The organism is Streptomyces sp. M-16 (genome assembly GCF_052114405.1).
GTDB lineage: Bacteria > Actinomycetota > Actinomycetes > Streptomycetales > Streptomycetaceae > Streptomyces.
In genome coordinates this window covers 1-55309 of the sequence record NZ_JBFRER010000006.1, presented here as the reverse complement: position 1 = coordinate 55309, position 55309 = coordinate 1, and the positions used below count along the sequence as shown (strand labels likewise).

Here is a 55309-nt window from a genome sequence, read left to right as displayed (position 1 = left end):
CGCGGGACGCACACCGAGGAGCCCGGCGACCTCCGCGCGGCCGAGAGGCTGCTCAGGCCGCTTGCCGGGGACCCTTCGGACGCCGGCCCCCACCAGCTGATGGCCCGGCTGGAACTGGGGCACGTCCTGCACGCACGGGCCCGGCTGCTGGGTGACGTCAAGGACCTGGCCGATGCGGTCGACCAGTACGAGGTCACCGCGCTGGCGCCCGCCCAGGACATCCGCAGTCGGCTGCACTGCGCCGCCCTGTGGGGCATGGGAGCCGCCGAACTGGGCGCCCTGGAACGGTCCCGCACCGCCTTCGACCTGGCGCTGAGCGATCTCGTGCCCAAGCTGACAGGCCGTGCGCTCGGCCGTGAGTCGCAGGAAGCACGGTTGCGCGAGCTGCCTTCCCTCGCCACCGTGGCCGCGGCGGTATCGATCAGGGCCGGAGAGGTGCAGGAGGCCCTCGTCCGGCTGGAACAGGGGCGTGGCGTCCTGCTGGCCCAGGCGCTGGAGCTGCGTGGCCGGCACGACGACCTCAGGGTTGCGGACTCCGGGCTCGCCGACCGCTTCGAGCGGGTCTGCGCCGAGCTGGTGGCATCACACCGCAGCCCGCAGCAGCGCCGGAGGTCGGCGGGCGACTTCGACTCCCTGGTGGAGGAGATCCGGGCCCTGACCAACTTCGAGCATTTCCAACGGCCGCCCGCCTGGGAGAAGTTGCGCGACGCGGCGGCGCAGGGGCCGGTCGTCGTGATCAATGTGTCACCGCAGGCCTGCTTCGCCCTGCTGCTGACTCCCTCCACCGACGGTCCGGGGACCCTGGAACACCTGCCACTGCAGGTCACGGCGGACGACATCGCCGCCCGTGCCGAGACCTTCCGCACCGCCGTCGCCGCGCTCGTCGACCGGGCGACCCCCGGCCCGGACCGCTACCTGCAGGACCGCGCCATGAAGGACACCCTGCGATGGCTGGGCGTACACATCGCCGGCCCCGTCCTCGACCGCCTGGGCCTCGGCCGGAACCCGCTCCCCGGCGAGCCCCTGCCACGGCTGTGGTGGTGCCCGACGGGAGTGCTGTCCCTGCTGCCGCTGCACGCAGCCCTCCTCGACCAGGACGGCGCGTACGTCCAGGACCGGGTCGTCTCCTCGTACGTCCCGACCCTCGGCTCCCTGCTGCACGCGCGCTCCCGGCCGGCCCCGTCCCCCGACCGGGCCTCGCTCCTGACCGTCGCCGTCGACGCCGCCGGCCAGGCGTACCCACGCCTGGCAGCCCTGGACGACGAGCTGACGGCGGCGAGCCACATGCCGGGGCGCCGACAGCGGCTGCGGGACACCGAGGCCACACCCGACGCCGTGCTCGCCGCGCTGCGCACGCACACCCACGCGCACCTGGCCTGTCACGGCGTACGGGACCCGGGCGACCCCTCGCACAGCCGGCTCCTGCTGTCCGGCGGCGAGCTGACCCTGCGCGAGCTGGCCACCGAGCGGCTGCCGAACGCGGAGTTCGCCTACCTGTCCGCCTGCCACAGCGCGGCCGCCGGGGAGGAGCTGGCCGACGAAGTCATCTCCGTGGCATCCGCGTTCCAGCTGTGCGGCTACCGGCACGTGATCGGAAGCCTGTGGACGGTCCAGGACGCCATGGGGCCGCTCCTGGCCCGCGCGGTCTACCGCAACCTCGCGGCACCGGACGGCCCCGGTCCGGCGTACGCCCTGCACCGGGCGGTCGCCGAGCTGCGCGCCCACGGCGACTACGACGACCCGCTGTTCTGGGCGTCGGTCATCCACAGCGGACCGTAACGACGAGACGAAGGGGGGAAGGGCCATGGAGGAGGACCGTTCGCTGCGCGCGGCATTCTGCGCGGCGATGTCATGGTTGGACGACGTCATGGCGTCCGAAGGCCGGGGTGACGAACTCCGCTCCGCCGCGCGGGCCGTCCGCGCCGGTACGACGACCGTACGGCAGGCGATCGCCGGACTGGGCGTCCCGGAGCACGTGCTGACCGGCGCCACGGGCACGACGCGCGGGGAGGGCGGGGGCGACGTTCCCGGACTGGTGCCGCATCCCGCCGGTGAGGCGTACCTGTGCCCCGACGGATGGTGCGGCCTGAGGGAGATCCGGCAGCCGGGCGGTGCGGTACCGGCCGGCGGGCGCTGCCGGCTGCGGGACCAGCCGCTGCGCGTCCTGGAGGCGTGAGCCGGTGCCCCCCGTACTCGACCAACTCGGGGAGAAACTGGCCGAGAAGTGGGTGTCCGCCCTGGCGCTGCCCGGGCTGCTCCTCGTCGGGGCGAGCGCCTGCGCCGCCGTGCTCGGCCAGGGTCGTGCCCTCGACGCCGGTCTCCTGATCGAGGAGGCCGGACACTGGGCGACGACCGTGGCGCACTGGCCGGTCGTGGGTCAGGTCGCGGCGGTGGCGGTGACCCTCCTCGTGGCCGTGGCCATGGGGATGTTCGTCCGCGTGTGCAGCGACGGCGCCGTACGGGTCTGGACGGGGGACTGGCCGCGACCGGCCCGCCGGCTGGCCCGGCGGGCGACCGCACGCCGGGCCGGGCTCTGGGGAGACCTGCAGCGGCAGATCGACGGGATCCGCCGCGACAACCCACCGTACGACCGCGACGACGCGCAACTGCGGCAGATCACGGACCTCACCGCCCGCCGTGACCGGACGGGGCTCTCCTCACCGGCCCGGCCCACGTACACCGGCGACCGGTTCGCCGGGGTGGAGAGCCGCCTGCGGGGCCAGTACGGCATCGACTTGGCCGCCTGCTGGCCCGGGCTGTGGCTGGTGCTGCCGGAGGAGGTCAGGGCGGAGCTGCGGTCCACGCGGGCCCGGTTCGATGCCGAGGTGGCCGGATCGGTGTGGGCCGGCTGCTACCTGGTGCTCGGCTGCTTCTGGTGGCCGGCCGCCGTGGGGGGCGTCGCCGCCGGCCTCGTCGCCTGGCGGCGCGGCCGCCGGGCGGCCGCGGTGCACGCCGGGCTGGTGGAGGCCGCCGTCGACGTCCACCTGCGGAAACTGGCCGAGGAGGTGGGCATCGCCCTGCCCCCGGGCCCCACCTGGGAGCCCGGCGCGGGCCTCCTCATCAACCGCTTGTTCCGCAAGGGCGCATAGCCGGCCGCCGTGCACGCGGATACCGGTGTCGGGCCGCGCGGGCAGCGGCCCTTTCGCCGGTGAGGCGCTGATGGCCGAGCGGCCCGCGGGCTCAGGCGAGGGCGGTGACCAGCAGGGTGAAGGCGGCGATGATCACGGCGACCCGGACGTAGTGGAAGCGGTCCCAGTGGTTCATCTGCTGCTTCCAGTCGGCCGGCAGGCCGTCGGCGGTCCACGTCTTGACCCGGTTGTTGATCGGGACGAGCAGCAGGATCGACATGACCACACTGAGGACCAGCAACGCGGCGGCGGTGACGACCAGGCCGGCGCCGTGGTGGTCACGTCCGGCGACGGCCCAGACCGCGGCGAGGACGAGCGAGCCGATGTACCAGAACGGCATCACGGCGCCGAGCAGCCGGGCCCCGTGGGTGCGGCCGCGCAGGCCGTTGTCCCCGGGGAGGCCGTTGAGGATCGGGTTGACGAAGAAGGCGACGGAGAACTCCACTCCCACCATGACGCCGACGGCCACGGTGGTGAAGACCTCAAGTGCACGGAGCATGATGACCCCTCCTGGGATCTAGCGTTGCTAGATGATGAGTCAACGCTAGCGCTACTGCCGCTCGTATGTCTAGCGGTGCTAGGATCGAATCATGTCGGTACAGGAACGCAAGGAGCGCGAACGGGCGGGCCGCGAGCGCCTCATCTTGGCGACGGCCCGTGAACTCGCCGAGCAGCAGGGCTGGGACGCGGTCACCACCCGCCGACTCGCCGAGCGCATCGAGTACAGCCAGCCCGTCCTCTACAGCCACTTCCGCGGCAAGCGCGAGATCATCGGTGCCGTCGCCCTCGAAGGCGCCGCCGAGATGGCCGCGGCGCTGCGGGCCGCGGCCTCCGCATCGGCCTCCGCATCGGCCTCCGCCACGGACGGCCCGCGCGCCCGGGTCACCTCCCTCGCCCGCGCCTACCTGGGCTTCGCCGAACGGAACCCGGCGGTCTACGACGCCATGTTCCAGCTCGACGGCGGCCTGGCGTTCGCGACGGAGGACACCCCGGAGCCTCTGAAGGATGCCTTCGCCGCCCTGCTGGAGCGCCTCGGCGAGGTCGCCGGCGACGGCGTCAACCCGGCGTTGTTCACCGAGGTGTTCTGGGCGGCCCTGCACGGGCTGGCGACCCTGACCCGGGCGGGACGGCTGCCGCCGGGTGACGCCGAGCGGAGGGTGGAGTTGCTGGTGGACCGGCTCGCCATGATCTGACGCACCGTCCGGGCGCTCCGGCGGCCAGGCTCTCGCGGCCCGGCTGCCGGCCCACTGCACCGGTTCCGGCCCCTCCCACCTGCCCGCCCGCCCGGCGCAGCCGCAGAACCCCCGGCTCCGCACCCTGACGGGGCACCCGCCTCGGGGGCAACGTTCCAAGGCGCCGTCGAAGCCACGGATGCCTCGGCCGCACCGTCGCGCTACGGGTTGACCGGCTTTGTCACCGTCACGGGCTTCCTGCCATGCCACGCTCCCGCGCACCGAGAGCCAGCTCTGCACGTGGTTGGGCACCGGCTCTCCGGCCCGTGGGGTGACTGCCGACGGCGTGACCGCCTGGAGCACGGGGCCGGCGGCAACGAGAAACCAGGGCACTGGACCTCTAGGCGCCGTGTACCGCACGGCCCGGCGCCCAAGGCTCGGCCACCGATGGGTGGAGCAGGGCGAGGCCGGCCACCCGACAGGGCTGTCGGGTGGCCGGCGGCCCCGTCCTTGGTGAGGTCAGGTGGTGCGGCGGCGCCAGGGCCTGTCGTAGGTGCCCCCGCAGGAAAGGCAGGAAGCGGTGTAGAGGGCGCTGGCAGGGGTCATTTGCGGGGCGGGCTCCGCCGGGTGGGTCTCGCCCAGGATGACCGCGGTCAGCTGCGGCTCCGTGCAGGAGCACCGGCTGCCCGTCGGACGCGGCCGGCCTGGGCGGGGCTTCCGGGGCGCGGGCACCACCGCCGTGTCCGCCGTGCCCGCCGCAGCTGTGGGCGCCGCCGGGAGGTGCTCCATCCGCCAGCCGCCGACGGGGACCTTGCGGCGGCGGGTGTTGCGGTCGAAACGCTGCTGCTCGGCGGCGGTTTCGAACAGCAGCAGCATCCCCGCCAGCAGCCGGAACGCCTCTCCTCGTACGAGTCGGGACACCGGGGAGAGCACGGCGGCCGGGATGCCGTCCGGGCCTATCAGGGGTGTCCCACCGCCCCACCGCAACTCGGCAGTGCTCATCCCGACCGTCACCGGGACCTGGTGTTCACGGGCCAGGTACCGGATCGCCTCCTCCACGCCCGGCCGGCGCATCAGCTTCTCTTGCAGCGCCCGCCCGGTGGGGCCGAGCTCCGTCCGGCGTGCGTACGCCTCGGCGGACGCCGCCCGCTCCAGCGCGGCCCGGCGCGAGGCGGCGTTCTTCCGGTGGATGTCGGCCCGCCTGCGCGCCGCCTTCTCCAGGAACCGTGCCCGCTCCTCCACGTCCTTGCGCTGCCGCTCCTCTTCCTGCCACAGGTAGACCTCCTCGGCGGCGATGTACTGCGGCGCCGTCCAGACCTGGGCGAGCTGGCGCTGCGGATAGCGCAGCCGCACCTGCGGGGGGTGCGGGCCGATCCGGCAGGTGAACACCCAGCGCAGGAATTCGGCGAGGGGCACCTGAGGGGCCGGCTCCCAGGCGGCACCGGTGAACTTCACCAGGCCCTCGGCGACCGCGATGCCACCCTCCGCGGCGACCAGCCGGACCGAGGGGACCGCGCCGAGCCAGGGCGGGCGGGGCCGGTCGCTGAACCAGCAGCAGGTCACGCCATGCGCATCCATCCGCTCCGTGCGGCCTGTGATCTCCGCTGCGGTGATCGGAGAGAGCTGGGCTTCCAGGGCCATGCGCCACGTTCCGGCCGGATCGGCGGCCAGCACGTCGGCCCGCCAGGAGCCGTCCGGTGCCCGGACCTCCAACTCGGCGTGTGCTCCGGCCTGTCGGGCCGCGCTGGCCAGCTCCAGCTTGAGGAGGTGATGGGCCTCGGACTCGCCCTGGCGGGCGATCTCGCAGTCGGGGGCGTGCGGCGCGTGCGCGAAGAACCGCAGGCCCCGCTCGGAGGTCTTCGCGTACATAGAATGCCCGCACTCGGCACAGGAGATCGGCGCGGCCGGCCTGACCTTCCACACCGCCTCCCACGCCTGCCCGCACCCCAGATCCGGCAGGTGGGCGAACACGGTTCCCCACTCGGCGTGCACGGCCCGGAACGCCATCCGCCCTCCCCCCATCGGTGATCACTTCAGAGTTTCGCGGCCTGCACTGACAGCCGGTAGCGCCGGTTTCGGACGAGCGGCCCGGAAATGGACCGGGCACTTCCTGAGCTGTGCGGTAACGCCGGCCGTTGGGGCATTCCGGCATGCCGGCGTCCCCGCTCGCGGCATCGTCGTAGCCGAGGGCCGGGACCCGGGGCGGGGGAGTTCGTCGGCCGGTTGCGGGAGGGGCCTGTTGCGGGAGGGGCCTGTTGCGGGAGCGGCCGAAGGGTCGGCTCAAAGGCCGCGGATGGCCTCGGCCAGGTCGGGGCCGTAGGAGGACCAGCAGGCGACCGACCCGTCGGTGTCCAGTTGCCCCATGTACCACTCTCCGGCGTGGAGCACGAGGCACAGGTCGTGGAAGCCGAGGATGACCTCAGGCTGGAGGGTCGTGTAGTCGCTCCGGCCGGGACCCTCGACGACTACGAGCCTGTCGAGGGAGAGCGGCGTGGCGCTTCGATCGTGCGAGAGAGCGCGGATCTGCTCGATCGTCCATCCGGTGGGGAGGTGTGAGGTCACTGTCGCATTATCTCAACTGGATCCCGCTCAAAGCCACTTATCGATGACTGCGATCGGCACTGTTGCCTCGGAGCGGACCAGCGCGACGCGGACACCTCCGCCGCGCGCCGACGACTGGAGGGCTGAGTGCGCGAGYGCGCGAGTGCCGGCGATCTCGCCTGTGCGCTTGACGCGTTCTCCGCATCAGGAGTCGTCTTCGCCGCGTGGTCGCCGTGCCAGTTGCGCAGAGCCGTCTTGCCGCAGGCGGCCCGTGAGTGGCCGAAGGCTGTCGGCTCGCGGCCCTCCTGACGATGATGGAGGGCCGCGCCGTCATGCGGTCAGGAGGACTGGGTCGGCCGTGTGGCGCCGGGTACCGGGCCGACGAAGGCCGGGTTGTCTTGCCAGGCGGGTTCCATGGGCTGGATGTCGACAACCGTCACGCCGGTGCCGGGCCGCTGCTCGCCGATCAGTTCGCCGCGGTGCTGGATGACGAACGGGACGGTGAGGCGTTCGGCGTAGACGGCGTCGTTGACGTAGACGTCCTCGGTGTAGTCGTAGCGGGCCGAGGACCAGCACGCTTCGCATCCGGCTTCGGGCTTGCCCTCGTACGTCCACCGCAGGGTGACCCGATAGGTGATGGGGTCGTTGCTGTCGGAACTGGAGGTGAAGACGAGCCTGCCACGGCCGGTGCGGTGGTCGGTGGCGCACATGCCGAGGGTGACGGTGCCGTACCCGGGGACGCTCTCGGGGGTGGGGAGCTGGGGGACGGGCTGAGTGCAGCCGGGTGCCGGGGTGACGCCGCCGGTGGGTCCCGTGGTGGGGGAGCCGCCTGGAGCGGGGGTGCTCGACGGAATGGCCGTGGGGGCGGTGGTCGGCATGACCGTGGGGCCGGTGGTCGGTGGGACGGACGGGACTCTGGTGGGGGAGACCGACGGCCCACTGGTGGGCGAGGCGGTGGGTACGGGGCCGGGGGCGTCGTCTGCGTTGACGGGCCCGGCGAATAAGGCGAGGACGGCGGCCGCGCAGGTGGCGACGGCGGCGGCCGGTATCAGCTTGCGGTGCACGGGTTCCATTCGGGTGGGTATGTCACCCGCCCCGGGCGGGGCGGGGAGATCTCGGTCTGCGGGCCTGCTGTTCCGGAGTGGTGATGGGCGCCACTGAATCTTTCATGGATCGGTGACGAGGGCATTGACCAGGTTGCCGGGCACGCAGCCGGTGGGGGAGGCAGCCGGCCTGGCCGGTGGCCCGGCTCCGGGCGCCGAGCCCGTACCGTGAGGGTGGCGCGGGCACCGGAACGCGGCCGGCGCGCTGCGTGCGCGGATCGGCCAGGGCGTCGCCACCGCACTGGGCTCGATTTTCGGCGCGTTCATGACCACGACCTACGCCCAGAACGTCGGCCTGGTCGCGCCCAGCCGGATCCGCAGCCGCTACGTGGTCACCTGCTGCGGCACGATCCTGATGCTGAGGGGCTTCGTACCGGTACTCGCCTCATGTCGCCCCGGTGCCCTGCCGTCCTGGGCGGCGCGGGAGTGGTCTTCTTCGGACGCACGCGGGCCCGCTACCCGGATGGTCCGGAGGATCTTCAACCATCAGGCGCAACACCTGACCTCGGACAGCGGCCGACCGGGGCACGCGTGACCAGGGTGCTCCTGTCCGCCGACGAGGCGGCCGACGTGCGCTACCTCGACTATTCCCTCGTTGGCTTGGGGACCGACATCGAGTGCCTGATCGGCAACGCGCCGACCATGGGACGCCGGGCCCAGCAGTCCAGTCGCACCGAGCTCTCGGCGCCTCGAATGAACCTTGGAGGAGGCTCCGTGCGGCTTCGCTCGATTCGGCCATGGGCCGGGGTCAGGAGGCCTGGCGGGTCGGGGAGTCCGGGTGGGGCCGCATCAGCAGCAGGTCCTCGCCCCAGGCGTCCAGCACCGCCGCGTGGCCGGCGGCGCGGGCATCCGCCTCGACCCGGGCGAAGAGCCGCTGCTGCGGCGCCACTTCGCCGGTCGCGGTGATCCGGGCGACGGTGTTCAGCAGCGCGGCGCTCTCCCAGCCGGGCAGCGGGAACCGGTCCAGCTCCCAGGCCAGGTACTTGTTGTAGGGACGCGGTCGGCGGTCCAGGGCGAAGAGCAGATCGAGCAGGAATCCGACGCTGACGGCCGCGTCGAGGTGGCCGGCGAGCGGGTTGCCATCGCGGCGGTTCTTGACCGAGCGGTAGAGAGAGTTGGCGTAGGCATCCAGCAGGGCGGCGCCGGAGCGGAACGCCTCCTCGGCGCCGAGCCGTCCCATCGCGGCGACGATCCGGGTGACCTCCCCGTCGCGTCGGTCGACCAGCACCCTGGAGCGCGCGATGGCGTACCGCTCCCAGTCCGGGGGCCGACGGAACCGATCGAGGGTGGTGACGACCAGGTCGAGCTGCGCGGAGCGGTAGCCGTCGAGGGCAGCCGGCTCGCTCGCCGCGTCGTCGGCGAGGATGACGTAGAGGTCGTGGTCGGAGTGACGGGTGGTCATGCCGTCGTGGGCCCGGGAGCCCTTGAGGACGAGCCCGACGACGGCCGGGTCGGCCGTCGCACCGGCCATGAAGGCCGCGAAGTCCAGGGTCATGTCAGGTCCTTGCGCATCAGCGTGCACATCGTCTCGTACCGCTGGAGCGAGCCGTCCTCGGCCTCCGTGTCCCAGGAGTCGAGCTCGCGGCCGAAGGCCCGATAGCCCAGGCGTTCGTAGAGGGCGCGGGCGCGCGGGTTGCCCTCCTCGACGCCGAGTTCGGCGCGGGTCAGGCCCCGGGCGCCGATCCGCTGCTCGGCGGAGCGGATCAGCAGCGTGCCGATCCCGCAGGACTGCAGGGCCGGATGGACGCTGAGTTGCCAGAGCGTGCCGGCGCCGGGCTTGACCGCGTAGTCGATGCCGCCCACCGCCACGGGGACCCCGACCGGCGTGCACACCGCCAGGTAGTCGATCTCGCCCGCCTCGGCGCGGCGGATCTGGTGGACGAGCTCGCGCACGTGCTTGGGGGAGCCGGCCCAGCCGCAGGCCGGCAGGTCCGCGTCGGTGAGGTCGCGCACCGACAGGTGCAGCCTGATCTCGGTCATCGCCGCATCCCTTCGAGTCCGACAGTGGCCGTCTCCCATTCCAGCAAGCCGGTCCCCGTGCCGTCCAAGGGGTTTCGGACCGGCCCGGCGATCAGGCACTGTCCGGCGGATCATGCTTCGGGGTCGAGGGTCCGGAGGTCGTAGAGGTAGGAGCGGTCATTTTTGAAGCTGCGCCAGACGGTGGCGGGGGGTTCGGGGTCGTCGGCGTGGCTGTTGAGGGGGTGGGCGGTGACGAGGCCGTCAGCGATCTCGCAGTGCCAGCCGTCGGTCGGCGACCAGACACACCACACGTTCCCGTCCGTTCGGCGGTAGGCGGGGCGGCCGTTGCGCTCGCCGTCGCGCTCGAAGTGGTAGCGGAGCCCGTCGATGTGGCGCTCGAAGGTGAAGGATGAAAGTGCCGTCATAGCTTCGGCACTGTATGGGACGACGCTGCTGGCAACTAAGGAGTCCTGGGCGTGACCAGGTGCTGGGTGTATCTCACGGGCGGAGCCAGAGCCGGATCGCGGCGACGGTGACGGTGCCATGGAAGACGTAGGCCCTCTTGTCGTAGCGGGTTGCGACGGCCCGGGAGTTCTTGAGCCGGTTGATCGTGCGCTCGACCTCGTTGCGGCGTTTGTGGATCTTGCTGTCGAAGCCGGTGGGCCGGCCGCCCTTGCTTCCGCGTCTTGTGCGTTGGCCCGCTGGTCCTTTGGTTCGGGGATGGTGTGCTTGATCTGGCGTTTTCGCAGGTTGCGGCGGTTGCGGCGTGAGCTGTATGCCTTGTCGCCGCCGATGTGGTCCGGCCGGGCGCGCGGCCGTCCGCCGTGCGGTCGGGGAACGACGATGCGTTCGAGGACCTCGATCATCTGCGGCCCGTCGCCCCATTCTTCTTTCGGGCCCCGGCCGCGTGCTGATGGGCACGGGCAGGACGTCGAATCGACGCTGACCATGCTCCAGTCAATCCGGCCCGCGAAGTCGGCGTCCGCCTGGACGGCACGCAGAATCCGGTCCCGCGTGCCGTCCGCAGACCAATGCCGGTGCCGCTCGTAGACGGTCTCCAGCTGCCGAAATTCGGAAGTGGATGTCGCACTCGACGTCACAGTTGGAGATCCACAGGTGCTGTGCAGCGGGCCGAGCACGCGACGGTCCGTATAGTTCCCAGGGCGCTGAAGAGGGGGACGGCATGGGTGAGGTACTGAAGCGACGCCCGGTTCTGGGGAGACTTGTGATCGCGGCCTTCGGTCTGGCGATGCTCGCCGTTTCGAGTTGGTTCTTGAGCGAGGTGGTCGGCGCCGACTTCCCGCGGAGGGCTGTTTGGGACGTTGGAAGTGCGGGGCCCTGGGTGGCTTCATACGCGCGCGCCATCGCTGCGGGGTCCTGGATGGCGGCGCGTGCCTGCCTGATGCTGGCCGCCCTGATCCTGGTGCTGGATCTTGCATCGCGGCTCATGGGCGCGATCCGCAGGGTCATCCGGCGGCCTGGCCGCCGGGTGGCTTGAGGCAGCCATGGCGTAACTGTGCTGGTCACAGCCACTCGTTGATGCCGCGATGAGAACGGTCGCCTCGTAGCGGACGGCGAGCTTGTCGTATCTTGTGGCAACGGCGTGGCGCCTTTTGAGGCGATTGATGCCGCATTCGACCGCGTGCCGAGCCTTGTAGTCCTCGGCGTCGAACTTGGGCGACCGACCGCCGCGAGAGCCGATCTTCTTGCGGTTGCGGGTCTGGTCGGCCTTGTCCGGGATGGTGCAGCGGATCCTGCGGAGGTGCTTACGTCGCGGAAGTGCGGGCCGCACCTGCAGGTGTCCCTCACGCTCGAAGAGCTGCACTGCGGCGGCGAGGCGCCGCGCCCGGGCACCGGGCGGCCCTCCCCAGTGATGGGACGTGTCGAGAGTGGCCGGCCGGCCGGCGGGCAGGGAGGCGGCGGCCGGCGCCGGGCGGGCAAGAGGTGTACGTGGCGCGGCGTGCGGGGAACGCGAGGCCGTGGGGGTTGAACACCCCCACGGTCTCGTCGGCTTTCCTGCCTCCGGCTGTACGGGAGCCGATTACGGCAGGGCGATGAAGGTCTCGGCCGTCGCGGGCAGGGTGCCGCCGGTGCGGACGTTGCCCGTTGCCGGGAACGGGCGGCTCCCCTCGGGCTGACACGGCGGCCCGCGCACCGGGAACGGTGCGCGGGCCGCTGGGTGTCCACCGGCGGGTTCAGCAGTGCGGGAGGCCGGGCACGTTGTGGAACTGCGCCGCGCCGTCCACGTACGGTCCGAACGTCCAGGTCACCCCCGTACCGACCTGCTGGTTGTACTGCCACACGCTGGTGGTGCGGTACCAGACGTTGCCGTCGCTGCCGACGGACCCGCCGGCCACCCAGCAGTCCGCGAAGACCCAGTCGCTGCCCGGCGCGAGGGTGATGTTGTTGTACTTGCCGGCTCCCGCGTTGGGGGCGGTGTAGACGCCCACGGAGTGGCTGGTGCTCAGTCGGATCCACTGCGGCGCGGAGCCGGTGTGGCTGGGGTTCGGGTCGGCGGACGCCTGCGAGGTCGCACAGAGGATGGATGCCCCAGCCATGGCGAGCGCGGCGAGAGCCTTGATCGAGCGGGCCATGAGATTTCCCCGTTTCCTCCCGGCCCCCCGGTGGGGCCGGTCGGTGTACGAGCGAACCCCACCCCGTCCGTACAGTCCAGGGCGCAAACCGGCCAGGATGGCACCGTCGGCCGCATGCGGACCGGGTGGGCTACCTCGGGCTGATCGTGACCTTGTAGGTGGCTCCGGCCCTGCCGCGGGTGTTCACGGTGACGGTCTGGCCGTGGCCGTCCCAACTGGCCCTGCCGCCTTGGATGTTGACGCGGTAGCCGCCCGGGTAGGTGTCCTTCGGCACGGTGATCTGGGTGGGCCCCTCCGCGTTGTCGCGGGTGCGGAAGGTGAGGGTGTAGGTGCGTGTAGCCGGGTCGTACGCGTACTGGAGCGGGTCACCCGCGACGGCTCGCGCGTAGGGCTGGACGAGCAGCCGGGCGTTGGGCTTCACCGCGCCCGTCTGGTCGAGGAAGCAGTAGCCGCCGCCCCGGCACCACTGCCACCACGTCCAGCCGCTGGAGAAGCGGTCCAGGGAGGCCGTCATGTCGGTGACGAACCGGCTCGCGTGCGGAACGTAGGGGTTGCCGCCCCACTCGCCGACGATCACCGGCATGCGGTTACGGGTCGGGTAGTCGCTGATCGCGGCCTCGTAGGCGGGGATGAAGGTGCCGTCGGGGTCGTAGTCGCCGCCGGTTTCCATCGCGGTCTCGTAGAAGTGCGGCGCGTAGCCGGCGTGCGGGTCGTCGATGTGGCCCATCCGGGTCGGGACGCCGAGACCGACGATGACGGTCGGTTCGACGAACACCCACGATTTCTGGTCGACCAGGCGGATCGCCCGGGCAAGGCGGTTCCACATCTCGGTGAGCTCGGTGGCCTCGAAGCGGCCCGCGGCGGCGGGGAGGTCCTCGCCTTCGAGGAACTTCGCGAACGGCTCGTTCATCAGGTCGTAGCCGAGCAGCGCCGGGTGCCTGCCCAGGGCGGAGGCGACCGTCGTCCACATGCGGGCGTGCGCGGCGCGGAGGTCGGCGTCCTTGTACAGGTGGTCGAAGGCGGTCTGTACGGACGGCTCGAAGTACTCGGAGAACCAGTCGTCCGGTATGTGCGTGAACGGCAGCCCCTCGTCGCGGGTGGCCCAGTCGGGGACGCCGCGGGAGCCGAAGTGCGGTCCGTACACGTCCTGGTGGGCGTCGAGGATGACCTTGACGTGGTAGCGGTCGGCCCAGTCGAGGATGCGGCGCATCTTGGCGAGGTAGCCGCGGTCGTAGTGCCCGGGGGTGGGTTCGAGGTCGTCCCAGAAGAAGGCGAGGCGCGCGAGGTTGAAGCCCCGGGCGGCCATGTCCTTGAGGTCGCTCTCGTGGATGTCGGCGAACGCGTCGGCGCCCCGGCTGCTCTTGTCGGAGAGGTTGAAGCCGCGCCACTGCAGCGCGCGGCCCTGGCCGTCGGCGATGAAGGTGCGGTCACCGACCGTGACGCGGTCGGGGGCGGGGTCGGGGCGGGCCTGGGCCTGTGTGGGGAGGACGCCGAGCAGGAGGGCGGCCAAGGCGAGGGCGGCGGGGACGACGCGGGAGGTCAAGCGCATGCAGGAGACCCTTTCGCGGGCGGCTGCTGGGGCGGCGGGTTACCGGCCGGTCGGGATGTTACTGGCGAGTGAGTCAAGTTCACAGTGGTTCAAGGGAGTTGGCGAAAGGTGGCCGCGATCAGTGGCTTGCCGGGACCGGCCGCTCATGCGGGCCGGCGCTCCCCGGGGTTCCGGCGGCGGCACGTGCGCGAAGGGTTTCCGACGGGCATCAGGGTCCGTACCCGTACCCGTGCCCGGGAGGCCCGCGGTTCGGGAGGCCCGCGGTTCGGGAGGCCCGCGGTCCGGCGGAGACCGAGTCCCGAGCCGGCCCGGCGTGAGCCATCCCCGGCCTGCGCCGGGTACCGCCGCCGGTGTCGGAGCCGGCTGGAACACTGCGGCAGTGACCAACGAGACCACCCCGGGCCGGCCTGACGACGCTGCTGCCGCCACCCTGCCGCCGGCGGCGCATGCCGCGCTCACCGGCACCGCCTGGGAGGCGCTGCCGCACTTGTGTACGGGCCGGCACAATGTCCCCGACACCCCGGACATCCTCACCGCGGTGCTCGCCCCCGACCCTGCCCGCCGCGTACGGGCGGTCGGGAACCTGTACCGGCTGCTCCTCGACCGGGAGCGCGTGTTCCCGGCGACCGCCCCGGCGGCCCTGGTCGTCGCCGCCCTGCTCGGCGATCCGCGCACCCTCGCCGAAGACCGGTGGGAGCGCAGGGCAGGCCGGCGGCCGTTGCGCGCGGAACTCCTGAACTGGCTGGCCTCGTTCGCCGACATCGCCCGCCAGGACGTCCAGGGTGTCCCGGACGTCCAGCACGGTGTCGGCGCCGCGCGGGATCTGGCCGCCGCGCGTGCGGCACGGCCGGCGCTCCACACCCGCATCGCGGCTTTCTGCGAGGACGACCATCCGCAGGTGAGGGAGGCCGCGCTCGCGGCCACCGCCCTGCTCCTCGCCGATCCCGCCCTCGCCTCGTCGGTACCCCGCTACGCACCTGCCGTCCGCGCGGTCCTGGCGGTCAGCGTGGACTCGTACCACCGGCGGATCGCCCGGGAGCGGCTGGCGGCCTGGAACGAGGACACCACCGGTCTCGTTGCCGCGGAGGAGGAGCACAGCGCGGCCCTGGACCGGGCACGTGCACTGGCGGACAACCCGTTCGAGGAAGGGCAGGAGCGGGCGATCCGTTGGCTGGCCCGGCAGCCCGAGGACACCGCGGCCCTGGAACCGCCCGGCCGCCGGCCCGAGGGGTGCACGGCGCCCGCGCAGCCTTCCCCGCAAGAGCCGGCACCCGAACCGCCCGTGGCCGCCCCGGGGAGCGAACCGGGGTACCGAGGCCCGGGGCGGGTCGCCGGGGAGGAGGAACGTGCCGAGTGGACGTTCACCCCGTACATCGGGGTCGGCCCGCTGCACTTCGGGATGACCGCGGAGGAGATCGCCGCAGCCCTCGGAGAGCAGCCGGCCGTCTCGTCCTACACCCATGACGGCGAGGACCGCCGGCTCGACTTCGCCGACTTCACCACGAGCGGGATCAGGGCCCTCTTCAAGGGTGATCGATTGGGCTGTGTGGCAGTGAACGCGCTCACCGGACCCCAGGTGAGACTGGACGCGGCCCCGCTGACCGGTTGCGCACCCTCCCAGGTGGAGGACTGGCTCGTCCACCGCACGGTGACACGGCGGCCCGACAGCCTGACGTACAGCCCCGCCGGCGATCCGGTCTTCGCCGACCTCGGCCTGGCGATCCGGGCCCAAAGGGCCGGCGACGTCGTCCTGACCCGACCGCTCTTCCTGCTTCACGACTGGCTCGACCTGTGGCACGCGCTGCCCGGCGACGAATGGAACCACTTCTAGCGCGCGGTTCGCCGGTCAGGCCCCGCCCGCGCGCGGGGCCGGGCCGACGGTCGTCGGAGCGCGGGTGGTGGGATCCAGCGGCCCGCTCCGCAGGTCGCTACCCAGCGGCCACGACCGGGCCGGCCGTGACCTGAGGAGGGTTGGGGAGCAGCGGCGCGAGGTGGTCACTGACGAAGTCCGCCGCCTGCCCGATCGATTCCTCGGCCCCGGACCGGTCCGCGAAGACGCCGGTGGAGACCATCACTCCGTCCCCGGCGTCCACCCAGTAGTACGCCACGAAGCCGGGTACCCGGCGCAGGAGAGGCACGAATCCCTCGTCCACCAGGCGTCCTGCCTCGGCTGAGTCGGTCACTCCTTCGTAACGCCGAATCACCGCGTACATGGCTGATCTCCTCATGGATCCCAAGGTCACCTTGCGCGGAACGACCTACCCCCACCGAGGGCCTCCCGCTCGGGGGACGTGCGGAAGTGACCCGGATAGGCGCACCCACGAACCGAACCGGGCATCTGCTGTGGCCGGGGAGGCACGGGCGTCGCGCCGCAGAGGGTAACCACCGGACCCCGCGCACCTGACCCCTGGGCCGGCGTCCCGCAGGCCGCCGGTACGTGCGGGGGAGTGCCTAGCTCATCGGTCTCCGCCGCCTGGTGACGGGTCGGCGCTCGTGGCGCTCGGCGGTCTTCGACCGGAGCGCGAACGCCCCGTGGCGTCGGCGGAGCGACGTCACGGGGCGTTCGCGGACCGGGCGTCCGGGCGTCCGGGCGTCCGGACGTCCGGGCGTCCGGACGTCCGGGCGTCCGGACGGCTACCGGCGACCTACTACCGGCTACCGGCTGAGCGACTTGAGGGCCGTCGCGTCGTACGGCTTCAGCTCGTCGAAGCGGTTGCCGAGGACCTTCGCCGCCCACTGCGGGTCCTGGAGCAGCGCCCGGCCGACGGCGACCATGTCGAACTCGTCGCGTTCCATGCGGTCCAGGAGGTTGTCGATGTCGCCGAGCGCCGCGCCCTCGCCGACGAAGGCGCGGATGAAGTCGCCGTCGAGGCCGACCGAGCCGACGGTGATGGTCGGGCGGCCGGTGAGCTTCTTGGTCCAGCCCGCCAGGTTCAGGTCCGAGCCCTCGAACTCCGGGAGCCAGTAGCGCCGGGTGGAGGCGTGGAACGCGTCGACGCCGGCCGCCGCCAGCGGGGCCAGGATCGCCTCCAGCTCCTCCGGGGTCTGCGCGAGCCGGGCGTCGTAGGCCTCCTGCTTCCACTGCGAGTAGCGGAAGATCACCGGGAAGTCGGCCGGGACGCGCTCGCGGACCGCGGCCACGATCTCCGCGGCGAACTTCGTCCGGGCCACGGCGTCGCCGCCGTACGCGTCGGTGCGGCGGTTGGTCCGCTCCCACAGGAACTGGTCGAGCAGGTAGCCGTGGGCGCCGTGCAGTTCGACGCCGTCGAAGCCGATCCGCGCGGCCTGTGCGGCGGCGTCGGCGAACGCGCCGATGACGTCGTCGAGGTCGGCGCGGGTCATCGCCTTGCCGGTCCCCTCCGTGCCGTCGACGCGGATGCCGGAGGGGCCGACGGCGGGCGCGTCGGCGTACGGTGCCTCGCCCTGCTTGCGCACCATGCCTATGTGCCACAGCTGGGGCACGATCGTGCCGCCGACCTCGTGCACGGCCGCGGCGACCTTCTCCCACCCCGCCAGCTGCTCCTCGCCGTGGAACCGCGGCACCCGGTCGCTCTGCCCGGCGGAATCGTGACCGACGTAGGTGCCCTCGGTGACGATCAGGCCGACACCCGCGGCGGCCCGGCTGGCGTAGTACGCCCGCACGTCCTCCCCGGGCACGCCGTCCGGGGAGAACATCCGCGTCATCGGAGCCATCGCGATGCGGTTGGGGACGGTCAGGCCGTTCAGCGTGACGGGCCGGGACAGGATCTCGGCCGCGCGGGAGGCGGTGGAGGTGGTGACGGTCATGCGGATCCTCCGGTTGAGGCTGTGGCTCGTCGGGGTGACGACGAGAAGTGCATAGTACACATGTTGTGTAGCATGCATATCGTGGCTCGATAGGGTCCACCGGCCCTCGGGTCGGCGATAATGGGGCGCCGGAAGGAGCGGGAGGCGCAGTGCTGGAGAAACTGGAGCGGGAGCTGATGCTGCTCTCACGGCACCAGGTGCTTGCCCGGCGCGAGCGCGACCCCGAACGCCTGGAGCGGTCGGCGTACCTGCTGCTCAGCCGGATCGACACCCAAGGCCCCATGTCCATCGGGCAGTTGGCGGAGGCCTTCGGGCTCGACACCTCGACCGTGAACCGCCAGACGGCCGCACTGCTGCGCTGCGGACTGGCCGAGCGCGTCGCGGACCCGGACGGCGGCATGGCCCGCAAGCTGCGCATCACCGCCGAAGGCGGGCGCCGCCTCGCCGCAGACCGTGAGGTCAACCGGTCCTGCCTGGCCCGGGTGGTCGCCGGCTGGTCCCCCGAGGAGGTCCAGGAGCTGGAGGACGTCCTGGTCCGGCTGAACCGCAGCGCCGAGGCCCTCGAAGGACGCTACTGGCCGCGCACGGAGGAAGACGACACCCGCGCCGCCTGCCATCAGCCGGTCCCGCGGGAATCCGCGGTAACCGCGTCGTGGGAATCCTCGACTTCCACTGCGCAGGCACCCGCGACCCCCTCCCCGTAGGACGCCCGCAAACCGCCCCGTGGAAACGCCAGCACGCCGGGCGGCGGGCCGTGGCCGTGGTCGTGGCAGTGGCAGTGGCAGCTGTCGGAGTCGGGTCCGGGGCAGGGCTTCGCCCGGGACCTGCCCGCTTCGGGCGTGGGGTCTCAGCGGGATTCGCCCTGGGCGGCTTCGATGCCGTCGTGCAGGTCGTCGGCTGCCTGGACGGACGCCCCGGCGGAGAGCGCCACGCAGGCCACCAGTGCCACGACCGCGGCGCGTTGGGCGTGGGGCCGGGCCGTCCTGGCCTCGGTGCCGTGGCCGAGGAGGGCGGCGACGCGGCGGGGAACCGGCCCTGCGGTCGCCGGGAGGGCCGGCCCGGGCCGCGTACGGCCGGCAGCGGAGGAGGCGCGGGTCGCGAGAGCGGCCCGGCCGATGGCCCGGGCGGTCAGGCGCCGGCTGCCCACGGCGCGGGCGGCGGATTCGTCGGCACTGCGTTCCAGCGCGTACGCGAGCGGCTCGCGCAGGGTCCGCAGCGCCGGGTGACACAGGCCGGCCAGGTCGGCCACGGCGGTGAAGAGGTGGTGGCGCTCCCGGAGGTGGGCGCGCTCGTGGGCGATCAGGACCTCGCGCTCGGGCGCCGACAGTGCGCGGAGCATGCCGGACGTGACGACGATGCGCCCCGGGCTCCCGGGCAGCGCGTAGGCGTCGGGGTGCTCGTCCGGCAGGACGACGAGTTCGCCGTCCGCCTCGGCCGCGAGCATTCCGGCCCGGCGGAGCTGGGTCCGGCGCCGGCGCACCCCCTGCACCAGTCGGGCGGCGCACCAGGCGAGCAGGGCCCCGGCGGTGACGGCGATCGCGATGACGGCGTCGGGTGATCCACTGCTCAGCGGGGTGAGCAGATGGCCCGGCGCGGCCACGACGTGGAGGTGGGTGGCGCCGGGGACGATCAGCAGGGCCAGCGCGCAGGTACTCGCGGCGGCGAGGCCGGCCGCGGCCGCCGTCAGCAGCCGGACCGCCTGCCGCGGAGACAGGTGCGAGGCCGGCCGCCTGCCCGCCGGTGCGGCCAGGAACGGCACGAGGAGGGGGAGCCAGGCGATGTGGATCACGCCGCGTCGTCCCCTTCCCCGTCGAGCAGGGCGCGGAGCAGACGTTCGTCCTCGCCGCTCAGCTGTGAGACGAAGCGGCTCAGTACGGCCCCGCGGTCCCGGTCCTTCGCCATTTCGGCGTGCATGCGCCGGGCGGTGAGACCGGAGGCGTCCTCGGTCGGGACGTAGACGAACCCGCGGCCGGACCGCTTGCGGGTCACAGCGCCCTTCTCGTACAGGCGGGACAGGATCGTCGTCACGGTCGTGCGGGCGAGGGACCCGCCCATGATCTCCTGGACCCGGCCCGGGGACAGCGGCCCGTCCGCCGCCCAGAGCGCCGCCAGCACGCCGGCCTCCAGCTCGCCGGCGGGGCGCCGCTCCGGGTTCCTGTCGCCCATGGGTGCGCTCCTCCAGACATCGATCGTCTACAGTTCTGTAGACCACTTGGGGAACTGTAGCCGCCGGTCGGCAAGGGGCGTTGTACCGGACCCCGTTCCTCTCACCCCATGGGAGCCGTTCGACGTGACCTTGCCCGCTTTCGCCGCGGCGTCGCAGGCGCTCGGCCCGCTGGCGCTCGGGCCCGCGAAGGCCGAGGAACTCCTCGACCGGTACGGACATGCCAAGGCGATCGTCCTGGCCCGCTCCGTGCCGCTCGTGCGCACCGTCCTGAACCCGATGGCCGGGGCGCTGAACGTCCCGGTCCGCGCCTTTACGCTCTGGCAGGCGGTCGGCGGGCTCGTGTGGACGGTGGGTCTGGTGCCGGCCGGCTACGCGCTCGGCTCCTCGGTGCCCGAGGTCGACCGCCACCTCCTCCCGATCGTCGCCCTCGTCGTACTCGTCTCGCTCGCCCCGCTCGCCGTGGAAGTCATCCGTCGGCGGAGTCCCCGCACTTCGAACGGAGGCTCGCATTGAGCCTGCTCGCCCTGGACGGCCCCGCCGTCGACGGACACCTGTACACCTGGCTCACCGGCCTCGCCCAGCGGGCCCCCGGCTGGCTCGACGGGCTGGTCACCGCCTGGTCCGACTACGGCCTCGCCCTCTTCGCCGTACTGATGCTGGCCGCCTGGTGGCGCGCCCGGGCGGCGGCCGACCCGGCGAGGACCGCCACGGCGCTGGCAGCGCCCCTCGTCGTGGTCCTCGCCTTCCTCGCCGACACCGGCATCAAATCGCTCTTCCGGGAGCAGCGGCCCTGCCAGACCCTGCACGCGGTCACGCTGGAGGCCTGCCCGCCCCTGGGTGACTGGTCGTTCCCCAGCAACCACGCCGCCATCGCCGGCGCGGCGGCCGCGGCCCTCTGGGTCACCRACCGCCGGCTCGCGGCGATCGCGCTGCCGGCCGCACTGCTGATGGCCTTCTCCCGGGTCTGGGTGGGCGCCCACTACCCCCACGACGCCGTCACCGGCCTGGTCGTCGGGGCGGTGGTCGCCTGGCTGCTGACCCGCACGGCCCGCCGCGCGACCCCCCTCGTACAGCGGCTGGGCAGCTCGCCGCTCCGGCCCCTGGTCGCCCCCCGGTGAGGGTCCCCGCCGTGCGGAGCGCCACCCGCTGGGGCCTGGCCGCAGCGCTGTGCGCAGTCCTGTTCGCCGTGCTGACCGCTCTGGTCGCGGCCCGCCACGGCAGCCCGTACCCACTCGACGAGAGCGTGCACCGCTGGTCGGTACAGCACCGTCCCGCCGCCGCGGTCGCCTTCGCGCGGGCCGTCACCACGACCGGGACCGGCCCCGTCCCGTACCTGTGCGCCGTGACCGCGGGGCTCGTCGCCGGCTGGGGCCGGGGCGCCCGCGGCCGGCTGATGACGGCCGCGGGCGCGCTCGGATTCCTGCTCCTCGCCCAGGGCCTGCGCTACGCCGTCCTGTACGGGGTGGCCCGGCCGCGTCCGCCCGTTGCCGACCGGGTGACGCACGCCTCCGGCTTCTCGTTCCCCTCCGGCCACACCACCACCTCGGCGCTCGTGGCCGGCCTGCTGGCCTGGGCGGTGTGGCGCACGGCCTCTCCCGCCGCCGCCCGGCTCGGCTGGGTCCTGTTCGCCTGCTGGGCCGTCACGGTCGGCCTGACCCGCGTCTACCTCGGCGTGCACTGGGCCACCGATGTCCTCGGCGGCTGGCTCTACGCCCTCACCTGGCTCGCCGCCGCCATGGCCGTGGACGCCGGGGTCGGACGGGCCCGGGTGCCCCGAGAAGCCGTCACGTGAGGGGTGTTCCGGTGGCGGCACGGCCCCGGGAGCGGCTGGGCCGGGCCGTCGCCGCCGCCCGCCTCGCCGCTGGAACTCGTGCCGCTCTGCGCCGGGTTCCAGGTGCCGGCGGCAACCCCCGCCCGGGTGGCGGTGGGCCGAGCAGTCTCGTCTACAGTTGTGTAGACATTGGTTCGGGTGGCCGGCCGGCTCCGGGATGCCCGGTTGCCGACGCCTGCCCGCACACCGGCATCAGCGGTACGGCGCCCCAGTCGGCGCCGGGAGGGTGGACGTCGATGGCAAGGGTAGAGGCGGACAGCAGGACAGCGGCACGGCGGAACCCGCGCGTGCCCCGGCAGGGGGAGTCCCACCACGCCCGACCGGGGGCCGCCCTCTCGAAGGTCCCCGAGGTCACCGCCTGGTTCTGGACGGTGAAGATCCTCACGACCGGCATGGGAGAGACCGCGTCCGACTACCTCGCCCGGACGCTGGGCCCGGTCCCGGCCGGCTGCCTCGGACTCGCCGGACTGGCGTCGCTGCTGATCCTGCAGTTCTGGTCGGCGCGCTACAGGCCGTGGCTCTACTGGTCGGCGATCGTCATGGTCAGCGTCTTCGGCACGATGGCCGCGGACGTCGTCCACGTCATCGCCGGCATTCCCTACACGGTGTCGGCCGTGGGCTTCACCCTCGCCCTCGCCACCGTCCTCACCCTCTGGTACGCCTTCGAGCGGACCCTCTCCATCCACAGCATCCGCACCACCCGCAGGGAGTTGTTCTACTGGGCGACGGTGCTCACCACCTTCGCCCTGGGCACCGCGGTGGGCGACCTCACGGCCGGGACCCTGAACCTGGGTTACCTGCCCTCCGGTGTCCTCTTCGCAGCCCTGATCGCGCTGCCGGTGCTGTGCCGCCGCTTCCTCGGGCTGAACGCGGTGGCCGCCTTCTGGGCCGCGTACATCCTCACCCGGCCGCTCGGCGCCTCGTTCGCGGACTGGATGGGCGTCCCCACCACGCGCGACGGGCTCGGGTGGGGGACCGGCGCGGTCAGCCTCGCCCTGCTGGTCCCGATCGCCGCGCTCGTCGGATACCTCCAGGTGAGCCGCGCCGACACGCCCGTGCCGCCGACTCCCGCCGCACGGGCCGCCTGAGGCCCGAGCCACGCGGGGGCGCCCACAGCCGGTGTGCCGGCCATGGCTGTGGCCCGCACGGCAACACGTCGGCCGCCGGCGGCGACGGCTTCACGATCCGGCTGTGGGACGCGCAGGCCGCCGGGTCAGGGGCGCCCGGCGACGAACCAGCGGGCCGGGAGTTCCACCGGCGAGCCGTCGGGGCGGGTCTCGCTCATGGCGAGGGCGGTCGTGCCCTCGTCGAGGACGGTGAGGCCTGCCGCGCGCAGCAGGGCGGCGACTTCGCCCTCGGCGACTTCGCCGGGGCGCAGGTCGTGCTCCTTGACGCGGCGCAGCTTGGGGGAGGGGCCGCCGGGCCGGGCGGCGATGGCGGCGATGACGTCCTTGGCCTCGCCGGTCGGTTCCAGGACGAGGGCGCGGCCGTGCGTGCCGACCAGCCGGGCGATCGCGGCGGCCACCGCGGGGCGGTCCTCCGGGTCGCTCTGGTGCAGGACGGCCCGCATGTAGACGTTGGTGTCGCCGAGGCGCTCGTGCAGGTCGCCGGTCTGGACCGGGTCGGCGAGGTTGAGCTGTTCGTACGCGGCCGCGCCGTCCGGATCGGCGCGGCGGGCGTGGGCGACGGCGGCGGCGGAGAGGTCGACGCCGACGGCGCCGGCGAAGCGGGTGGCGAGGAAGCGGGTCTGGGTGCCATTGCCGCACCCGAGGTCGGCGACCGGGAGGGAGTGGTCGGCGTACGGGGCGAGGTGGTCGAGGTCGCGCCGCGCCGTCAGGGCCGGGTCCGCGTCCCAGAAGGGTTCGCCCGGTTCACCGGAGCTCTGCTCCCAGAAGCCGTCCCAAGAGGTGCGGTAGCGGTCGGACACGGTCATGGGGGCTCCTCGCGGCGTGCGGCCTGCATGTGCGGTGTGAGGCGGGTGGTGCATCGGGTTCCGCCGTGCCTGCTGGCTACCCGGCGGGCGGCCGCCCTAGCCTCGCGGGGATGTTCGAGAGGGCGGTCGCGCCGCCGGCGCGCTCCGCGTGCGCCGCGCATCCGGAGGGCCATGCCGTGACCGCCCCCATCACCGGGATTCGCCACGTGCCCTCATCCCAAACCGCACTGTGCGTCCACAGGAGGACCTCCACGGGGCTGCCGGGGACGCCCACGGTGAGGAAGAGCCCGCCGGGTTCGGGAAGTCGACCGACTCGCGAGTCGGACAGATCAGACGAAGCTGCCCCACATGCGCCGCACACCCACAGCCTGGTTCGAAGGGCATTTCGGCTCATCGATAGCCTGGGCCCCATGATGCGCGCTTGGATCCTGCCGATGCTGCTGGTGCTCTGCGGCTCGGCCGTCGCGACCGGGCTGATCTTCGAAGGGAACCCCGGCACGGCCGCAGCACTCCTGCCGGCGTTCCTGGCGCTCGCGGGCATGAACTCGCCCTTGATCTTCCCGAGGTCGATCGGCGCGGGGGAGGCAGAACGCCGCAGCGCGGCCGACGGCCGGCCGGTCGTCTTCTGGCGTCCGGGCTGTAAGTACTGCATACGACTGCGCATCCGGCTGGGCCGCAGCGCCCGCCGGTTGCACTGGGTCAACATCTGGAGCGACCCGGCAGGAGCGGCAGCGGTGAGAGCGGCCAACGACGGCAACGAGACCGTGCCGACGGTCGTCGTGGCGGGTCGGCCGCACACCAACCCCGAACCCGCATGGGTGCGCGAGCAGCTCTCCCCTTCCGCGTGAGCGGAGACCGCGCCCTACCGGAGAGCCGTGGCTCGACCGGCGGCTCAGCCGCGCTGGGCGCGGATGAGGTCGCGGTACCAGGCGAAGGACGCCTTCGGGGTGCGGACCTGGGTGTCGTGGTCGACGTGGACGAGACCGAAGCGCTGATGGAAGCCCTCTGCCCATTCGAAGTTGTCCATCAGGGTCCAGGTGAAGTAGCCGCGGACGTCCACGCCCTGGGCCACGGCGGTGTCGACGGCCCGGAGATGGGAGTCCAGGTAGTCGATGCGGTCGAGGTCGGGGACGGTGCCGTCCGCGGTGACCACGTCTTCGACGGAACAGCCGTTCTCCGTGATGTAGACCGGAGGGAGGGCGGGGTAGCGCTCCTTGAGGCCGACGAGCAGTTCGCGTAGGCCGTCGGGGACGACGGGCCAGTCGAAGGCGGTGCGGCGGTAGCCCTCGATGGGAGCCTCTTCGAACGGCAGGCCGGCGGACGTCGGAGCCTGGATCCGCGTCGGGTTGTAGTAGTTGATGCCGAGCGCGTCCAGCGGGGCCGAGATCAGGCCGAGGTCGCCGTCCCGGACGGAGCCGCCGAGGGTGGCGTCCGCGCCGTAGGCGGACAGGTCGGGGTAGGTGCCCGTGAGGAGGGGGTCGTTGAACAGGCGGTTGTGGAGGTTGTCGTAGGCCTGCGCGGCGGCGCGGTCGGCGGGGGCGTTGGAGGCGGCCCAGACCGGGGTGCAGTTGTTCGCGATCATCACCTGGAGGCCGCGTGCCCGCAGCTCCCGCAGCGCGAGGCCGTGGCCGAGCAGTTGGTGGTGGACGACCGGCAGGCAGTCCAGGAACAGGGCGCGGCCCGGCGCGTGGACGCCGAGGCCGTAGCCCCAGACCGCGTGGATGAACGGCTCGTTGAGCGTGATCCACTTCTGGACGCGGTCGCCCAGCCTGTCGGCCACGACGGCGGTGTACTCGGCGAAGCGGTACGCGGTGTCGCGGTTCAGCCAGCCGCCTTCGTCCTCAAGGCCCTGTGGGAGGTCCCAGTGGAACAGTGTCGGGACGGGCTCGACGCCGCGTGCGAGCAGGCCGTCGACCAGCCGGTCGTAGAAGTCCAGGCCCCGGGAGTTGACCTCGCCGCTGCCGGTCGGCCGGATCCTGGGCCAGGCGATGGAGAAGCGGTAGCCGGTGAGGCCCGCCTCGGCCATCAGCGCCAGATCCTCCTCGTACCGGTGGTAGTGGTCGCAGGCCACGTCACCGGTGTGCCCGTCGCGGACCGTACCGCTGCGGGCGGTGAAGGTGTCCCATACCGACGGCCCGCGGCCGTCCTCCTTGGTGGCGCCCTCGATCTGGTAGGACGCCGTCGAGGCACCCCAGACGAAGTCCGCCGGCAGATGGTCCAGCCTCATCTACTGCAACCTCCCAAAATGTGAGTCCGGCTCATATTAGCTCGCTCGATGGGATGATGGAACGGTGAACCAAGATCGCAACTCGGGGTCGCTGCGCCGCCAGCCCGTGCAGAAGCGCAGCGCCGAACGTTTCGAACGGCTGCTGGACGCCTGCGCCGAACTCCTGGACGAGGTCGGCTACGCCGCTCTGACCACCAAGGAAGTGGCGCGCAGGGCCGAGGTGTCCATCGGCACCCTCTACCAGTTCTTCTCCGACCGGGAGGGGCTGATCGGCGCACTCGCCGCCCGGAACCTGGAGGCCTTCCTGGAGCGGGTCGCGGTCCGGCTGGAGCGCGAGGAGCCGGATGACGTCTCGGGCGTCGTCGAGGTGGCCGTCGAGGAGTACGTCGCCATGCGCCGGACCGTCACCGGTTTCGGCGTGGTCGACTTCGGCGCGGTGGGCCGGGACCACACCCTCGATCCGGCCCTGGACAACAACACGGCGGTCGCCGGCCGGCTGCGCTCGCTGACCGGGTCCCTGTCCGGAGTCCAGGACGACGCCGAACTGGGGCTCGCCATCCGGGTGGCCCTGGAATGCGCGGACGGCGTGCTGAGACTTGCCTTCCGTACCGATCCGCAGGGCGACCCCCAGCTGATCGCCGAGTGCAAACGAGTCCTCAACAGCTACCTGAACGACCGGGTCCGGTCGCTCGCGACACGTCGGGAAGCGCACTAGCGGACGCTCCTGACCTTCCAGACCAGTACCGCGCCCAGCGCGGACATGGCAGCGGAGCCGAGGAACAACGAGGGGTAGCCCCCCAGATCCCCGAGCACGACGGAGGCGATCGGGGGTACCAGGACGTACGGCAGGGAAGCCATCAGGTTGGCCAGGGCCATGTCCTTGCCGCGGTCCGCCGAGGCGGGCAGCACCTCGGTGACCAGGGCGGTGTCGACGGCCAGGTACACGCCGTAGCCCAGGCCCAGGATGACGGCCGCGACCAGCGTCATGGTCCAGGTGGGCGACAGGGCGAGCGGGATCGCGGCGACGGCCATCGTGAGGCCGCCGACGAAGACGAGCATGCGGCGCTTGCCCAGCCTGTCCGAGAGCCAGCCGCTGAGGACGACCGTCGAGATCGTGGCCAGGCAGTTGACGCCGACCACGATGAGCAGGCCGTCCTCGGTGGACCGGCCGGGGAACAACTGCTCGTAGTGCAGGACGTCGTCCAGGAAGTACGGCATGTAGAGCGTGCCCAGGCCGTAGCCCAGTCCCATGATGAACCGGGAGCTCATCGCCCACACGAAGTCGGGGTGCCTGCGCGGGCTGATCCGGTAGCCGTCCAGGAACGCGCGCGGCGAGAACGGCTCGCGGTGGCCGGCGGGAAGCGGCGGGTCCTTCATGACGACCGCGAACAGCGTGATCAGCAGGGGGAACGAGGCCATCAGCACGTACTGCGCGGGGAAGCCCGTGAGGAGTCCGAGCAGCAGCCCGCCCGCGATCAGGCCGCCGGCCTGCGGGACCGTGGCCCAGCCCAGGACCACGCCGCGTTGCGCGACGGGGACCCGGTCGGGTATCACCGGGGCGATCCCGGCGCCGATGATCATGAAGGTGGCGGACAGCAGGAGAGAGCCGAGCGTGATCCCGGCGACCGTCGTCTGGATGCCGGTATAGATCAGCGCTGCCATACAGGCCAGCGAGCCCGCGATCATCCACGGCCGGCGGCGCCCGAATCGGCCGGTGGTGCGGTCGCAGAGCGCGCCGGCCAGCGGTGCGATCACGATTCCCGAGATCGCGCCCATCATGCTGACCCAGGCGTAGGAGCCGACCTTGCCCGCCGGATCGATCCGGGCGATCTGCGCGGGCATCAGGAACGTGGTCGGCACCTGCATCGGGATGAACATCCCGGTGTTGGCCAGCACGTACAGGGCGATCCAGCCGGGGCCGACCCTGCGGGTCGGCTCGGCGAGGGCTTCGGGCCGTGCGGGGGCCAGGCTCATCGGGGCACTCTCTTGAGGTGGACGAGCTCGCTCGTGCAGTCGAAGGCCAACAGGGGTGGGAGGCCGTGGCCGAGCAGGACGGCGCCTTCGTGGACGGCCCCGGTGTCCTCGTCCCGGTAGCGGGCGCGGTGGTCGAGGCCCTTCAGCCGGGTGCGGGCGACGGTGCGGGTGAGCCCCGACGGCCGGAAGCGGAAGACGACGATCTCGTCCCCGGTGAGGTACTGCACGGCGTCCTGCCCGAGGCGGTACAGGGCTCCGCCGTGCACCACGGGCCGGATCCGCTTGTACTGTTCGACCAGCGCCCGGGCCTCGGCCAGCTCATCCCCGCTCCATTTGCGCAGGTCGCCGCCGATGCCCATGGCCCCGGCCATGGAGACGTGGAAGCGGTACCGGATGGAAGCCGGGCGGGCGGTGAAGCCGTTCGGGCTGTCGGTGACCCATGCGCCCATGGTCCGGGCGGGCAGCAGCTGGCAGTGGCCGTGCTGGATCGCCACACGTTCGGCGGCGTCGGTGTTGTCGGAGGCCCAGACCTGGTCGGCGCGGGCCAGCACGCCCAGGTCGGCCCGGCCGCCGCCGCCCGCGCACGACTCCAGGTACAGGTCGGGACGGGCGGCACGCAGCCGGTCCATCACCTCGTAGACGCCGCGCGTGTGTTCGACCCAGACCCGGTCGGGGTCGGCGGCCCCCGGCTGCCCCGCCTCGCTGAAGGAGCGGTTCATGTCCCATTTGAGGAAGGCGACGTCCAGCTCCGTGACGGTCCTGACCAGCCATTCGACTGCCCATTCACGGACGTCGCGGCGGGCGAAGTCCAGTACGTGCTGGTTGCGGCCCTGCGTGCGCGTACGGCCGTCCTGGCAGAGGATCCAGTCGGGGTGCGCACGGAAGAGGTCGCTGTCGGGGTTGACCGCCTCGGGCTCGACCCACAGGCCGAAGCCCATGCCCAGCGCGCGAACGCGGTCGGCGAGCGGGCCCAGGCCGTTCGGGAAGCGGTCGGGGTTGGGCCACCAGTCGCCGAGCCCCGCCGTGTCGCCGGTGCGGGCGCCGAACCAGGCGTCGTCCACCACGAAGATCTCGACGCCGAGCCCCGCGGCCAGCTCGGCCAGCTCGGTCTGCTGCTTCTCGCTGATGTCGAACTCGGTCGCCTCCCACGAGTTGAAGATCAGCGGGCGTTCGGCCGGCCGGGCCGGCAGCACCTGGCCTTCGACGTAGGCGTGCCAGCGGCGGCTGGTGCCGCCGAAGCCGTCGGGGGCGTACAGCCCGGTGAAGACGGGGGTCTCCAGGCGCTCTCCCGGGAGCAGTTTCCAGACCAGGCCCTCGTGGCCGAAGCCCCCGGTCCAGGAGGCGCGGCCGTAAGGGTCGCGGCGCAGGGTGATCCGGCGGCTGCCGCTCCAGGCGAGGGCCGCGCTCCAGACCTCGCCGTGTTCCTCCGCGGCGTCGTGCGCGTCGAGCATCAACCAGGGTCCGGCGTGGCGTCCTGTGATGCCGAGGCGGCTGGTGAACACCGTCTCCCCGATGGGCACCCGGTCGCGCTGGAGCTGGAACTCCCTGCCCCACTCTCCCACCACATGGCTGACCCGGTAGTCGTCGCGGGCGGGCAGTGTCCAGGCGGCGGAGTCGAACCGCAGGACGTCCACCGGCTCGTCGGCGGTGAGGACCGCCCAGCGTTCCACCTGGTCGTGGCCGTCCCGGATCCGGTAGTGCAGGTCGAGACCCAGGGAGCGGACGCGGTCGGTGAAGGAGAGCGTGAGCAGGCCGGCCTCGGCCTTGTGCGCGACGAACCGCCACTCGAAGCCGCGTACGCCGTCTTCGAACCGGACGGTCAACGACGGTGCCCCGAACCGCAGGCCGCCCTCGACGGCGTACTCCTCGCCGCCGGGGTCGTCGCCGCCGGGGTCCTCGGCGGGAAGGCCGGCCGCGACCACGACGGCCTGCTCCAGGGTCAGCGGCCGGCCCCAGTGCACGTGCCGGGGGACATCGTCGGCGTCCAGCCGGAAGGCATAGGAGGTGCCGGGCGTGCTCAGCAGCCAGAGGCGGGCTTCGGAATGGTAGGTGATCACACGCAGCCTCAATGTGAGTAGGGCTCATGTTTTGCGCGTATGCTACGTGAGCGCACCTGCGGCGCCAACCCCCTTGAGGGGGGACGGAGTCGGGGAAAGAAGAGGACCGCTCCACCGGGTTGGCGGGATCCTCGCGGGCCCGAGGTCACTGCCCGGATCCCGCGCCGCCGGGGAAGCTGCCCGGTGCCGGCCGAACGGCGATCGGCGCACCCGGTGTCCGAGGCTGCCGGCAGCGTCGCCGCCATGGGCAACGCCATCCGTACGACCCCGCCGCGGCTGCTCGACGTCACCGCGCTCTTCCCTCGACCGGCCCCGCCGGCACGCACGGCGACCCGGCTGCGTCCCCGCCCCGGGTCGCCCACGTCGCACGACAGCTCGATCGGCGGTCCACTGCTCTGGCCGGCCGGCCGGCGGCTCCGCGATCCGCAGGAGCCCTCACTCACGCAGGAGCCGCAGGCGGCGAGAAAATACCCCCCGGGGTACCCGTGCTACGCTCGAAATATACCCCCGGGGGTAAATGTCAGCCGAAAGGAGCAACCACGTGTTCTTCATCGACAGCATCGAGACCGAGGGCATCGGAAACCGCAGCTACCTGGCGGGCGGCGCGCGCACCGCGGCGGTCGTCGACCCGCCCCGCGGGTCCTCGCGGCGGCTGCGCCCTGGGCGTCGGCCGGGCTCCCGGTCGTCGACGAGCGCGGAAGCCGCGGCCGGATAGCGTGAGCACGCTCATACTCGCCCTCGCCGCCGGAGCCGTCATCGGACTGGCCCTCGGGGCGCTCGGCGGCGGTGGCAGCGTCCTGGCCGTACCCGCCCTGATCTACCTCCTCGGCTTCACCCCGGCCGCAGCCACCACCGCATCCCTGATCATCGTCACCGCCACCTCCGCCACCGCCCTCTACACCCACGCCACTTCCGGCGACGTCCGCTGGAAGACCGGCGCCCTGTTCGCGGCGGCGGGCATCCTGCCCGCCACGGCCGCGGCGATGCTGGCCGCCCGCGTCCCCGAACCTGTCCTGACCGCAGCGTTCGCCGCCGTGGCCGCCCTCGCCGCCCGGCGGATGTTCAGCTCATCAGGCCCCGAGCGGGAGCCTCGGCCCGTACGGCCCGCTCGGGCTGCCGGGGCGGGCGCCGGGCCCGGCGCGGTCACCGGGTTCCTCGGCGTCGGCGGCGGCTTCCTCGCCGTCCCGGCCCTGGTCTCCGTACTGGGACTGCGTATGCGCGCCGCCGTCGGCACCAGCCTCCTGGTCATCACCGCCAACTCCCTCGCCGCGCTCACCGCCCGCGCCGGCAGCCACGCCCCGCTGCACTGGGCGGTCATCGCCCCCTTCGCCGGCGCCGCGATCCTCGGAGCGTGGGACGGAAAACGCCTCGCCGCCCAGGTCTCGGGACCCGCCCTCCAGCGGATCTTCGCCACCGTGCTCATGGCCGTCGCCGCCCTCATGCTCGCCGACGCCCTCCACTGACCTGGCGACCCATCCCTTCACCACACCTTTCACCACACCCTTCACCACATCCTCATCAATACCCCCGGGGGTACCGCGAGAGCGGGCCCCGCCCACCAGGAAGGAAACCCACACCATGACCAAGCCCCGCACCCTCGACGCCCAGCAGGCCTGCGGTCGGCTGCACGAACTGATCGTCCTGGACGTCCGCACCCCCGGCGAATACGCCACCGGTCACCTCCCCGGAGCCCTGAACATCCCCCTCGACGACCTCCCCCGCGCCCTGCCCGACATCCGCGAAGCCGCCGACCGCGGCGACATCCTCGTCGTCTGTGCCTCCGGCAGCCGCTCCGAGAAGGCCTGCAAGACCCTCGCCGACAACGGCATCACCTCCGCCAGCCTCGCCGGAGGCACCGACGCCTGGACCGGCGGAGGCCGCATCCTCCACCGTCCCGACAGCGCCCCGCGCACCACCTGGAGCATGGAACGCCAGGTCCGCCTCACCGCCGGCGCCGTCGTCCTGACCGGCCTCGCCCTCGGCCGCCTGCGCCCCGCCTTCCGCCTCGCCTCCGCGGGCATCGCCGGCGGCCTGGCCTTCTCCGCCCTCACCAACACCTGTGGCATGGCCGCCCTCCTCGCCAAACTCCCCCACAACCGCCCCCGTCAAGGCGACCTCGAAGCCGCCGTCGAGGCCCTCCGCGACCACTGACCTCATCGACCGGATACCCCCTGGGGTACCATGGGTGGGACAGCGCACAACGCCAGGAGGCACCGGTGAAGGTCGACGACGACGCAGTAAACGCAGTCCTCAACCGGCTGCGTCGCGCCCAGGGGCAGCTCGCGGGTGTCATCGCCATGATCGAAGCCGGACGCGACTGCAAGGACGTGGTCACCCAGCTCGCCGCCGTCTCCAAAGCCCTGGACCGCGCGGGCTTCAAGATCGTGGCCAGCGGCATGCGCCAGTGCATGACCAACGCCGACGAGAGTCAGCCCCCCATGACCGAGGAAGAACTCGAAAAGCTCTTCCTCGCCCTCGCCTGACCCGCACCCCCACGCCCGCTCTCCTCGGGCGGGATGCGTGCAGCTTCGGCCGCGTGCACGATCACTTCACGAAGGTGTTTCAGCTCCTCGTGGCGGCCGCATGGTGAACCGGCCGTCGGCGGGGCTCACCGTCCAGGACCGCCCACATGCGCCGACCATCCTCCCCGGTGTCCGTGCCGACCGAGTCGACGGTGGCGAGCGCGGCCACTGTGCCGAGCACGGTCTGGTCAAGCGCTCCTGTGGCGTGGCTGAGGACCGCGACGAGCACCTTCTGGTCCTGGTCGCCGAGATGCACGCTCAGCCGCTTCCCCCCGTCCGCCACGGCTGCGGTGACGAGGAGTCGCACCACGCTCTCCAGATCTTCCACGTCCAGGGCCGGGTACCCCCACCCCCGGACTGTTTCAAGGACCTGGCGTACTGCCTTCGTCGGGGCCCATTCATCGGCCCGGAAGGGGTGCGCGGCCGTACGCCGGTTCCGTACCACCATGCGAGGCTGGGTACGCAGCGGCAGCTCGTTGGCCGACTTCGTGGCCGGCTGGGGCCGTGGGGGCTCCACCGGCTTCTTCTGCGGTGGCGGGGTCCTCGGGGGGTGGCTCGGCGGGACCTTCGGGCCCTTGGCCTCGGGACTGGTCAACGCGGCCTCCTCGCAACAGGGGGATCCATCTTGGCAGGCTTCTTCCACCCCGGGAGCCAATTCATCCGGCTTGGGACACGAATCAGGGCGCGGACGCCTGCCTTCGTCGCCGACAGCGGCTGGAGGACCGTCTCAGAGCTGCGCGCCGGCGACCGCCCGCGTACCCGAGGAGCCCCGGGGCCCGGGCTGCCCCGCCGCTCATCGGCACGACCACGGGAAGCGGGTCCCGGACACCGCCGGTGTCAGTGCCAGTTGGCAGTATGACCCCATGAGCAAGGTAGTGAATTTCAGCATGGCGAACCGCGGAGAGGTCGCGCGTTTCGTACCCGCCCGCGATCTGACCGAGGACGAAGAGCGGCGTCTGCGCACGATGCGGGAGAAGGCGCGGGCCCGTCAGGACGATCTCGATGCCCAGGAAGTGGACTGGGGACTGCCGGTGCAGGACGCGCTGGAGGGGCTGATAGCCGGTCGGGCGGACTCCACCGCCCAGTACGCCGGCTGCGCCTATTACGCGGCCCTCCAGATCGTCATCGATCACAACGCCTCCGACCCCGACACCCTGGGGAGTTACCGGAGCCCCGTCACCTACTTCTCCGCGCTGGACGACGCGTTGAAGGCGGCGGGCGTCCCCGCGGACCTGCTGCCCTACCAGTACGTCTTCAGCGGTCCGCCCACGGAGATCGGGRTCCACATCCCCGGCCCGGTGGACGGCTCACCCGAAATCGGCTGCTGGCCGCTGGCGCAGGCCGGACCCGCGGTGGACGCCTACCGCGCGGTGCTGGACCGGATCGACCCTGCTCTGCGGTACGACCTGGAGGAGCTGATCAAGGTTCTCGACGACTGGGCCTCCGAGTGGAACGACGGCCGGGGCGCCTGGTGGTGGGCCGAGGACGGCTCGATCTTCTTCTCCATCACCGGCTGACCGACGGTACGCAGCCCGGGGGCAACCGCACATGCCGCGACCGACCCGTGTCCGGATCGGCAGCGGCTACGACCAGCAGCTCTACGTCTGCCCGGCGGCGCCGGAGCACCCCCACATCGAGCTGATGCAGTAGCAGCCCGGACGGCGACAACCGGGCGCCGGGAGAACAGGGACCCGTCGTCCGAAACGGGCGGGCGGTGAGGCCGCCTCGGTTCGGTGCGGGTCAGGGATTCCCTCAAGGGTGTTGCACCCTTGTCGTTTCGTCGGATGGACGTGGTGTTCGGGCTGTCGGCGCGGTGGGAGCCCGCAGGAGGTCTCGCCAGTCGGCAGGCCAATTGGCCAACGCGAGAACGCCCATGATGAGGAGGTGGGTCGGCGCGGCCCAGCTCTCCACCGCCGGGTCGTGGTTGACGATGTGGGTGGTGACCGCCCCGGTGAGCACGAACAGCAGCGTCGTGGTACCCAGGAAGCGTGTTCGCCTCTTGGGGATCACCAGCATGACGGCGGCGGCGCCTTCCAGGGCCCCGACCACGAAGCGCATCCAGGACGGGTAGCCCCAGTGGACGAACCTCGCGGAGTACGCCGAGCTGAATATCGTGTCGCCGGGCCAGTACTTGGTCACGGCGCCCAGCGCGAACTCGAAGGCCAGGAACCAGTAGAGACCGGTCATGAGTCGCTTCGACATGCTTGTCCCTTCAGAGGAATCGGGCAGGCCGGGCCTCCGCACGGCGATGGCATGCCGCCGGCCGGTCGATCGGTACGACAGGGCCGGCAGTCAGGACCGCGTGGGGGCGAGCGGCGCGGCAGCCTCCCAGACGAACCCGTCCGGGTCGGTGAAGGTGTCGGCGGTGCTGCCGAGGACGATGCGGTGCGAGCCCGTGCCGTCGGCGGGGACGCCGAGGTCCTTGGCCAGGGCGCGGCGCTTGTACAGGGCCAGCTTGACGGGGCTGGACTGACCGGAGGCGAACTCGACGTACTTGCCGCCGAAGCTCTTGGCCACGGTCAGGCCCCGGCCGGCGTAGAGCTGCTTGGTGGCCTTCACGTCCTCGACGCCGAGCAGCAGGACGATCTCGTCGATCTCGCGGGTGGCGGGGCCGGTGTCCTTCCTCGCCGAGGTCGCGATCTTCCAGATCGTCCCGTCCGGGGCCTGGACGACGCCGCCGTAGCCCCACAGCGACTTCGCGGCGGGCTTCAGCACCGTGGCCCCGGCGTCCACGGCGGCGCCGACGAAGCCGTCGACGGTGGCGGGCCCGGACACCGTGAGCGCCAGGGTGAAGCCGCGGAATCCGGTGGAGTGCGCCTCGGACGCCCGCAGGCGTATGTACGTGTCCACGCCGAAGGCGCTGTAGAAGAGGCGGGCGGCCTCGGGGTCGGCCACCTCAAGGGTGACGGACGCGAGGGACGTGTGGGCTGCGGTGGAAGCGGTGGTTGCCATGACCAACACGCTAGGGGCTGCACGAGGGCCGGGGCTTCTCGATTCCTGACCGGTCCTGAGCGGTTCGACCAGGTCTGCGGCGGGCGGGGGTTGCGGGCCTTCGCCTTCACCCCGCGAGCCCGGTGGCCGGCCACGACCTCGACGCGCTCCGGGCCCGCATCGCCGACCGCGATCCGCACCTCCGACTCGCGGCCCAACGGCCGGAAATTCCGGCCGTGTGTACTAGGATCCGCCGCTAGCGTCACTCGATCGACCATTGCTCCCCCCATCGGCAGGAGGCCCGATGATCGGCGTGCTCGTGACTTTCACGCAGACCGACAAGTTCGATCGTTCAACCGTCACAAAGATTGCCGGCGAACTCCGAGGGCCGTTCGAAGGCATGGCCGGTCTTCGCTTCAAGAGCTTCATGCTCGACGAAGACGGCGGGCAGGCAAGGAACTTCTACGTGTGGGACGACGAGGCGAAAGCCCGTGCCTTCTTCACCGAGGAGATCGTCGACAAGGTGACGGGGATTTATGGCGTCCCGCCGAAAATCGAATACCTCGATATCGTGGGGTTCGTCGATAATTCCGGCACCTGATTCCCGGGGAGGCTGTCGCGCAAAATGTCGTGCGCAGAGTAGATGTCAGTGAGACGCAGGGTCGTGTCAGCGCAGTGTGCGGCTGGCCCGGGCACATCCCACACGACCCGGGCCAGCCGCCTTGGTTCAGCGGTTCTGAACCAACCAGGTGATCCATGCGAGAAACGCGGCTCCTGCCGCCGATGCGAGGCCGCGCACGAGGCTGAACATCGCTGCACGGCCGAGCCGCCGCATGGTGCTGTCATTGCGCCTGTTCATGGGAGCCCCCACTTGTCGTGCCTGGCCCGTTGCCTAGGCATGGACAGAGGTTGGGGAGGTAACTGGCTGCTTGTCCGAAAGGGCGGGCAGGGCGGGGTGAACCTGCCTTAATCTGCTGGTCGTAGCCCTGCCCGCTGTGCCCGCTGCGGGCAGGCGGGCAGGCGGGCAACAGTTGAGGAGACGTCATCAGTACGGGGCACGCCCACCAGCTATACAGCCAGCTGCACGCGCTTCGAGAGCGCGCCAGGGCTGGCTGGAGGGCTGCTGGTGGAGTCTTCTCGCAGCGTGAGATCGAGAAGGCGCTGAGTCGGCCGCCGTACTCGATCAGCTTCCGGGGCAAGGCAGTCAGCGAATGGATTCCGGAGGACCCGGCGAAGGCCAAGGTGCCTCATGACGCCGACGTTGTGTGGGCGCTGGTTCGCTTGTGGTGCACCTGGGCCGGGGAACGTGAGCCAAGCGAGAGGTACTGGCGCAATCTCGTCGAGCGGGCCCAGCCAGCTCGCGCTGCGCGGGCTGGGGTGGTGGGGGTTGGCCGGCTGATCGCCGAGCACAGCGACCAACTGATCCTTGACGATCTGCAAGTGCACCCGGCTGTCGAAGCCGGTGGCTCCCTCGGCCTGCTGCCGGCCTACGTGGAGCGCGAGCACGACGGTCGGCTCCGTGAGCTGATCGCGGCCGCCCGGGAAGGGCAGAGTGGCATTGCTGTGCTGGTCGGCGAGTCCTCCACGGGCAAGACCCGGTCGTGCTGGGAGGCCGTCAAGGCGCTGCCGAGGGACTGGCGGCTATGGCATCCCATCGAGCCGGACCACGCAAAGGCCCTGATCACACAGCTGGACGACGTGAAACCGCACACTGTGGTGTGGTTGGACGAGATCCGCCGCTATCTCCTCGACAACCGGGAGCACAGCGCGGAGGTCGCCGCCAGGCTCCGGGCGCTCTTGGCCGACTCCACACGCTCGCCGGTGCTGGTGCTAGCAACCATGTGGCCACAGGATTGGGACGTGCTTCACACCATGCCAGGACTCGATGCGGGCCCGGACCTGCACGCGAACGCCCGGCAGTTGGTCAAGGGAAAAGGCATCGAGGTACGGCCGGCGTTCACCGCCGACGAACTGGCGACCGCGCACGAACTTGCCGCCGGTGATCCTCGGCTGGGCGAGTCCCTCGCCCGAGCAGAACAGGGACAGATCACTCAGTACCTCGCTGGCGCTCCGGCCCTCTTGGAGCGCTATCAGCACGCTCCGGCGGCCGCGAAGGCTCTCCTGCACGTCGCGATGGACGCCCGTCGCCTCGGCCATGTCCGGGACCTGCCGCTACCCCTGCTGGAAGCCGCAGTTCCCGGCTATCTGACCGACCGCCAGTGGGATGCCCTGCCGGAGAACTGGCTGCGGACGGCTGTGGACTACCTCACCGACCAAGCGGCCTGCCGGGGCGCCCGTAGCCCGTTGTACCGGCCCCGCCCGCGCGGCCGCCGCAGCACCAACGAACAGCCCGGGTACCAGCTGGCCGACTACCTGGAACAGCACGGACACACCACCCGGCGCGGCTTCGTGCCCCGCTCGGAGTTCTGGGACGCCGTTGCGCTACACGCCAACGGCGATGACCTGATCGCCCTGGCCGAGTCGGCGGAGAACCGCTGCCGAACCCGCATCGCCTTCGAGCTCTACCGGCGGGCTGCCGAGGCAGGCAGCATCGCGGCATGGCGGCCGATGATCCAGATACGTCGCGAGCAGGAGGACCATACGGCAGTCGAAGCTCTGACTCGCGAGGCTGCCGACGCAGGTAGCCCTGGTGCACTGCTCCGGGTGGCGGCTGAGATGGTGAAGAACGACCTTGAGGCGGCTGAGCAGCTCGCCTGGCGAGCCTATGACGCCGGCGACCCTGAGGCACTTCTGTTGGTGGCCCACCAGCACCTGGAAGCCGGTGAACACGAGAAGGGCTCGGCCCTGCTGCACACTGTGGCGCAGAAAGTGATCTCCCAGGGCGTCGACAACCCCTTCGATGTCCGCGACCTGTCGGTGCTCCTTGAGTCCGCGGGTGAGCGGGAGCTGGCTGCGACGGTCGCCCTCACCCTGGCTCCGCGCGACCACGCCAGCGCCGTCGACGACTTGGTGAAACATCGGGAAGACGCGGGCAACCCGGATGCCGCCGAGGAACTCGCATGGCGAGCCGCCGACATAGGTGCAACCGGGGCTCTTTGGGGGCTCGTGCGTCAGCGTGACCTGCGTGACCACGATGCCGCGATGGCTCTCGCGCAACGCGTCAGGGGCGAGGATCGGCCCCCATGGCCGCAGGTGCGCGAACTCGAAGCACGAGGCGACCAGCATGCCGCCGAAACCCTGGCGGTCCGATCGGCCGCCGTGGACTCGGCTATCCACTACTCCTGGTGGTTGTCCGTGGTACTGGCCACAGAGAAGCAGTCCGACGAGGGCGAAAGCCCCGCCCCCCAGGAAGACGTCTTCTGGTTCGAGGAGTACTTCATCAAGCCGAGTGCCCTCGACCGGCTGATCAGCCTCTTTGAGCAGCGCGACCCCGCCGCGGCTACTGCACTTGCCCTTTCGGCGGCCATCGACAACGTGTCTCAGAGCGATGCTGATCCCCTCAACGGGATCAGTCCGGTGCTCTCGCAAGCCGTCACCGGCCTGGTGCACTTGATGGCTTCAAGAGAAAGGGCAGGCGAGCACGAGGCTGCCGAACAACTGGCATGGCAGCTCGTGGAAGCGGGACACGGCTATGCCTTAGAGCCCCTGGTTCTCCTCCGGGAGGAGGAGAACCCCACCGCCAGGCACACACTCATGGAAAAGGCGCGACGAGGGACGCTGCCTGCAGCCTGGGAATGGCTGGCAGACCAGCATGATGATGCTGGCGAGCTAGACACGGCCGATGATCTTGCGCTGCGCGCTGCATACCAGGGCCACCCCAGTGCGGCACGCGAACTCGCCGACCGACGGAGCAAGGCAGGTGACAATCACCGTGCTGAAAGGCTGTGGCGCCAGTTGGCCGAACTCGGTGCAACCGACGCCTGGGAGGAACTTGCAAAGCTTCATACGAAAGCCCGGAACTGGGCCGAAGCTGAGAGTTGCGCCCGAAAGGCCATTGATAGGGGGTCCAGTTACGCGATCCTCGCGCTCCACGACGTCTGGGAAGGCATGGGCCACCCAGACGCGGACCGCCTGCTCTTCGGGCTCGACGCCGAAGGCCGGGCCTCCGCTCGCTGGTGATGACCTCCACCACAGAATGCTGGCATCCGTCGAGTAGCACCGAACCAGGTCCAGGGCACAAGCTGGAGCTGAAGTGGACCTCAAATGCGGATCAGACCGCAGGCGAGAAGCCGGGCCGCCACTATCACCTACCGGTGGTGGCGGCCTCGTCGTACGCGGCGAGGGTGCGGTAGAGGGTGGAGCGGCCGACGCCGAGGTGCCGGGCGATGGAGGTGACGGGTTCGTTGGCGTCGCGGCGGCGGAGAGCGATGGCGAGCATGTCGCCGTCGATGGCGGGAGGGCGGCCTCCGTGCTTGCCGTTGGCGGCGGCGGTGTCCAGGCCGATCAGGGTCCGTTCGTGGATGAACTCGCGCTCGATCTCCGCCATGGCGGCGAACATCACGAACAGCACCTTCCCGGCGCCCTGCGGGTCGTAGATGCCGGACAACGGGCCGCCAAGGATCTCCAGGCGGTGGTCGCGTTCGGCGAGGTTCTGGGCGGAGGTGATCAGCTCGACCATGTTGCGGCCGAGCCGGTCGAGCATGGTGACGGTCAGGGTGTCAGCCGGGCGGAGGTCGGCGAGCGCGGCGTTGTACTCGGGCCGGATCTTCTCGCGGGTGCCGATCTTCTCGACGTGGATGCGTACGCAGCCGGCCTCTTTCAGGAGGCGGACCTGTCCGGCGAGGTCTTGGCCCTTGCTGGAGACGCGGGCGTATCCGATGCGGTCGCCGGCTCGCGCGAGCGCGTCGCCGACGGCGAGATCGGGTTCGGGGCCGGGCTGCCACGGCCGGCCCGGGCCTCGGGCGGCGGGGGTGCGGATCGCGGGGCCGGACTTCAGCGCGGGGATCTTGCCGTAGCGGCCGGTGTGGTAGTCGGGGTCCCAGTAGTTCCCGCCGAAAAAACAACGCTAAGGCCGCGAGGCTCCCTCTGATCTGGGGTGATCTCGGGGAAGGCGGGGCGGTGGCCCGTTGCCGGGCGCAGGGTGGCTCGTTGGGCTGACCGGGTGACGGTGACGGGAGGGCGGGCGGGCGGATGGCGACGAGGGTTTTCAGTGATGAGGAGCTGGAGGCCCTGCGGTCGTTCCCGACGATCGGCAAGGACGAGCTGATCCGGTACTTCACCCTCACCCCGGCGGACGAGGCGTTCCTGCGGAAGTTCCGCCGGGCCCAGAACGTGCTCGGCGCCGCTGTGCAGCTGTCTGCCCTGCCTTGGCTGGGCTTCGTCCCCGACGATGTGCCCGCCGCTCCGCCTGCGGCGGTCGGCCGCCTGGCTCGCGAACTCGGCGGCCGCGCCGACGCCACCGTGTGGCTCATCTGGCCCGTCACCGAAGACGACGCGTACGTGAAACCGCCCGTACGCGCCTTCCACGACGCCGGATACCGCTTCCAGGCGATCGACCTCACTGCCTTCGCCCGCGAGCTCCCGCCCTCGCCCCGCTCCCTCACCAGCGGGCTGCGCGCCGACGCCAAGACCCCGTGGGCCGAAGGCGTCGGCCCCGTCCTGCCCATGCAGGACTTCCCCGTCTTCCTCGCCCACTGCCGGGCGAAGCTCCCCGGCAACACCTTCACCGCCCTGAACGAGGTCTACGGCCGCGAGGTCCACCTGGCCGACCAGTGGCTGACCCGCCGCGGCCTGGCCAGCCACCACCTCACCGCGGGAAGCCTGCGGCACACCCGCGCCCTCGGCGCCCGCCTCACCTTCTACCTCCGCGACCACCGCATCGGCCCCGCCCCCGACCAAGCCCACGCACTCGCACGGCTCCGCGCCGTCCAGGTCGCCCTGTTCCTGCGCGGCTACCTCCTGCGCTGGCAGTACGAGACCCTCGGCGCCGATCCCACCACCCGCCTGCTCAGCCAGCTCACCGAACGCGTCTGCGGGAACACCGCCCCCGACGGCAGCAGCGTCCGCGTCCCGCCCACCGGCAGCCCGTACGAGCCGGAGGAGACCCGCTATCTCCGCGTCCCCTGGCGGTGGAAGTTCCACCACCACACCCCGCACGAGCTCAACGCCCTCCAGGTCCTCCACCTCGAATCCGACGACCCCGTGCTCCTGCCGGAGCACGCCGCCCCGCTCGTCGCCGCCCACCTCGCCTACCGGCGCAGCCAGGGCGCCACCGACACCGACCCCCTGTTCATCCACGACAAGGCCCCGGGCAACAAGAGTCCGGAACTCCACCTGCGTGAATCGGTCATCCGTACCTGCCACCGCATCCACTTCAACCCGGCCTGGCTCCACCGCTCCCACTGCCGCCACGGCGACGAGACCGGACACGACGCCGCGGCCGCCGGGTGGATGCACTACCGGGGCCTGGACCTCATCGCCCGCAGCGACAACGTGCGCAGCCGCCTGTGACCGAGCCGATCTCCTCCGGCCGTCGCCTTCGCCGCGAGGGCCCGCAGCGGCGCCGCGACTCGGTGCAGAGATCGCACGTCATCAAGCGGCGCCTCCTGGCCGCCGGGATGACCGGCTGGCAGCTCGCCGACCTCCTCGGCGTCCACGAGCACCAGATCGACCTGGAAGAACTTCCGGACCTGCCCGTCCGGGTCCTGCTCGAACTCGCCCGCCGCCTCGACATGCACCCGGCCGACCTGATGCCCGGCTCCGACGAACTCTTCGAGCTGCCCCGCCACCGCCAGGTCATCGACCGCCGCCCGGCCGGCGCCGACCACGACGCGCTCACCGTCCTCACCGCGCTCGCGTCCGCGGACGGCCCCCTCACCGCCGACGCCCTCGCGGCCGCCTTGTCCTGGACCCGCCACCGGCTCGACGCCGCCCTCGACCACGCCCGCGCTCACCCCGACGTCGGCGGCGTGCTCGTCCTGCGGCACGTCGCGTCCGAGGCGTATACCGTCACCCCGCGCCTCGACGTCCTCGACTCGTACCAGGTCGACGCCCTCACCGGGCGGAAGAAGCCCCCCGCGTCCGTACGCGGCCCGATCCAGCCTGCCGAGGCCGAGGTTCTCCTCCGCGTCTGGGTCGACGGCGGAATCGACCCCCACGACGCCGTCCAGCGTCAAGCCCTCGAAGACCTCGCCGCCGCCGAGATGGTCACCCGCGGCGACATCATCGACCGCTTCCACGACAACGTGCTCTACAGCCTCCGGATGCTTCCCGAGCCGTCACTGCCTACTGACACGGACTCTGCGATCCCACTGTCATAACCCTGCGCATCCCACTGACATCCACCCTGCGCACGACACTGATCCAATTTGGTGTGTCCTGTGAAAACAATCGTTGCGACCGCAGGTTCGGTGGACGTGAGGTGTCGCAATGAGCGGGTCGCCACCCAGGGTTGAATCTGTGCAGATTGACTCTGCGAATCTGGTGTCGGTTGAGCCGACGCGAGGGCTTCAGCGAGGCGTCAGGTCTGTTGAGATGGCGTAGCCGATGGCTGCTGCCTCCCGGACAACATGTGCCATGTCCACTCCGGAGTTCAAACTGGTGATGAGCTCGCGGGTGAGTGGCTGCTGTGCGTAAACGTGGCGGAGGGCGTTGATGTCGATCGTGGTCTCGTAGTAGTCCTCGGCGAACCTTTGGAAGGCCTCAGGTGTCGGCTCGGTGAGCAGTTGAAAGAGCCATCCAGAGCCGTCAGGGTCTGCGTGTCCTTCGGGGAAGGTGATCTCTCCAGCCTGCCAGCTGTCACTGCCCATCTCCCGCCATATGCAGGCGGTAACGACGGGCATGCCTTCGTCCGTGAATGCAGGCTCCTCGACGTATGCCTGAAACACTCCGGGGACTGAGTCCACCACGCCTGGCCAAGGCTCGTCGTCGACATATGGGCTCATCGGTGACTCGTGGTCGAACCCTCGGACGTATGCGCCTGCGGCCGCGAAGATGATGTCGAACTCGTCTCCTGACCCGTTGCGCATCGAGGCGATTTCCTCCGTCTCGGACCAATCCCGGCTGAACGAGTAGTACCTATCGCCGCTTGGGTTCAGTACTGCTTCCAGCATGGCTATGGACCGACACACATCCCGGAGGACGGGGACATCGGGAAGTCTCTGGGCAACGTCGTGGACAGTCATGCCGTTCATCTAAGCGGGTGTCTCTGACAGCCGCTCGGTCGCAGGCTGGGCCAAGGCCTAGCTTTGGCGTGCGGTCTTGGCCTCATTGAACGAGCGGACGCTCGCGCTGTGCAGGATGTTGCCCTCGAAGTCCACGAAGTTCGGTGTCCATTCCCGGACGAGGACGGCCTTGACGTGGTTGTGAAACAGCAGCGTCCTGCCTGCGTTTCGCCTTGTGCGGCCGAACCAGAGGACACCCTTCTCGTGTCGATGGGATCGGCTGGCGTGGCGGGGGGAAAACTCGCCGTTTGAACGGCCGGGCGAGTAGGTCATCAGCGGCTTCCAGCAGGGGTAGCGGCAGGTCCCGGACATGGCCGAGGCGACGGGCGTCCATCGCGACGTGCATGATGATGACACCGCGGCGGCCGGAGATCTGCTGCCGGTTGAGCTGGACCAGCAGCCGCGAGGTCGCGATGACCCTCCGGATCGTCGGCGTGTTCACCAGCGGCAGGTCAGCGTGATAGTTCCGACGCAGGTCTTCATCCTGAACTCGTTCGCGCCTGCCCAGCGCGGCCCGCTCCGAGGCCGCCAGAAGGACTGGAGGCGTGGGTTCGTGCTCGACGAAGTGGCGCCATCCCTCCTTCGTCGTCAGCGGACTGTCCGGCGGTAGTTCCCAGGCCGGGGAAGGGGCCGGGATACGGGGTGAGACTGGCTTGCTCATAGCCACCTTTCGGCTTCTGCGTGAGCGTCGAAGACACCGAACGGGATGACCGGAGCCGAAGGCTCCGCCACCTGGGGCTTCTGTGCCGGATCGGGTTCGGCCCTGGGGGAAGGCGGGCGGTGGGCGGCAGCGCCCTGCCGGGTGCGGCCGGCGATCCGGGCTGTCTGCGTGTCCGGTCCGTGCTCGGCCCGGGTCAGGAGCTGGTCCAGGACCCGCGCGACGGCTGCTTCCTGCGTGTCGTCCAGCCCGGCCTGGGCGGCCAGTCGGCGGGCGTGCTGCCAGGTGAAGTCCGCGAACGGCGCATTCACCAGAGGCAGGTGGACCCACGGGACCGTGATCCAGCCCTGCGGGGTGCGTACGAACACCTGGGACAGGTCGTAGGGATCGTGGTGCACTTCCCAGAGCCCGCGCTTCGTGGCGTTCCCGGAGTGCTGGCGGCGCCAGGGGCCCAGGTCCGCGCTGTCGTAGGTGCGGTGGCCAATCCGGATTCCGTAGTCGTTGACCGCCCGCCAGGCCACCGGCAGTAGCTCCAGGTAGTCCTCGCCCCGCAGCACCAGCGGCAGATAACCGGCGGCCGCCACCAGCGAGGCGTACTTGTCGTTCGGCGACATGGCCTTCTTGGGCCTGAACGGGTCGCGCAGAGCATCGTGTGGCCGCATCTGCCACCCGGCCAGCACCCACTCGTCGAGCAGGTCCTGAAGTTCGGGGACCGTCCAAACCGCCTGATCCTCGACCCGCTCGCCTCGGCGCGAGACGTTCGGGCCCGTGTAGCCGGCGAGGTGCTGACAGAACAGGGTGTTGATCGCCGAGAACGTGGCCTCCACGATCGCCTTGTCCGTGGGCGTGCGCGGCCGGGCCCGCTGGATGGAGATCCCCAACCGGTCGCAGGCCCTGGTGAAGGTGTCGGACAAGAAGACCTTCCCACCGTCGATCACGACGGTGTCCGGCACGATCACCGGCTTCGCAGCCGCCTGATCCATCCGTGCGTCCACGTTCAACAGGTGTTGGTGCGGCATCCGCGAGGCCATCATCCGCAGCGACTGCGACCAGCCCGGTCGCATCGGCTCGGGAACCAGCATCCGCGCGAGCAGCAAGGCGGCATCCACCGCCTTCGTGCCCACCGGCCGCAGCACGGCCGCGCAGATACTGCGGGTGGCGACGTCAACCGCGATCGTCAGATCCGCTCGAATCGTCAGCCCGGAATCCAGCACCACCATCACGTCCAGCGGTGTGGAATCGATCTGTACTTGTTCGCCAGGCCGGGCCGCGAACGTCGGTGTGAACGGGCCCTGCGGCCTGTTCGCCGTCTGGCGCCGCGTGACCGCCGAACCGAAGGTGTGGCGGCCGGTCGATAGGGCATCGACGAGCTTGTAGAGCGTGCGCTGACTCGGCATCGGCACCACCCCCGGCCCGTGAGCGGCCTCTACCGCCTTCACCACCCGGCGGATCAACCGCGACCGGGTCCCCGTCGAGGTGTGGGTCTCCCCGGCGACGGCCTCCTCGATCGCAGCCACCAACCGGGCGTCCGCACGGCCCGTGGCCTCCGAGACGCGCGCGGTCCGTTGGTCGACCAGCCCCCAAAGTCCCTGCCGCGCGTAGGCGTAACGCCTGCTCTGGATCGTGCGGATACCCACGCCAAGTTCTGCGGCCTTCGCCGCATCCCGCTCCACCACCGAACGCGACGCAGGATCGTACTCGGGCCGCGGAACTGAACCCGGCTCGGCACCGGGAGGCAGACCGGTCTCGACCTCCACAACATGGCGTTCCCATCGCCGGGCCGCGTCCAGCGCCGACTCTGGAACGGCGCTGAGCAGGCCGAACGGTTCCACCTCCGGCAGTGGCTCGGTCCCCGTGACGCTGAAGTCCGGGGAAGCCATCAGGTAGGACGCCAGAACCACGGTCTCCGTTCCGCTTTGCGAGCGCAGCCGCACCGACGTGCCAGCCAGGGCCACCACCTGATGGTCGCCGTCGTCGAAGGTCACCCAGTCGCCCGTCCGCAGGACTGCCGTGCGTTCGCCGCCCATCACTGCACTCCCGGCGATACGACGGAGGCGGCGTGCAGCGGCACCGACATGTCGACCATCAGCTCCTGCCACCAGAGCAGATGGAACAGCACGGGCAACAACGCGATCGGCTCCCCAGCCGAGCGGGCGCCGTCCATCAACGGACGGGGCTCGGCGAACGCCTTCCGAAGCTCAGTGGCCCACGGCTCCACCAGGTGCCGGGGGTGCCGGTAGCCGGCCAGCCACCGGACATTGGCCACCACGATTCGATCAGGCGCCCCAACGAGCCGGAACTCCCACTCCAACTGGTCACAGGCCCACCGTGTCGCGTCGAACTTCACCCAGTCCCTCGGCTTGCGGCGGTCAGCCGGCCGACAGTCCACCACGAGCGCCGACCCGTCGTCCCGCCGAGCGAAGTAGTCCGGCGCATGCGAGACGCCCTTGCCTTTGTCCGAGGTCCAGAACAGCCAGAACGGCTGCGAGGAGATCCCGACCACCGACGGGTCGAAATCCAGCAGCATCAGGTGGTCGCGCTCCAGCCAGGACTCGTACCCGATGTGCCCGCCCACGGTCGACGACCACCAGCGGCCGGGCAGGTGCCGCTGCCCGCGGTACGAGTGAAACTCGCGTACCGGCGCCGCAGCCTCGAACCGCACCGCCCACGCATCGGCCAGCGGACGGCGCATCTCAGACCCACCCGGGTCGAGGTAGCCGACCTCGAATCCGGCTGCTGGAGGGACCAGCACGCCACCAGGTAGAGCACGAAGTTCTTGGACCACGTGGACCCAACGAGACCACTTGTCGCAAGGTAACGCTGCACGTCGCAAGCCCTGTCGCAGTGTTGACGTGCACGTCGCAACCTTTGCCTTCAAAGTGTCGTGCGCAGAGTAGATGTCAGTGAGGCGCAGGGAGTTGTCGGTGACCCTCTTCTCCCCGCTGCGTTGTCTTCGTGGCATTGCCCTTGCGCCAGCCCCCGGGGCGGACGGGTCACTCACTGCGAAAGGCATGAGTGGGACGAGACGGCTCAGCTTGCGAGCCTCCGCCCGGCGTAGCGGCCGCCGTGCCGGACACAGCCGTCCTGGTTGCGTTCGGCCCTTACGCACTACCTGAAACTTCGTCAAACTACGTTCATGTCTGAAGCCTTATCGATCACAGAGGCGCGGCCGATCCTCGGAGACCTCGCCCGGCGCGTCGCTGCTACCCGAGAGCCCTTGATCCTCACCGATCACGGGCGGCCCATCGCCACCCTCATGCCGCTGTCTCCAGATCAGGGGCAAGAGAAGATCACCCGTGCCACCCGCCGCCCATGCCCGGGCCAGGACTGAAGCGTGGACGAAGCGCAGAGGATGATCGCCGACCGCTACCGGCTCATACACCCGATCGCCGAGGGTGGTTTCGGCCGGGTGTGGAAGGCCCACGACGAGGTGCTGAGGGCCGATGTGGTCGTCAAGGAAGTCCTTCTCCCCTTCGCCGCCGACCCAGATGAGCAGGCCAGGCGCCTCATGTACGCCGAGCGAGAGGCCCGCAACGCCGCCCGGCTCCGTCATCATGCGGGCATCGTTCCCGTCTACGACGTAGTCACCGCCGACGGCAGGCCCTGGATCGTCATGGAGCTGATCGACGGGTCCTCGCTGGAGGAACGGCTGAACACCCAGGGCCCGCTCTCGATGACCAAAACTGCCGAGATCGCCGACATTCTCCTCAAGGCCCTGGACGCGGCCCACAGCGCCAACGTCGTTCACCGAGACGTCAAACCCGCGAACGTCATGCTCGCCGCCGACGGGCGGGTCCTGCTGACCGACTTCGGCATCGCCACCTACCAGGTAGACACCCGGCTCACCACTGACGGCTCGGTCATCGGCTCCCTGGAGTACATCGCCCCCGAACGCCTCAACGGCGTCATCGGAACCCCCGCCAGCGACCTGTTCTCCCTCGGTGTCACCCTGTACCGCACTGTCGAAGGCGTCTCTCCCTTCCTCCGCGACTCGCCCACAGCCACCCTGGCAGCGGTGGTCATGGACGATCCCCCGCCCCTGCGCCGAGCGGGAAGACTCACCGCGCTCATCCAGACACTCCTCGCCAAAGACCCCAACGCGCGACCAACCGTGGCCGAAGCACGCGCCCTCCTGCGCGCCCCCAGGACGACGAGCAAGCCCAAGACGCACAAGCCCCCGGAGAGCTGGGAGAAGACGCCGCCCGAGGAGCCCGTCACCGAGGCCGCACTCCGCGCGAGGGGCTTCGAGCAGTCATGGACCGGCGACGAGGACCCTGAGGAGTTCAGCGAGTACCACGAGTCCTGGGTCGGATGGGTCATCTGTTACGGGCTCGGCCTCTTCCTGTTGGTCGTCTCGGCGACTCAATCGGGCGGCGCGGCATCCGGCATCGCTCTGGCGGTGGGGCTTGCGGTTTCCGGCCTCCCAAGCTTCGAGAAGTGGAGAGGTCGCCGGGACCTGAGGAAAAATATGAAGCCCAGAACACTGCGCATCGACCAGGACGGCGTCACCACCAGCGACGACTCCGGGGAGCAGTACATCCCGTGGACAGAGATCGAACAGATCAGCGTCCGCCACACCGAATCTGAAGTCTGGGGCCACAGTCTCCTCGCACTTCACATCCGGCCGCACATGCCGAAGCTCGGAGATCCGCCTCTGGTCTTGTACCGCACCGCCGGACAGCACATGGAAGGCGACCCAACGGACCCCAATCAGCGCAAGGGGGTGCCCGTGTGCGTGCTCGGTCCGATGCCTGGACCTCGCCGAATCGACCTCAAGAACGCAGTCATTGCCTTCACGAAACAGCCACTGGAGACGGAATGGAACTGGTGACTCGCCTTTCGGTCGGCACGTCGGAGTGCCACGAACTCGGCATCGACGGCTTCTCCATCGCACCCGGAGAGGACAGCGCCATCTTCAGGTGTTGACGCCCTGGCGGGTGTGGTCGGCCGTGGTGGCGGTGGCTTCGTCGTACGCGGCGAGGGTGCGGTACAGGGTGGAGCGGCCGATGCCGAGGTGCGCGGCGATGGCGGTGACCGACTCCTTCGCGTCGCGGCGCCGGAGTGCGACGGCGAGCATGTCGCCGTCGATCGCCGGCGGGCGTCCGCCGTGGTTGCCGTTTGCTGCGGCGGTGTCCAGGCCGATCAGTGTCCGTTCGTGGATGAACTCCCGCTCGACCTCGGCCATCGCGGCGAAGACAACGAACAGCACCTTGCCGGCGCCCTGCGGGTCGTAGATGCCGGACAGCGGGCCGCTGAGGATCTCCAGGCGGTGGTCGCGCTCGGCCAGGTCCTGCGCGGAGGTGATCAGCTCGACCATGTTGCGGCCGAGCCGGTCGAGCATCGTGACGGTGAGGGTGTCGGCCGGGCGGAGGTCGGCGAGGGCCGCGTTGTACTCGGGACGGATCTTCTCCCGGGTGCCGATCTTCTCGACGTAGATGCGGACGCATCCGGCTCCCTTGAGGAGGCGGACCTGTCCGCCGAGGTCCTGGCCCTTGCTGGAGACACGGGCGTACCCGATGCGGTCGCCGGACCGCGCGAGCCCGACGCCGAGGTCGGGTTCGGGGCCGGGCTGCCACGGCCGACCGGGTCCGCGCGCGGCGGGGATGCGGATCGCGGGCCCGGACTTCAGTGCGGGGATCTTGCCGTAGCGGCCGGTGTGGTAGTCGACGGCGACGACGCCGGAGTTCGCCCGGCACGCCGATCCGGTCGGTGCCCCGCAGCGCGGGCACGGCTCTCGCTCGACGAGCTCTGCGCGGGCGATCTCGTCCAGGTCGCCGTTCATGCGTTCCCCTCCCGTCTGGCCGCGCGAAGCGGCCCGTCCCGAAAACGCATCCCGGTTCGCCGTGGCTGCCCAGAGTTTCGGGACGCCTTTCGGGACGGGTTCCCGCCGCCGGGTGCCGTCTTGGACGCCCGTCCCGGAATCGGTCGATTCCGGGACGCACGGGCAAACGATGGCCGTAGGGATCTGCGCCCGGACCGCGCGCCCGTCGTGATCAGCGTGGACGGACCCGGGGCTACTGCCCGCCGATCACCCCTCGTTCACTCGTACGGACGAACGGGGCGGATGTCCCGATCACGTTTCAGGACGCTGCCGGAGACTTCCGGTCATGGAGGGGGCGGACGAGTCGAAGCGTGCCGCGGCGGTGGTCCGGCTGATCCAGCTGCGCGACGCCGAGCAGCTGTCGGCCGCGCACGTGCGGCTGGCCTCCGAGGGCCTGGGCGTCAGCGAGCGCACGGTGTGGCGGTGGCTGTCCGCCGGCGCCCGCGTCCCCGAACACCGCGGGCCCGAGCCGTACATGCTCAGCGAGACCGACCGGGAGGCGTACGCCCTGTACCGGGGGAACGTCGCCGCGGTGCACCGCGCCCGCCAGGCCGTGGTCGACGGGGACGGGACCACCGCCGGCGCCCCGGTCCCCGACTTCCTGCGCGAGGGCTGGGCGGACGCCGCCCCCGTCGCGCTGCGCACGATGCAGGTCGCCTTCGCCCGCGAGCTCACCCCGGCCGAGCGCGCCGCCTGGAAGGTTGGCGAGTCCGGGCGCCGCGCGAAGTCGGTGTATCTGCGGCGCCCGGACGAGGTCCGGGGCTGGGTCTGGGAGATGGACCACAAGCAGCTGCCGATCCTCGTGCACCCGCCCAAGGGCAAGCCGATCTCCCCGTGGATGACGACGATCGTCGACGATGGCACCCGGGCCCTGCTGGGCTGGTCCCTCGCGGTCGGCCCGCACGCGGGCACGGTCCTGACCGCGATGCGCATGGCCCTGGTCCACGACCCCGCCCTCTCGCCGTTCGGCGCGGTGCCCGCCCGCGTACGGATCGACCGCGGCCTGGAGTTCGCCGCCGCCACCATCAAGGACGTGATGGCCGCGCTGTGCGTCACCGTCCACCGCCTCCCGGCGTTCACCCCGCACCGCAAGGGCAAGGTCGAGCGGGTCAATCTGACCATCGAGCAGACCCTCATCTCCCTGATGCCCGGCTTCACCGGTGGCCCCCGCGACGCCGCAGGCCGCCTGTACGGACCGGTCGGCGACAGCCCGGCCGCCAAGCGCGCTGCCGAGAAGACGGGCGGCCCCATGCTCCTTGACGACTTCGTGGAGCGGCTCGCCCTGTGGGTGCGCTGGTACAACACTGATCGCCCGCACCGGATGCTCGACGGGCGCACCCCGCTGGCGGCGTGGCAGGAGGACGAGGCGCCCCTGCACCGGATCGACGCGGACAAGCTGCGCCACCTTCTGTTGGCCGGCGAGGAACGCACCATCGGCAAGGACGGCATCCGCCGGGGCGGCCTCTCCTACATCGCGCCCGAGATCTGTGGCCGGGTCGGCCAGGTCGTTCAGATTCGCTACATGCCGCACGACGACCGGACCATCGAGGTCTACCTGGGCGGCAAGCATCTGTGTACCGCGCTGCCGACCGGGCAGCTTACCGCCGAGCAGACCGAAGCCTTCCGCGTCCAGCAGCGCGACGAGGCCGCGCGCCTGGGCCGCGAACGCCGCCGGGCGTCCCGCCGGGCCCGCCGCGAGCTCGCGCCGATGACCGGCGACGGCACCCCGGCCACGGAGTCCCGGCTCGTCCCGGACAAGGTCGGCCGCGGCTCCTCCCGCCAGGCCCTGGACGCGGCCCTGCGCGCCCGCTCCTCCACCTCCCTGCTCGGCATCACCCCGATCACCAAGAACGAGGAGAGCTGAATGCCCCGGCACTTCGCCGACCTGACCGGCGCCGCGACGCTGCCGACCGGCACCTTCCAGCTCGCGCACCGCGTCGTGGACGACCTCGTCCTGAACAACGCCACCGGTGTCATCCACGGCCCGGCCGGCACCGGCAAGACGTACGCGGTCGAGGCCGCTCTGGAAGACCAGGCCCGTCGCGGTGGCCCTGCGGTGTGCGCGCTGTCCTTCACTGCCCGTCCGACCATGCGCCTGGTCGCCGACCACCTCCTGGCCGCGCTCACTGGCACCGTCGCCCCCAAGTCCCGCAACCGGTTCCACATCACCAACCGCTTGCTGGATCTGCTCTCCCACCCCAAGCGCCTGGTCGTCGTCGACGAGGCCCAGCGCCTCAACAGCGACTGCATCGAACTGCTGCGGCACCTGCACGACGAGCCGAAGACGAGGTTCGCCCTGCTCTACGTCGGCGGTGACGGCTGCTGGGAGGTCCTCTCCCGCGAACCGATGCTCCGCTCCCGCGTCTTCCGCCGTCTGCCCTTCCGCCCCCTGACCGCGGACGAGATCCCCGCCCTCATGCGGGACTACCACCCCATTTACGCCGGCGCGGACGACGCCCTGCTGCGGCAGATCGACGAGCTGTACGGACAGGGCACCATGCGCGACTGGGCCGCCTTCACCCACACCGCCGCCGGACTGTGCCGGGCAGCCGGCCGGGACCGCATCGACATCGAGGTCATCGACAACGCCCTCACCCTCTTCGGCGGCGGCGTATATGCCTGACACCACCGTCACCGAGGGCCCCGCCGGAGGCCTCAACCGTGCCCGGGTCGCCGGGCCCCGGCTCGTGTTCGTCCACAATCAGGACGACGACCACCGCGTCATCCCCCGCCTGGCCGCCATCGAAGGCCCCGGCCGGCTCGTCGTCCGCCCCACCCCCGGCGGCCGCACCAGCGACCTCGCCCTCGACATCCTTACCGCCACCGGCCGCAGCCCCACCACCCTGCTCGCCGACCGCACCTCCACCCCCGACGCCTGGCGCCAGGCCGCCGCATGGCTGTCCACCGACCAAGTCCGCCACATCGTCATCGACCGCGGCCACCGACTCCCTGACGGCGCCCTCGACCTTCTCGCCGAACTCGGTGCCCGCACCGCCGCCACGGTCTGGCTCATCTGGCCCGTCACCGAAGACAACGCATACGTCGCACCACCCCTGCGGGCATTCCTCGACGCCGGGTACCGCTTCGAGGCGATCGACCTGGCCACCTTCGTCCGCGAACTCCCACCACCCCTTCACACCCTCAACCGCGGCCTGCGCGCCGAGACCAAGACCTCGTGGGCCGAAGGGAACGGCCCCGTCCTGCCGATGCAGGACTTCCCCGTCTTCCTCGCGCACTGCCGCTTCAAGCTGCCCGGCAACACCTTCACCGCCGTCCGCGACGCCTACGACCACGAACTCCACCTCGCCGACCAGTGGCTGACCCGCCGCGGCCTGGCCGGCCACACCTGGACACCCGGCAGCCCCGGGCACACCCGTGCCCTCGGCGCCCGCCTCACCTTCTACCTGCGCGACCACCGCCTCGGCCCCGCCCCCGACCAGGCCCACGCACTCGTCCGCCTCCGCGCCGTCCAGGTCGCCCTCTTCCTGCGCGGCTACCTCCTGCGCTGGCAGATGGAAACCCTCGGCGCTGCCCCCACCACCCGCCTGCTCAGCCACCTCACCCCGCGCACCTGCGACAAGCTCCGCACCGCCGCCACCCCCGAGGCCGCCGCCGCGACCGCCCTGTCCATCCACCTCTCCCATGGGCCCACCGGCTTCGGCCTGATCACCTGCGGCAATACCGCCCCCGACGGCAGCACCCTTCATCTCCCGCCGGCAGGCAACCCGCACCTCGCCGAAGAGACCCGCTTCCTCACCGCTCCCTGGAAATGGAAACCCCACCGCTTCGCTCCCGGCCTCACCGCGCTGGACGTCCTCCACCTCCAGGCCGCCAGCCCCGTACTCCTGCCCGGGCACGCCGCCTCGCTCGTCGCCGCCCACCTTGCCTACCGTCGAAGCCAGGGCGCCACCGACACCGACCCCCTCTTCCTCCACGACAAGCACCCCGGCAACAAGAGCCCCGAGCCCCACCTGCGCGAAGCGATCATCCGGACCTGCCACCGCATCCACTTCAACCCGGCCTGGCTCCACCGCTCCCACTGCCGCCACGGCGACGAGACCGCCCGCGACGCCCAAGCCGCAGGATGGATGCACTACCGGGGTCTCGACCTCACCGCCCTCAGCGACGACCTACGCAGCCGCCTGTGAGCAGGCGCCAGTGGTCCACCCCCTGGCCCCGCGTCACCAAACGCGAGGGCCCTGGGCGGCGCCGGGACAGCGTCCAGACCTCCTACGTCATCAAACGGCGCCTCCTGGCCGCTGGGATGACCGGCTGGCAGCTCGCCGACCTCCTCGGCGTCCACGAGCACCAGGTCGACCTTGACGAACTCCCCGACCTGCCCGTTCGCGTCCTGCTCGAACTCGCCCGCCACCTCGACATGAACCCGGCCGACTTGATGCCCGGCTCCGACGAACTCTTCGAGCGGCCCCGCCACCGCCAGGTCGTCGACCGCCGTCCGGCCGGCGCCGACAACGACGCCCTCACCGTCATCACCGCGCTCGCGTACGCGGACGGCCCTCTCACCGCCGACGTGCTCGCGCTCGCCCTGTCCTGGACCAGCCACCGGCTCGGCTCCGCCCTCGACCACGCCCGCGCTCACCCCGACACCGGCGGCGTGCTCGCCCTACGGCACGTCCCGCCCGACGCGTACACCGTCACCCCACGCCTTGACGTCCTCGCCCCGCACCAGGTCGACGCCCTCACCGGACGGAAGAACCCCCGCCCCGACATCCGAGGCCCCATCCAGCCAGCCGAGGCCGAGGTCCTCCTCCGCGTCTGGGTCGACGGCGGAATCGACACCAACGACGCCGCCCAGCGACAGGCCCTCGAAGACCTGGCCGCCGCCGACATGGTCACCCGCGGCAACATCATCGACCGCTTTCACGACAACGTGCTCTACAGCCTGCGGATGCTCCCCGAGCCGCCAACACCCACTGACACGAACTCTGCGCCACCACTGTCATAACCCTGCGCATCCCACTGACATCAACCCTGCGCACGACACAAAACCCCGCCGTCCGGGCCGATTCGGACCATCGGGGAATGCCAGGGGACTTCCTCACACGCCATCGAGACCAACCGCTGCTAAGACTTGTCCCGTAAATGATCTTTGAGTCGCCCTGGGCAGGGTCGGTCGCGGTGCGATCCGCTGGCTTATCCGGCGAGGGCGAGGTTGTGCAGGCGGGCGATGCCGAGCATGGCTTGGTGCACTCCGTCGCCTTTGAGGCGGCAG

57 protein-coding genes and 1 pseudogene (1 of these 58 cut by a window edge) are annotated in these 55309 nt (G+C 71.2%); 29 read left to right on the top strand and 29 right to left on the bottom strand.

Translation table 11 applies throughout. The annotated features are described in order from the left end of the window. The 3 genes in view from AB4039_RS04840 to AB4039_RS04830 are tightly spaced (at most 25 nt apart) and all read left to right on the top strand, a layout consistent with a single transcriptional unit that may run on beyond the window. Positions 1 to 1779: the 3' portion of a CHAT domain-containing protein gene (locus tag AB4039_RS04840; RefSeq protein WP_442270070.1), read on the top strand. Its footprint begins 1164 nt before the window's first position; the window shows 1779 of its 2943 coding nt (coding positions 1165–2943); the start codon falls outside the window, past its left edge; the stop codon is at positions 1777 to 1779. 25 nt (positions 1780 to 1804) lie between these two features. Beyond that, the gene (locus AB4039_RS04835) at positions 1805 to 2176 is read left to right on the top strand and encodes a hypothetical protein (RefSeq protein ID WP_266845461.1); all 372 of its coding nucleotides are present in this window, start codon (positions 1805 to 1807) and stop codon (positions 2174 to 2176) included. Positions 2177 to 2180: 4 nt separating this feature from the next. Next, positions 2181 to 3089, top strand: coding sequence for a hypothetical protein (locus tag AB4039_RS04830; protein ID WP_442270069.1), 909 nt, complete (start codon positions 2181 to 2183; stop codon positions 3087 to 3089). 91 nt (positions 3090 to 3180) lie between these two features. On the opposite strand, the gene AB4039_RS04825 is transcribed toward AB4039_RS04830, so the two are convergent. Continuing rightward, positions 3181 to 3627 (bottom strand): DUF1772 domain-containing protein, encoded by a 447-nt coding sequence (locus AB4039_RS04825; protein WP_266845465.1) that lies wholly within the window; start codon positions 3625 to 3627, stop codon positions 3181 to 3183. A 91-nt stretch (positions 3628 to 3718) separates the two neighbouring features. Between AB4039_RS04825 and AB4039_RS04820 the strand changes: the two genes are divergently transcribed. Next, positions 3719 to 4321, top strand: coding sequence for a TetR/AcrR family transcriptional regulator (locus AB4039_RS04820; protein WP_266845466.1), 603 nt, complete (start codon positions 3719 to 3721; stop codon positions 4319 to 4321). Between the two features lie 498 nt (positions 4322 to 4819). Here the strand turns inward: AB4039_RS04820 and AB4039_RS04815 are convergent, their stop codons facing one another. The 3 genes from AB4039_RS04815 to AB4039_RS04805 all read right to left on the bottom strand — a co-directional run bounded on the left by AB4039_RS04815 (position 4820) and on the right by AB4039_RS04805 (position 7914). Then, positions 4820 to 6307, bottom strand: coding sequence for a competence protein CoiA family protein (locus AB4039_RS04815; protein WP_266845468.1), 1488 nt, complete (start codon positions 6305 to 6307; stop codon positions 4820 to 4822). A gap of 273 nt (positions 6308 to 6580) precedes the next feature. Continuing rightward, positions 6581 to 6862: a hypothetical protein gene (locus AB4039_RS04810; protein WP_051841385.1), complete on the bottom strand. Its 282-nt coding sequence runs from the start codon at positions 6860 to 6862 to the stop codon at positions 6581 to 6583. 317 nt (positions 6863 to 7179) lie between these two features. Then, on the bottom strand, positions 7180 to 7914 hold the full coding sequence (locus AB4039_RS04805) for a hypothetical protein (RefSeq protein WP_442270068.1): 735 nt from the start codon (positions 7912 to 7914) through the stop codon (positions 7180 to 7182). Positions 7915 to 8149: 235 nt separating this feature from the next. Between AB4039_RS04805 and AB4039_RS04800 the strand changes: the two genes are divergently transcribed. Beyond that, positions 8150 to 8479, top strand: coding sequence for a solute carrier family 23 protein (locus tag AB4039_RS04800; protein ID WP_442270115.1), 330 nt, complete (start codon positions 8150 to 8152; stop codon positions 8477 to 8479). Positions 8480 to 8692: 213 nt separating this feature from the next. Here the strand turns inward: AB4039_RS04800 and AB4039_RS04795 are convergent, their stop codons facing one another. The 7 genes and pseudogenes from AB4039_RS04795 to AB4039_RS04765 form a co-directional block, all read right to left on the bottom strand. Continuing rightward, the gene (locus AB4039_RS04795; protein ID WP_442270067.1) at positions 8693 to 9439 is read right to left on the bottom strand and encodes a hypothetical protein; all 747 of its coding nucleotides are present in this window, start codon (positions 9437 to 9439) and stop codon (positions 8693 to 8695) included. Continuing rightward, entirely contained in the window at positions 9436 to 9924 is a 489-nt protein-coding gene (locus AB4039_RS04790) for a GNAT family N-acetyltransferase (protein ID WP_359929293.1), read from the bottom strand. The genes AB4039_RS04795 and AB4039_RS04790 overlap by 4 nt, the downstream gene beginning before the upstream one ends. A 110-nt stretch (positions 9925 to 10034) precedes the next feature. Further along, positions 10035 to 10328 (bottom strand): hypothetical protein, encoded by a 294-nt coding sequence (locus AB4039_RS04785; protein ID WP_266845473.1) that lies wholly within the window; start codon positions 10326 to 10328, stop codon positions 10035 to 10037. A gap of 73 nt (positions 10329 to 10401) precedes the next feature. After that, positions 10402 to 10539, bottom strand: a pseudogene (locus AB4039_RS04780) (IS5/IS1182 family transposase); the annotation flags it as partial. 712 nt (positions 10540 to 11251) lie between these two features. After that, positions 11252 to 11728 (bottom strand): hypothetical protein, encoded by a 477-nt coding sequence (locus AB4039_RS04775; protein ID WP_442270066.1) that lies wholly within the window; start codon positions 11726 to 11728, stop codon positions 11252 to 11254. A 370-nt stretch (positions 11729 to 12098) separates the two neighbouring features. Beyond that, positions 12099 to 12497 (bottom strand): hypothetical protein, encoded by a 399-nt coding sequence (locus AB4039_RS04770; RefSeq protein WP_266845477.1) that lies wholly within the window; start codon positions 12495 to 12497, stop codon positions 12099 to 12101. A gap of 130 nt (positions 12498 to 12627) precedes the next feature. Continuing rightward, positions 12628 to 14046 carry a cellulase family glycosylhydrolase gene (locus AB4039_RS04765; protein ID WP_442270065.1) on the bottom strand — a complete coding sequence of 473 codons (1419 nt, stop codon included), beginning with the start codon at positions 14044 to 14046 and terminating at the stop codon, positions 12628 to 12630. 379 nt (positions 14047 to 14425) lie between these two features. Here AB4039_RS04765 and AB4039_RS04760 point away from each other — a divergent pair, with 379 nt between their 5' ends. Beyond that, on the top strand, positions 14426 to 15877 hold the full coding sequence (locus AB4039_RS04760) for a hypothetical protein (protein ID WP_442270064.1): 1452 nt from the start codon (positions 14426 to 14428) through the stop codon (positions 15875 to 15877). Positions 15878 to 15974: 97 nt separating this feature from the next. On the opposite strand, the gene AB4039_RS04755 is transcribed toward AB4039_RS04760, so the two are convergent. Further along, positions 15975 to 16259: a hypothetical protein gene (locus tag AB4039_RS04755; RefSeq protein WP_442270063.1), complete on the bottom strand. Its 285-nt coding sequence runs from the start codon at positions 16257 to 16259 to the stop codon at positions 15975 to 15977. A 442-nt stretch (positions 16260 to 16701) separates the two neighbouring features. Beyond that, positions 16702 to 17832 (bottom strand): NADH:flavin oxidoreductase, encoded by a 1131-nt coding sequence (locus AB4039_RS04750; RefSeq protein ID WP_442270062.1) that lies wholly within the window; start codon positions 17830 to 17832, stop codon positions 16702 to 16704. Positions 17833 to 18008: 176 nt separating this feature from the next. Between AB4039_RS04750 and AB4039_RS04745 the strand changes: the two genes are divergently transcribed. Continuing rightward, on the top strand, positions 18009 to 18536 hold the full coding sequence (locus AB4039_RS04745; protein WP_266845680.1) for a MarR family winged helix-turn-helix transcriptional regulator: 528 nt from the start codon (positions 18009 to 18011) through the stop codon (positions 18534 to 18536). A 143-nt stretch (positions 18537 to 18679) separates the two neighbouring features. Here AB4039_RS04745 and AB4039_RS04740 read toward each other — a convergent pair whose 3' ends face one another. Continuing rightward, complete coding sequence (locus AB4039_RS04740) at positions 18680 to 19621, bottom strand: M56 family metallopeptidase (RefSeq protein ID WP_442270061.1); 942 nt, start codon at positions 19619 to 19621, stop codon at positions 18680 to 18682. Further along, a complete protein-coding gene (locus AB4039_RS04735; RefSeq protein WP_442270060.1) occupies positions 19618 to 19998 on the bottom strand; it encodes a BlaI/MecI/CopY family transcriptional regulator in 381 nt (126 codons plus the stop codon). The genes AB4039_RS04740 and AB4039_RS04735 overlap by 4 nt, the downstream gene beginning before the upstream one ends. Here AB4039_RS04735 and AB4039_RS04730 point away from each other — a divergent pair. The 4 genes from AB4039_RS04730 (at position 19997) to AB4039_RS04715 (ending at position 22918) form a co-directional block, all read left to right on the top strand. Then, positions 19997 to 20512: a DedA family protein gene (locus AB4039_RS04730; RefSeq protein WP_442270059.1), complete on the top strand. Its 516-nt coding sequence runs from the start codon at positions 19997 to 19999 to the stop codon at positions 20510 to 20512. The genes AB4039_RS04735 and AB4039_RS04730 overlap by 2 nt on opposite strands. After that, entirely contained in the window at positions 20509 to 21117 is a 609-nt protein-coding gene (locus tag AB4039_RS04725; protein WP_442270058.1) for a phosphatase PAP2 family protein, read from the top strand. The genes AB4039_RS04730 and AB4039_RS04725 overlap by 4 nt, the downstream gene beginning before the upstream one ends. Before the next feature lie 11 nt (positions 21118 to 21128). Beyond that, entirely contained in the window at positions 21129 to 21791 is a 663-nt protein-coding gene (locus AB4039_RS04720; protein WP_266845492.1) for a phosphatase PAP2 family protein, read from the top strand. Positions 21792 to 22117: 326 nt separating this feature from the next. Further along, on the top strand, positions 22118 to 22918 hold the full coding sequence (locus AB4039_RS04715; RefSeq protein WP_266845494.1) for a hypothetical protein: 801 nt from the start codon (positions 22118 to 22120) through the stop codon (positions 22916 to 22918). Between the two features lie 125 nt (positions 22919 to 23043). Here the strand turns inward: AB4039_RS04715 and AB4039_RS04710 are convergent, their stop codons facing one another. Next, a complete protein-coding gene (locus tag AB4039_RS04710) occupies positions 23044 to 23763 on the bottom strand; it encodes a methyltransferase domain-containing protein (RefSeq protein ID WP_442270057.1) in 720 nt (239 codons plus the stop codon). Between the two features lie 410 nt (positions 23764 to 24173). On the opposite strand from AB4039_RS04710, the gene AB4039_RS04705 reads away from it, so the two are divergent. Beyond that, positions 24174 to 24611: a glutaredoxin domain-containing protein gene (locus tag AB4039_RS04705; RefSeq protein ID WP_266845497.1), complete on the top strand. Its 438-nt coding sequence runs from the start codon at positions 24174 to 24176 to the stop codon at positions 24609 to 24611. Between the two features lie 44 nt (positions 24612 to 24655). Here AB4039_RS04705 and AB4039_RS04700 read toward each other — a convergent pair whose 3' ends face one another. Continuing rightward, complete coding sequence (locus tag AB4039_RS04700; protein WP_266845499.1) at positions 24656 to 25990, bottom strand: GH1 family beta-glucosidase; 1335 nt, start codon at positions 25988 to 25990, stop codon at positions 24656 to 24658. A 64-nt stretch (positions 25991 to 26054) separates the two neighbouring features. On the opposite strand from AB4039_RS04700, the gene AB4039_RS04695 reads away from it, so the two are divergent. Continuing rightward, entirely contained in the window at positions 26055 to 26705 is a 651-nt protein-coding gene (locus tag AB4039_RS04695) for a TetR family transcriptional regulator (protein WP_442270056.1), read from the top strand. Here AB4039_RS04695 and AB4039_RS04690 read toward each other — a convergent pair. Continuing rightward, the gene (locus tag AB4039_RS04690; RefSeq protein ID WP_442270055.1) at positions 26702 to 27964 is read right to left on the bottom strand and encodes an MFS transporter; all 1263 of its coding nucleotides are present in this window, start codon (positions 27962 to 27964) and stop codon (positions 26702 to 26704) included. The genes AB4039_RS04695 and AB4039_RS04690 overlap by 4 nt on opposite strands. Next, positions 27961 to 30027: an alpha-galactosidase gene (locus AB4039_RS04685; protein WP_442270114.1), complete on the bottom strand. Its 2067-nt coding sequence runs from the start codon at positions 30025 to 30027 to the stop codon at positions 27961 to 27963. Before AB4039_RS04685 ends, AB4039_RS04690 begins: the two co-directional genes overlap by 4 nt. A gap of 535 nt (positions 30028 to 30562) precedes the next feature. Here AB4039_RS04685 and AB4039_RS04680 point away from each other — a divergent pair. The 4 genes from AB4039_RS04680 (at position 30563) to AB4039_RS04665 (ending at position 32504) form a co-directional block, all read left to right on the top strand. Next, positions 30563 to 30736, top strand: coding sequence for a hypothetical protein (locus AB4039_RS04680; protein ID WP_266845697.1), 174 nt, complete (start codon positions 30563 to 30565; stop codon positions 30734 to 30736). Position 30737: 1 nt separating this feature from the next. Further along, positions 30738 to 31484: a sulfite exporter TauE/SafE family protein gene (locus AB4039_RS04675; RefSeq protein ID WP_442270054.1), complete on the top strand. Its 747-nt coding sequence runs from the start codon at positions 30738 to 30740 to the stop codon at positions 31482 to 31484. A gap of 115 nt (positions 31485 to 31599) precedes the next feature. Beyond that, positions 31600 to 32172, top strand: coding sequence for a rhodanese-like domain-containing protein (locus AB4039_RS04670; protein ID WP_442270053.1), 573 nt, complete (start codon positions 31600 to 31602; stop codon positions 32170 to 32172). A gap of 65 nt (positions 32173 to 32237) precedes the next feature. Then, on the top strand, positions 32238 to 32504 hold the full coding sequence (locus AB4039_RS04665; RefSeq protein WP_266845506.1) for a metal-sensitive transcriptional regulator: 267 nt from the start codon (positions 32238 to 32240) through the stop codon (positions 32502 to 32504). A gap of 79 nt (positions 32505 to 32583) precedes the next feature. Here AB4039_RS04665 and AB4039_RS04660 read toward each other — a convergent pair whose 3' ends face one another. Next, the gene (locus AB4039_RS04660) at positions 32584 to 33138 is read right to left on the bottom strand and encodes a hypothetical protein (RefSeq protein ID WP_266845507.1); all 555 of its coding nucleotides are present in this window, start codon (positions 33136 to 33138) and stop codon (positions 32584 to 32586) included. A 268-nt stretch (positions 33139 to 33406) separates the two neighbouring features. Here AB4039_RS04660 and AB4039_RS04655 point away from each other — a divergent pair, with 268 nt between their 5' ends. Then, entirely contained in the window at positions 33407 to 34060 is a 654-nt protein-coding gene (locus AB4039_RS04655) for a DUF7691 family protein (protein ID WP_442270052.1), read from the top strand. A gap of 235 nt (positions 34061 to 34295) precedes the next feature. Here AB4039_RS04655 and AB4039_RS04650 read toward each other — a convergent pair whose 3' ends face one another. Together AB4039_RS04650 and AB4039_RS04645 are read right to left on the bottom strand one after the other, a co-directional pair. Then, the gene (locus AB4039_RS04650) at positions 34296 to 34745 is read right to left on the bottom strand and encodes a DoxX family protein (protein WP_442270051.1); all 450 of its coding nucleotides are present in this window, start codon (positions 34743 to 34745) and stop codon (positions 34296 to 34298) included. Positions 34746 to 34835: 90 nt separating this feature from the next. Beyond that, positions 34836 to 35495: a glyoxalase gene (locus tag AB4039_RS04645; RefSeq protein WP_442270050.1), complete on the bottom strand. Its 660-nt coding sequence runs from the start codon at positions 35493 to 35495 to the stop codon at positions 34836 to 34838. Between the two features lie 283 nt (positions 35496 to 35778). Here AB4039_RS04645 and AB4039_RS04640 point away from each other — a divergent pair, with 283 nt between their 5' ends. Then, positions 35779 to 36075 (top strand): hypothetical protein, encoded by a 297-nt coding sequence (locus AB4039_RS04640; RefSeq protein ID WP_442270049.1) that lies wholly within the window; start codon positions 35779 to 35781, stop codon positions 36073 to 36075. Between the two features lie 126 nt (positions 36076 to 36201). Here the strand turns inward: AB4039_RS04640 and AB4039_RS04635 are convergent, their stop codons facing one another. Then, complete coding sequence (locus AB4039_RS04635) at positions 36202 to 36333, bottom strand: hypothetical protein (RefSeq protein ID WP_442270048.1); 132 nt, start codon at positions 36331 to 36333, stop codon at positions 36202 to 36204. Between the two features lie 521 nt (positions 36334 to 36854). On the opposite strand from AB4039_RS04635, the gene AB4039_RS04630 reads away from it, so the two are divergent. Further along, the gene (locus AB4039_RS04630; protein ID WP_442270047.1) at positions 36855 to 39554 is read left to right on the top strand and encodes a hypothetical protein; all 2700 of its coding nucleotides are present in this window, start codon (positions 36855 to 36857) and stop codon (positions 39552 to 39554) included. Between the two features lie 124 nt (positions 39555 to 39678). On the opposite strand, the gene AB4039_RS04625 is transcribed toward AB4039_RS04630, so the two are convergent. Beyond that, a complete protein-coding gene (locus tag AB4039_RS04625; protein WP_442270113.1) occupies positions 39679 to 40254 on the bottom strand; it encodes a recombinase family protein in 576 nt (191 codons plus the stop codon). A gap of 311 nt (positions 40255 to 40565) precedes the next feature. Here AB4039_RS04625 and AB4039_RS04620 point away from each other — a divergent pair, with 311 nt between their 5' ends. Continuing rightward, positions 40566 to 41885 (top strand): DUF4158 domain-containing protein, encoded by a 1320-nt coding sequence (locus AB4039_RS04620; protein WP_442270046.1) that lies wholly within the window; start codon positions 40566 to 40568, stop codon positions 41883 to 41885. After that, on the top strand, positions 41882 to 42694 hold the full coding sequence (locus tag AB4039_RS04615) for a hypothetical protein (RefSeq protein WP_442270045.1): 813 nt from the start codon (positions 41882 to 41884) through the stop codon (positions 42692 to 42694). The genes AB4039_RS04620 and AB4039_RS04615 overlap by 4 nt, the downstream gene beginning before the upstream one ends. A 189-nt stretch (positions 42695 to 42883) precedes the next feature. Here AB4039_RS04615 and AB4039_RS04610 read toward each other — a convergent pair whose 3' ends face one another. Together AB4039_RS04610 and AB4039_RS04605 are read right to left on the bottom strand one after the other, a co-directional pair. Next, positions 42884 to 43558 carry a hypothetical protein gene (locus AB4039_RS04610; protein WP_442270044.1) on the bottom strand — a complete coding sequence of 225 codons (675 nt, stop codon included), beginning with the start codon at positions 43556 to 43558 and terminating at the stop codon, positions 42884 to 42886. Positions 43559 to 43615: 57 nt separating this feature from the next. Next, complete coding sequence (locus AB4039_RS04605) at positions 43616 to 43870, bottom strand: hypothetical protein (RefSeq protein WP_442270043.1); 255 nt, start codon at positions 43868 to 43870, stop codon at positions 43616 to 43618. Between the two features lie 37 nt (positions 43871 to 43907). On the opposite strand from AB4039_RS04605, the gene AB4039_RS04600 reads away from it, so the two are divergent. Beyond that, positions 43908 to 44207 carry a hypothetical protein gene (locus tag AB4039_RS04600; protein ID WP_442270042.1) on the top strand — a complete coding sequence of 100 codons (300 nt, stop codon included), beginning with the start codon at positions 43908 to 43910 and terminating at the stop codon, positions 44205 to 44207. Between the two features lie 47 nt (positions 44208 to 44254). On the opposite strand, the gene AB4039_RS04595 is transcribed toward AB4039_RS04600, so the two are convergent. Together AB4039_RS04595 and AB4039_RS04590 are read right to left on the bottom strand one after the other, a co-directional pair. Continuing rightward, positions 44255 to 46282 (bottom strand): integrase, encoded by a 2028-nt coding sequence (locus AB4039_RS04595; RefSeq protein ID WP_442270041.1) that lies wholly within the window; start codon positions 46280 to 46282, stop codon positions 44255 to 44257. After that, positions 46282 to 46947 (bottom strand): TnsA-like heteromeric transposase endonuclease subunit, encoded by a 666-nt coding sequence (locus AB4039_RS04590; RefSeq protein ID WP_442270040.1) that lies wholly within the window; start codon positions 46945 to 46947, stop codon positions 46282 to 46284. The genes AB4039_RS04595 and AB4039_RS04590 overlap by 1 nt, the downstream gene beginning before the upstream one ends. 444 nt (positions 46948 to 47391) lie before the next feature. Here AB4039_RS04590 and AB4039_RS04585 point away from each other — a divergent pair, with 444 nt between their 5' ends. Continuing rightward, positions 47392 to 47586, top strand: coding sequence for a type II toxin-antitoxin system Phd/YefM family antitoxin (locus AB4039_RS04585; RefSeq protein WP_442270039.1), 195 nt, complete (start codon positions 47392 to 47394; stop codon positions 47584 to 47586). Positions 47587 to 47589: 3 nt separating this feature from the next. Next, complete coding sequence (locus AB4039_RS04580; RefSeq protein ID WP_442270038.1) at positions 47590 to 49086, top strand: serine/threonine-protein kinase; 1497 nt, start codon at positions 47590 to 47592, stop codon at positions 49084 to 49086. An 84-nt stretch (positions 49087 to 49170) separates the two neighbouring features. Here the strand turns inward: AB4039_RS04580 and AB4039_RS04575 are convergent, their stop codons facing one another. Next, the gene (locus AB4039_RS04575) at positions 49171 to 50037 is read right to left on the bottom strand and encodes a recombinase family protein (protein WP_442270037.1); all 867 of its coding nucleotides are present in this window, start codon (positions 50035 to 50037) and stop codon (positions 49171 to 49173) included. 325 nt (positions 50038 to 50362) lie between these two features. Here AB4039_RS04575 and AB4039_RS04570 point away from each other — a divergent pair, with 325 nt between their 5' ends. Genes AB4039_RS04570 through AB4039_RS04555 form a run of 4 tightly spaced genes read left to right on the top strand, consistent with a single transcriptional unit; the run spans position 50363 to position 55042 of the window. After that, positions 50363 to 51940 (top strand): Mu transposase C-terminal domain-containing protein, encoded by a 1578-nt coding sequence (locus AB4039_RS04570; protein WP_442270036.1) that lies wholly within the window; start codon positions 50363 to 50365, stop codon positions 51938 to 51940. Further along, positions 51941 to 52699: an AAA family ATPase gene (locus tag AB4039_RS04565; RefSeq protein WP_442270035.1), complete on the top strand. Its 759-nt coding sequence runs from the start codon at positions 51941 to 51943 to the stop codon at positions 52697 to 52699. It abuts the gene before it with no gap. Then, positions 52692 to 54224, top strand: coding sequence for a hypothetical protein (locus AB4039_RS04560; protein WP_442270034.1), 1533 nt, complete (start codon positions 52692 to 52694; stop codon positions 54222 to 54224). The genes AB4039_RS04565 and AB4039_RS04560 overlap by 8 nt, the downstream gene beginning before the upstream one ends. Further along, on the top strand, positions 54221 to 55042 hold the full coding sequence (locus AB4039_RS04555) for a helix-turn-helix domain-containing protein (protein ID WP_442270033.1): 822 nt from the start codon (positions 54221 to 54223) through the stop codon (positions 55040 to 55042). Before AB4039_RS04560 ends, AB4039_RS04555 begins: the two co-directional genes overlap by 4 nt. The last annotated feature ends 267 nt before the right edge of the window (positions 55043 to 55309 follow it).

Bases quoted from the DNA above. Each gene is read 5' to 3' on its own strand.
- AB4039_RS04770 (WP_266845477.1), bottom strand. From the start codon at position 12,497: ATGGCCCGCTCGATCAAGGCTCTCGCCGCGCTCGCCATGGCTGGGGCA.
- AB4039_RS04820 (WP_266845466.1), top strand. From the start codon at position 3,719: ATGTCGGTACAGGAACGCAAGGAGCGCGAACGGGCGGGCCGCGAGCGC.
- AB4039_RS04575 (WP_442270037.1), bottom strand. From the start codon at position 50,037: ATGAACGGCGACCTGGACGAGATCGCCCGCGCAGAGCTCGTCGAGCGA.
- AB4039_RS04735 (WP_442270060.1), bottom strand. From the start codon at position 19,998: ATGGGCGACAGGAACCCGGAGCGGCGCCCCGCCGGCGAGCTGGAGGCC.
- AB4039_RS04750 (WP_442270062.1), bottom strand. From the start codon at position 17,832: ATGACCGTCACCACCTCCACCGCCTCCCGCGCGGCCGAGATCCTGTCC.
- AB4039_RS04570 (WP_442270036.1), top strand. From the start codon at position 50,363: ATGGAGGGGGCGGACGAGTCGAAGCGTGCCGCGGCGGTGGTCCGGCTG.
- AB4039_RS04590 (WP_442270040.1), bottom strand. From the start codon at position 46,947: ATGCGCCGTCCGCTGGCCGATGCGTGGGCGGTGCGGTTCGAGGCTGCG.
- AB4039_RS04595 (WP_442270041.1), bottom strand. From the start codon at position 46,282: ATGGGCGGCGAACGCACGGCAGTCCTGCGGACGGGCGACTGGGTGACC.
- AB4039_RS04815 (WP_266845468.1), bottom strand. From the start codon at position 6,307: ATGGCGTTCCGGGCCGTGCACGCCGAGTGGGGAACCGTGTTCGCCCAC.
- AB4039_RS04650 (WP_442270051.1), bottom strand. From the start codon at position 34,745: ATGTCGAAGCGACTCATGACCGGTCTCTACTGGTTCCTGGCCTTCGAG.
- AB4039_RS04765 (WP_442270065.1), bottom strand. From the start codon at position 14,046: ATGCGCTTGACCTCCCGCGTCGTCCCCGCCGCCCTCGCCTTGGCCGCC.
- AB4039_RS04560 (WP_442270034.1), top strand. From the start codon at position 52,692: ATGCCTGACACCACCGTCACCGAGGGCCCCGCCGGAGGCCTCAACCGT.
- AB4039_RS04805 (WP_442270068.1), bottom strand. From the start codon at position 7,914: ATGGAACCCGTGCACCGCAAGCTGATACCGGCCGCCGCCGTCGCCACC.
- AB4039_RS04640 (WP_442270049.1), top strand. From the start codon at position 35,779: ATGATCGGCGTGCTCGTGACTTTCACGCAGACCGACAAGTTCGATCGT.
- AB4039_RS04705 (WP_266845497.1), top strand. From the start codon at position 24,174: ATGATGCGCGCTTGGATCCTGCCGATGCTGCTGGTGCTCTGCGGCTCG.
- AB4039_RS04785 (WP_266845473.1), bottom strand. From the start codon at position 10,328: ATGACGGCACTTTCATCCTTCACCTTCGAGCGCCACATCGACGGGCTC.
- AB4039_RS04835 (WP_266845461.1), top strand. From the start codon at position 1,805: ATGGAGGAGGACCGTTCGCTGCGCGCGGCATTCTGCGCGGCGATGTCA.
- AB4039_RS04635 (WP_442270048.1), bottom strand. From the start codon at position 36,333: ATGAACAGGCGCAATGACAGCACCATGCGGCGGCTCGGCCGTGCAGCG.
- AB4039_RS04690 (WP_442270055.1), bottom strand. From the start codon at position 27,964: ATGAGCCTGGCCCCCGCACGGCCCGAAGCCCTCGCCGAGCCGACCCGC.
- AB4039_RS04700 (WP_266845499.1), bottom strand. From the start codon at position 25,990: ATGAGGCTGGACCATCTGCCGGCGGACTTCGTCTGGGGTGCCTCGACG.
- AB4039_RS04565 (WP_442270035.1), top strand. From the start codon at position 51,941: ATGCCCCGGCACTTCGCCGACCTGACCGGCGCCGCGACGCTGCCGACC.
- AB4039_RS04610 (WP_442270044.1), bottom strand. From the start codon at position 43,558: ATGACTGTCCACGACGTTGCCCAGAGACTTCCCGATGTCCCCGTCCTC.
- AB4039_RS04790 (WP_359929293.1), bottom strand. From the start codon at position 9,924: ATGACCGAGATCAGGCTGCACCTGTCGGTGCGCGACCTCACCGACGCG.
- AB4039_RS04745 (WP_266845680.1), top strand. From the start codon at position 18,009: ATGCTGCTCTCACGGCACCAGGTGCTTGCCCGGCGCGAGCGCGACCCC.
- AB4039_RS04585 (WP_442270039.1), top strand. From the start codon at position 47,392: ATGTCTGAAGCCTTATCGATCACAGAGGCGCGGCCGATCCTCGGAGAC.
- AB4039_RS04755 (WP_442270063.1), bottom strand. From the start codon at position 16,259: ATGTACGCGGTGATTCGGCGTTACGAAGGAGTGACCGACTCAGCCGAG.
- AB4039_RS04605 (WP_442270043.1), bottom strand. From the start codon at position 43,870: ATGACCTACTCGCCCGGCCGTTCAAACGGCGAGTTTTCCCCCCGCCAC.
- AB4039_RS04670 (WP_442270053.1), top strand. From the start codon at position 31,600: ATGACCAAGCCCCGCACCCTCGACGCCCAGCAGGCCTGCGGTCGGCTG.
- AB4039_RS04795 (WP_442270067.1), bottom strand. From the start codon at position 9,439: ATGACCCTGGACTTCGCGGCCTTCATGGCCGGTGCGACGGCCGACCCG.
- AB4039_RS04710 (WP_442270057.1), bottom strand. From the start codon at position 23,763: ATGACCGTGTCCGACCGCTACCGCACCTCTTGGGACGGCTTCTGGGAG.
- AB4039_RS04645 (WP_442270050.1), bottom strand. From the start codon at position 35,495: ATGGCAACCACCGCTTCCACCGCAGCCCACACGTCCCTCGCGTCCGTC.
- AB4039_RS04620 (WP_442270046.1), top strand. From the start codon at position 40,566: ATGGCGACGAGGGTTTTCAGTGATGAGGAGCTGGAGGCCCTGCGGTCG.
- AB4039_RS04600 (WP_442270042.1), top strand. From the start codon at position 43,908: ATGGCCGAGGCGACGGGCGTCCATCGCGACGTGCATGATGATGACACC.
- AB4039_RS04825 (WP_266845465.1), bottom strand. From the start codon at position 3,627: ATGCTCCGTGCACTTGAGGTCTTCACCACCGTGGCCGTCGGCGTCATG.
- AB4039_RS04730 (WP_442270059.1), top strand. From the start codon at position 19,997: ATGGGTGCGCTCCTCCAGACATCGATCGTCTACAGTTCTGTAGACCAC.